The sequence below is a fragment of the Pedobacter miscanthi genome, assembly GCF_032678605.1.
Classification (GTDB): domain Bacteria; phylum Bacteroidota; class Bacteroidia; order Sphingobacteriales; family Sphingobacteriaceae; genus Pedobacter; species Pedobacter miscanthi_A.
Genome location: NZ_JAVTSU010000005.1, coordinates 288,357 through 346,027 on the forward strand (window position 1 = coordinate 288,357; position 57,671 = coordinate 346,027).

Annotated in this window: 44 protein-coding genes (1 of these 44 only partly in view); 25 read left to right on the forward strand and 19 right to left on the reverse strand. The window is 40.6% G+C overall.

Annotated features, from left to right (window positions below; genetic code table 11):
* Positions 1 to 477: 477 nt before the first annotated feature.
* On the forward strand, positions 478 to 762 hold the full coding sequence (locus R2R28_RS10045) for a hypothetical protein (RefSeq protein ID WP_316825547.1): 285 nt from the start codon (positions 478 to 480) through the stop codon (positions 760 to 762).
* A 91-nt stretch (positions 763 to 853) separates the two neighbouring features.
* Here R2R28_RS10045 and R2R28_RS10050 read toward each other — a convergent pair whose 3' ends face one another.
* The 4 genes from R2R28_RS10050 to R2R28_RS10065 form a co-directional block, all read right to left on the reverse strand.
* Positions 854 to 1,411, reverse strand: coding sequence for a hypothetical protein (locus R2R28_RS10050; protein ID WP_316825548.1), 558 nt, complete (start codon positions 1,409 to 1,411; stop codon positions 854 to 856).
* A gap of 34 nt (positions 1,412 to 1,445) precedes the next feature.
* Positions 1,446 to 2,000 carry a hypothetical protein gene (locus tag R2R28_RS10055; protein WP_316825549.1) on the reverse strand — a complete coding sequence of 185 codons (555 nt, stop codon included), beginning with the start codon at positions 1,998 to 2,000 and terminating at the stop codon, positions 1,446 to 1,448.
* Between the two features lie 1,449 nt (positions 2,001 to 3,449).
* Positions 3,450 to 4,202, reverse strand: a complete 753-nt coding sequence (locus R2R28_RS10060; RefSeq protein WP_316825550.1) for an SDR family oxidoreductase — start codon at positions 4,200 to 4,202, stop codon at positions 3,450 to 3,452.
* 97 nt (positions 4,203 to 4,299) lie between these two features.
* Complete coding sequence (locus R2R28_RS10065; protein WP_316825551.1) at positions 4,300 to 4,881, reverse strand: Crp/Fnr family transcriptional regulator; 582 nt, start codon at positions 4,879 to 4,881, stop codon at positions 4,300 to 4,302.
* Positions 4,882 to 5,233: 352 nt separating this feature from the next.
* Here R2R28_RS10065 and R2R28_RS10070 point away from each other — a divergent pair, with 352 nt between their 5' ends.
* Together R2R28_RS10070 and R2R28_RS10075 are read left to right on the forward strand one after the other, a co-directional pair.
* Positions 5,234 to 5,821: a Crp/Fnr family transcriptional regulator gene (locus R2R28_RS10070; protein WP_316825552.1), complete on the forward strand. Its 588-nt coding sequence runs from the start codon at positions 5,234 to 5,236 to the stop codon at positions 5,819 to 5,821.
* A gap of 99 nt (positions 5,822 to 5,920) precedes the next feature.
* Positions 5,921 to 6,646 (forward strand): hypothetical protein, encoded by a 726-nt coding sequence (locus tag R2R28_RS10075; protein WP_316825553.1) that lies wholly within the window; start codon positions 5,921 to 5,923, stop codon positions 6,644 to 6,646.
* A 271-nt stretch (positions 6,647 to 6,917) separates the two neighbouring features.
* On the opposite strand, the gene R2R28_RS10080 is transcribed toward R2R28_RS10075, so the two are convergent.
* Positions 6,918 to 7,256 carry a hypothetical protein gene (locus R2R28_RS10080; RefSeq protein ID WP_316825554.1) on the reverse strand — a complete coding sequence of 113 codons (339 nt, stop codon included), beginning with the start codon at positions 7,254 to 7,256 and terminating at the stop codon, positions 6,918 to 6,920.
* A 149-nt stretch (positions 7,257 to 7,405) separates the two neighbouring features.
* Between R2R28_RS10080 and R2R28_RS10085 the strand changes: the two genes are divergently transcribed.
* Entirely contained in the window at positions 7,406 to 8,389 is a 984-nt protein-coding gene (locus tag R2R28_RS10085) for an SDR family NAD(P)-dependent oxidoreductase (protein ID WP_316825555.1), read from the forward strand.
* 433 nt (positions 8,390 to 8,822) lie between these two features.
* On the opposite strand, the gene R2R28_RS10090 is transcribed toward R2R28_RS10085, so the two are convergent.
* Positions 8,823 to 9,920: a LytR/AlgR family response regulator transcription factor gene (locus R2R28_RS10090; protein ID WP_316825556.1), complete on the reverse strand. Its 1,098-nt coding sequence runs from the start codon at positions 9,918 to 9,920 to the stop codon at positions 8,823 to 8,825.
* Between the two features lie 180 nt (positions 9,921 to 10,100).
* Between R2R28_RS10090 and R2R28_RS10095 the strand changes: the two genes are divergently transcribed.
* Positions 10,101 to 11,030, forward strand: a complete 930-nt coding sequence (locus R2R28_RS10095; RefSeq protein ID WP_316825557.1) for a cytochrome P460 family protein — start codon at positions 10,101 to 10,103, stop codon at positions 11,028 to 11,030.
* A gap of 1 nt (position 11,031) precedes the next feature.
* The gene (locus R2R28_RS10100; protein WP_316825558.1) at positions 11,032 to 11,502 is read left to right on the forward strand and encodes a hypothetical protein; all 471 of its coding nucleotides are present in this window, start codon (positions 11,032 to 11,034) and stop codon (positions 11,500 to 11,502) included.
* A gap of 105 nt (positions 11,503 to 11,607) precedes the next feature.
* On the opposite strand, the gene R2R28_RS10105 is transcribed toward R2R28_RS10100, so the two are convergent.
* Complete coding sequence (locus tag R2R28_RS10105) at positions 11,608 to 12,306, reverse strand: DUF1826 domain-containing protein (RefSeq protein WP_316825559.1); 699 nt, start codon at positions 12,304 to 12,306, stop codon at positions 11,608 to 11,610.
* A 157-nt stretch (positions 12,307 to 12,463) separates the two neighbouring features.
* On the opposite strand from R2R28_RS10105, the gene R2R28_RS10110 reads away from it, so the two are divergent.
* The 3 genes from R2R28_RS10110 to R2R28_RS10120 all read left to right on the forward strand — a co-directional run bounded on the left by R2R28_RS10110 (position 12,464) and on the right by R2R28_RS10120 (position 14,837).
* A complete protein-coding gene (locus R2R28_RS10110; RefSeq protein ID WP_316825560.1) occupies positions 12,464 to 13,327 on the forward strand; it encodes an AraC family transcriptional regulator in 864 nt (287 codons plus the stop codon).
* 74 nt (positions 13,328 to 13,401) lie between these two features.
* Positions 13,402 to 14,202, forward strand: coding sequence for an inositol monophosphatase family protein (locus R2R28_RS10115; protein ID WP_316825561.1), 801 nt, complete (start codon positions 13,402 to 13,404; stop codon positions 14,200 to 14,202).
* Between the two features lie 8 nt (positions 14,203 to 14,210).
* Positions 14,211 to 14,837, forward strand: coding sequence for an NAD(P)-dependent oxidoreductase (locus R2R28_RS10120; protein ID WP_316825562.1), 627 nt, complete (start codon positions 14,211 to 14,213; stop codon positions 14,835 to 14,837).
* Positions 14,838 to 15,233: 396 nt separating this feature from the next.
* Here the strand turns inward: R2R28_RS10120 and R2R28_RS10125 are convergent, their stop codons facing one another.
* Entirely contained in the window at positions 15,234 to 15,719 is a 486-nt protein-coding gene (locus R2R28_RS10125; RefSeq protein ID WP_316825563.1) for a PRC-barrel domain-containing protein, read from the reverse strand.
* A gap of 345 nt (positions 15,720 to 16,064) precedes the next feature.
* On the opposite strand from R2R28_RS10125, the gene R2R28_RS10130 reads away from it, so the two are divergent.
* Positions 16,065 to 16,379 (forward strand): hypothetical protein, encoded by a 315-nt coding sequence (locus R2R28_RS10130; protein ID WP_316825564.1) that lies wholly within the window; start codon positions 16,065 to 16,067, stop codon positions 16,377 to 16,379.
* 65 nt (positions 16,380 to 16,444) lie between these two features.
* Entirely contained in the window at positions 16,445 to 17,278 is an 834-nt protein-coding gene (locus R2R28_RS10135; RefSeq protein ID WP_316825565.1) for an alpha/beta fold hydrolase, read from the forward strand.
* Between the two features lie 50 nt (positions 17,279 to 17,328).
* Here R2R28_RS10135 and R2R28_RS10140 read toward each other — a convergent pair whose 3' ends face one another.
* Both R2R28_RS10140 and R2R28_RS10145 read right to left on the reverse strand, forming a co-directional pair.
* A complete protein-coding gene (locus tag R2R28_RS10140) occupies positions 17,329 to 18,348 on the reverse strand; it encodes an energy transducer TonB (protein ID WP_316825566.1) in 1,020 nt (339 codons plus the stop codon).
* Between the two features lie 227 nt (positions 18,349 to 18,575).
* On the reverse strand, positions 18,576 to 18,746 hold the full coding sequence (locus R2R28_RS10145; RefSeq protein ID WP_316825567.1) for a hypothetical protein: 171 nt from the start codon (positions 18,744 to 18,746) through the stop codon (positions 18,576 to 18,578).
* 440 nt (positions 18,747 to 19,186) lie between these two features.
* On the opposite strand from R2R28_RS10145, the gene R2R28_RS10150 reads away from it, so the two are divergent.
* The 6 genes from R2R28_RS10150 (at position 19,187) to R2R28_RS10175 (ending at position 29,127) form a co-directional block, all read left to right on the forward strand.
* A complete protein-coding gene (locus tag R2R28_RS10150) occupies positions 19,187 to 19,678 on the forward strand; it encodes a hypothetical protein (RefSeq protein WP_316825568.1) in 492 nt (163 codons plus the stop codon).
* A 217-nt stretch (positions 19,679 to 19,895) separates the two neighbouring features.
* A complete protein-coding gene (locus R2R28_RS10155) occupies positions 19,896 to 21,722 on the forward strand; it encodes an ABC transporter ATP-binding protein (RefSeq protein ID WP_316825569.1) in 1,827 nt (608 codons plus the stop codon).
* 706 nt (positions 21,723 to 22,428) lie between these two features.
* Positions 22,429 to 22,758: a hypothetical protein gene (locus tag R2R28_RS10160; protein ID WP_316825570.1), complete on the forward strand. Its 330-nt coding sequence runs from the start codon at positions 22,429 to 22,431 to the stop codon at positions 22,756 to 22,758.
* A 502-nt stretch (positions 22,759 to 23,260) separates the two neighbouring features.
* Positions 23,261 to 26,620 (forward strand): SusC/RagA family TonB-linked outer membrane protein, encoded by a 3,360-nt coding sequence (locus R2R28_RS10165; RefSeq protein WP_316825571.1) that lies wholly within the window; start codon positions 23,261 to 23,263, stop codon positions 26,618 to 26,620.
* Positions 26,621 to 26,638: 18 nt separating this feature from the next.
* The gene (locus tag R2R28_RS10170; protein WP_316825572.1) at positions 26,639 to 28,237 is read left to right on the forward strand and encodes a SusD/RagB family nutrient-binding outer membrane lipoprotein; all 1,599 of its coding nucleotides are present in this window, start codon (positions 26,639 to 26,641) and stop codon (positions 28,235 to 28,237) included.
* A 77-nt stretch (positions 28,238 to 28,314) separates the two neighbouring features.
* The gene (locus tag R2R28_RS10175; protein WP_316825573.1) at positions 28,315 to 29,127 is read left to right on the forward strand and encodes a tyrosine-protein phosphatase; all 813 of its coding nucleotides are present in this window, start codon (positions 28,315 to 28,317) and stop codon (positions 29,125 to 29,127) included.
* 17 nt (positions 29,128 to 29,144) lie between these two features.
* Here the strand turns inward: R2R28_RS10175 and phnA are convergent, their stop codons facing one another.
* Positions 29,145 to 30,386, reverse strand: a complete 1,242-nt coding sequence (gene phnA / locus R2R28_RS10180; protein ID WP_316825574.1) for a phosphonoacetate hydrolase — start codon at positions 30,384 to 30,386, stop codon at positions 29,145 to 29,147.
* Positions 30,387 to 30,974: 588 nt separating this feature from the next.
* On the opposite strand from phnA, the gene R2R28_RS10185 reads away from it, so the two are divergent.
* The 8 genes from R2R28_RS10185 to R2R28_RS10220 all read left to right on the forward strand — a co-directional run bounded on the left by R2R28_RS10185 (position 30,975) and on the right by R2R28_RS10220 (position 43,966).
* On the forward strand, positions 30,975 to 32,162 hold the full coding sequence (locus tag R2R28_RS10185; RefSeq protein ID WP_316825575.1) for an FAD-dependent oxidoreductase: 1,188 nt from the start codon (positions 30,975 to 30,977) through the stop codon (positions 32,160 to 32,162).
* Positions 32,163 to 32,174: 12 nt separating this feature from the next.
* The gene (locus R2R28_RS10190) at positions 32,175 to 33,938 is read left to right on the forward strand and encodes a flavin monoamine oxidase family protein (RefSeq protein WP_316825576.1); all 1,764 of its coding nucleotides are present in this window, start codon (positions 32,175 to 32,177) and stop codon (positions 33,936 to 33,938) included.
* 864 nt (positions 33,939 to 34,802) lie between these two features.
* Positions 34,803 to 35,396 carry an RNA polymerase sigma-70 factor gene (locus R2R28_RS10195; RefSeq protein WP_316825577.1) on the forward strand — a complete coding sequence of 198 codons (594 nt, stop codon included), beginning with the start codon at positions 34,803 to 34,805 and terminating at the stop codon, positions 35,394 to 35,396.
* Between the two features lie 152 nt (positions 35,397 to 35,548).
* A complete protein-coding gene (locus R2R28_RS10200) occupies positions 35,549 to 36,676 on the forward strand; it encodes a FecR family protein (protein WP_316825578.1) in 1,128 nt (375 codons plus the stop codon).
* A gap of 202 nt (positions 36,677 to 36,878) precedes the next feature.
* Positions 36,879 to 40,412: a SusC/RagA family TonB-linked outer membrane protein gene (locus R2R28_RS10205; protein ID WP_316825579.1), complete on the forward strand. Its 3,534-nt coding sequence runs from the start codon at positions 36,879 to 36,881 to the stop codon at positions 40,410 to 40,412.
* A 94-nt stretch (positions 40,413 to 40,506) separates the two neighbouring features.
* The gene (locus R2R28_RS10210) at positions 40,507 to 42,378 is read left to right on the forward strand and encodes a RagB/SusD family nutrient uptake outer membrane protein (protein WP_316825580.1); all 1,872 of its coding nucleotides are present in this window, start codon (positions 40,507 to 40,509) and stop codon (positions 42,376 to 42,378) included.
* 31 nt (positions 42,379 to 42,409) lie between these two features.
* On the forward strand, positions 42,410 to 42,856 hold the full coding sequence (locus tag R2R28_RS10215; RefSeq protein ID WP_316825581.1) for a DUF5018-related domain-containing protein: 447 nt from the start codon (positions 42,410 to 42,412) through the stop codon (positions 42,854 to 42,856).
* Positions 42,857 to 42,970: 114 nt separating this feature from the next.
* Positions 42,971 to 43,966, forward strand: a complete 996-nt coding sequence (locus R2R28_RS10220) for a metallophosphoesterase family protein (protein WP_316825582.1) — start codon at positions 42,971 to 42,973, stop codon at positions 43,964 to 43,966.
* 117 nt (positions 43,967 to 44,083) lie between these two features.
* Here R2R28_RS10220 and R2R28_RS10225 read toward each other — a convergent pair whose 3' ends face one another.
* From R2R28_RS10225 to R2R28_RS10260, 8 genes are all read right to left on the reverse strand, one after another.
* Positions 44,084 to 46,579 (reverse strand): zinc-dependent metalloprotease, encoded by a 2,496-nt coding sequence (locus R2R28_RS10225; RefSeq protein WP_316825583.1) that lies wholly within the window; start codon positions 46,577 to 46,579, stop codon positions 44,084 to 44,086.
* Positions 46,576 to 49,050, reverse strand: coding sequence for a zinc-dependent metalloprotease (locus R2R28_RS10230; RefSeq protein ID WP_316825584.1), 2,475 nt, complete (start codon positions 49,048 to 49,050; stop codon positions 46,576 to 46,578). Before R2R28_RS10230 ends, R2R28_RS10225 begins: the two co-directional genes overlap by 4 nt.
* 50 nt (positions 49,051 to 49,100) lie before the next feature.
* Positions 49,101 to 50,579 carry a RagB/SusD family nutrient uptake outer membrane protein gene (locus tag R2R28_RS10235; protein WP_316825585.1) on the reverse strand — a complete coding sequence of 493 codons (1,479 nt, stop codon included), beginning with the start codon at positions 50,577 to 50,579 and terminating at the stop codon, positions 49,101 to 49,103.
* Positions 50,580 to 50,589: 10 nt separating this feature from the next.
* Positions 50,590 to 53,895, reverse strand: a complete 3,306-nt coding sequence (locus R2R28_RS10240) for a SusC/RagA family TonB-linked outer membrane protein (protein WP_316825586.1) — start codon at positions 53,893 to 53,895, stop codon at positions 50,590 to 50,592.
* Positions 53,896 to 54,140: 245 nt separating this feature from the next.
* On the reverse strand, positions 54,141 to 55,256 hold the full coding sequence (locus R2R28_RS10245) for a FecR family protein (RefSeq protein ID WP_316825587.1): 1,116 nt from the start codon (positions 55,254 to 55,256) through the stop codon (positions 54,141 to 54,143).
* A gap of 194 nt (positions 55,257 to 55,450) precedes the next feature.
* Positions 55,451 to 56,044: an RNA polymerase sigma-70 factor gene (locus R2R28_RS10250; RefSeq protein ID WP_316825588.1), complete on the reverse strand. Its 594-nt coding sequence runs from the start codon at positions 56,042 to 56,044 to the stop codon at positions 55,451 to 55,453.
* Positions 56,045 to 56,199: 155 nt separating this feature from the next.
* Positions 56,200 to 56,988 carry an AraC family transcriptional regulator gene (locus R2R28_RS10255; RefSeq protein ID WP_316825589.1) on the reverse strand — a complete coding sequence of 263 codons (789 nt, stop codon included), beginning with the start codon at positions 56,986 to 56,988 and terminating at the stop codon, positions 56,200 to 56,202.
* A gap of 147 nt (positions 56,989 to 57,135) precedes the next feature.
* Positions 57,136 to 57,671: the 3' portion of an SDR family oxidoreductase gene (locus tag R2R28_RS10260; protein ID WP_316825590.1), read on the reverse strand. 295 nt of this gene lie beyond the right edge of the window; the window shows 536 of its 831 coding nt (coding positions 296–831); its start codon lies beyond the right edge, outside the window; the stop codon is at positions 57,136 to 57,138.

The window sequence follows — 57,671 nt, forward strand, 5'->3', positions numbered from 1 at the left end:
GTTATTTAGCTCTTGGCAGCATGTCGATATGTTTTACCATAGCATCGTCAAAAAGCTGCTTTTTGCGGTGAAATAATGTCGGATTGGATATTTGGTTATATCAGTCTAATCTAGCGCATAAGATCGGTGTTTGCAAATTTTGTAAAAAAATTAATTGGTTTTTTACGTGGCTAAAGGTATAATTTTTAAACTGCAGCATATTAAAGAGGGAAGAGGCAAGGGGATGCAGTGTTTATTTTAGGGTGCGTAGTTTAAAATCTGCTTTGTCCGAAACCGGCAACTCAGGTAGGCTAAAATCATATAACTAGGCCATGCTTTGAAACGACAAGACGAATATAAGTCGAAGAATTTTGCTACATTCCAGACTAATTGTTGCTGGTCTGCTTACTGTATTCTAATTATTAATTTTAAATGCGGAAGGCTTATGATAAGCAATGGAAAAATGCAAACTTAATATGTACGATCTTAACCATGCAAATGATTGACCACGAATTTGGCTCTAATAACAAAATTGCCATAAAAACAATAGCCATGCCAATAGTGGCCCATGAAATTGGTCATTTTATAGGACTTTTTCTGAATAATATTTGCATAGAGCCATTTGGAATAGCAACAATAATAAATTTTGGGCGACAGAATCCCAGACTTAGCTTCGATTGGACGGATCAGGTTTTTCGAGTTTTAAGACATGAAACTCCTAATGACTTTATGGCCAGCGAGGTTTCTGTATCACAGAAAGTGAAGGCTGCAAGGACTAAATGACAGATCTGATCATTCCGTTATGAGAGGAAAAAATCTATTCGGCACGGCAAAATATCATTAAGTACAAAAAACCAGCTTGTAAAAGTCTTCGCTACAAACGAATGCTGTAAGTCATAATTTCCGTGCCATTAGAATTTCTCACAATTTCTTTAGTGTTTCTGAGTATTAATGTATGGCTTCCAAGTTTGCTATATGAAACAAATTCTCCGTCTGGAGTTTGTTCACTGATAATAAACATATGCCAGCCTGCGTTTGACGGAAGTGAGATAATTATTTTTTTCTTAGCCTTCAATTCGTTTTCTATTGTTCTGAAAAGGCTATCTATCGGAAATTTCGCGTCCCGCGGCAAAACAAATTTTTGAAAAAACGTAATGCCGTACAATTTTTTCTTGTCAAAATCATGGAAAGACCCATCGGTTTTGTTTTTCCATTTATTTTGCAGCTCGTAAAAATCAAAATCTACAACTTTATAATACTTTAGTATTATTTCAACAGCTGATGGAATGCAAGAAAGTTCAAAGATTTGATCATGGTTATTTACGACCGTATTAAAAAAACAACTATCGGTTTTTTGTGCTTGAGCCCGCGAATGAAAAATAACGGATGTGGATAATAACACGACTAAACTCAAGAGTATCTTTTTCATCATTTAAATTATTACAGTTAGATATGCTTATCTCCAATTACAGACCAGTGCTATAAGTCATGATTTCCGTACCGTTAGACTTTTTTACGATTTCTTTTGTATTTCTGATTATCAATGTATTACTTCCAAATTTACTGTATGAAACAAATTCTCCACTGGGAGTTCGTTTATGTACAACAAAAATCGGCCAGCCATTTTCCACGCGCAATGCGATAATTACTTTTCTACCCAACTTCAATTCATTATCTATAGTTTGAAAAAGACTATCCAATGGAAAATTTCCATTCCGGGGCAATTTAAATTTTTGGTAAAATGTAACTCCGTATAATTTCTTTTTGTCAAAGTCACTGAAGGAGCCATCAGTTTTGTTTTGCCAGTCATTTTGTAATTTATAAAAATTAAGATCCACTGCTTTACATTGCTTTAGCGCCAGTTCAATAGCTGATGGAATACCAGAATACGGAAAGATTTGGTTATGGTTGTTTACAACCGCATCGAAAAAATCACAATTATCTTTTTTTTGAGCCCGGGCCTGAAAAATAAACAGTGTAGATAGTAATACGATTAAAGCAAAACGGATGTATTTCCTCATTTAATAACGTGTTGTTTTTACCAAATATAATAAAAATTGTAGTGTGCCGCCCTGAATTTACTTGTCGTTTTTGAATTATAATACTAGATTAAGTTTACATTTTCTAGGTGGTAATACTGGAATAAGTTTACATCTTGGAGTGATGACCAAATATAGTCCTAAAAAAATGGCCAGGGTGGACAAAAACCAGTGACGACTTTTAGCGAAATCCCATAATCAGTACCATCCCCCGAATCCCTAAATAGCAATAATATGATAAAATAATTTTACTTCTGGAACTTGGCCTGCATATTTCACTAATATTGACCCCTCCATTTCAGTGCAAAGTGGCCGCCAATTGGATTGCCGAGTAAATACAATATTGTTCCTTTCCCTCTGAACAAATACCAACATCTTCTCCCAACTGCTTTTTAGATTCAGTTTTTTCTAAAATAATTCATCCTGGACTCAAATTAGCCCAAAACCAGACGTTCTAGGTAACCCAAGTTACGAAATCTCAGAAAATGCGATATAAGCAGCTCAGAAGGACTGATGGACAACACCATACCTTTAATCATGAGAGCTTCCTACAGGCTCTAATTTCGCTTAAATTCGAAGAAATATTTCCTGAAACTATGATCTAAAAAAGCAGCTAAGACAACCAAAACGGCCACTTTGCTCCGTAATCAGGCGTCAGTTTGAAGCGGAATGAGCTGTGACTGAAAACGGACGAGCGGCCATTTTTCCTGAAATACCCACCTTTGTGACTGCTCTTTTGAGGCAAAAGCCGCGGCGGCCAGAAATCGACCTAACCATAGCGATTACTGGATTTTGCCCCAGCCAGGTAAAAAGAACTGGAGGATGGCACAGTCAAGTTATAGGAGAAAGGTGCGGAAACTTTGTAGCGATAAATAATAGGTTGATTAATCTATGGCACTCTGATCCATCAAGTTTATCGCATCTTACGTTTTTTGGATTCTATTTATCTTTCGCTAGATCCTCAACTTTGCATATTAAGAGATAATTTGGTCACTTTTTTAATGTACAAATACGTATAAAAATTTATTGAGCTTGCGGAAACGTAATTAATTGATATTTAGTGACTTGTAAAGTTGTTTGTTACTGATTTTCTTTGTTTTTGAACCTTTTTAGCTCACTAATTCCCTGCGCAGGAAGTAAAACTTATTGATAATCAATTAGTTGCGTTAGTTTTTGTCGATTCGTATTTGGTCATTTTATTATGCAAATATTTGATATTTAGATAGTTACAATTGCTGTATCGGTAAATAGTCTTTATTGAAGATTATTCTAGTTGTTCTCAGTCTCATCGGATAAAATTCAGGAGTGCAGTTTGGAATGAAATCTGGTGTAAAATACACATCTTGCCATCCGGATTATCGCAACAAAGTAGGATTTCATATAAAAGTATCCCTCTGAAAATTTAATTTCAAAGGGATATAACATAGTTGACTATAGCGAACGAAGCCCTCCATCGATCAATAATTCGGCGCCAACCATAAAGGCAGATTCTGGCGATGAGAGATATAATGCCGCTGCTGCAATCTCTTCGGGTTTAGCTACACGCTTGATTGGCGTAAATTCTGCCATGCCAGCTTTAAAAGCCTCCGCTTCTTCTTTTGTGGAGGTTACAGTAGCAAACACGTTGGTATCTACAGGCCCTGGGGTTAATACATTTACACGGATACCTCGTGGCAGCAACTCTGCTGAAAAGCTTCTACCCAATGAGCGTACCGCGGCCTTTGTTGCTGCATAAGAAGCATGGTTGGCAATACCCTTTTCATTTACAACAGATGATACCAACACTATGGCGGCACCATCGTTTAAGTATGGCAATGCTTTCTGAACGGTGAAAAAGGTACCCTTGAAATTGATATTACTCTGCTGATCAAACATTTCTTCCGTGAAATCGGCCAAAGGCGCAAGCATGTAAACGGCAGCGTTTGCGATAAGTACATCAATCCTACCCAGTTTTTCTTCCACTGTAAAATAAAGACGATCGAGCTCAGGAAGGCTGGCCGAATCACTTTGAATTCCGATTGCACCGTTACCAATTTCCAATATTGCTTTATCTAAATTTTCTTTATTACGACCTGTAATAGCTACCTTTGCGCCTTGGGCCGCAAATAATTTAGCGGTTGCCAATCCTATTCCGGCACTACCGCCGGTAATAACTGCTACTTTGTTCTCTAATTTTAATGACATGTTCTTTGCTTGTTTTATTAAATTAATTACAAGTCAAAGTTATCTCAGCGGCCCCTATTAAAAGATAAACCAGTTTACCAAATTAGGTGAATGTAGATTAACTTTTTAGGTTTTTGCTGCGGATTTTAGAAAGGAATTGTGTGGTCATACCTAAATAAGAAGCCAATGCATATTGCGGTACCCGGCTGGCGATATTATTGTATCGCGCTATGAAACTTAAATACCGCTGTTCGGCATTTTGAATTAAATTAGACATTACCCGGCGCTGCTGGTAGGCGGCAGACCGTTCGGCCATAATCCGAAAAAAAGTCTCGTAAATATGACTATCCGCTTTCAACTTTTCTTCGCTTTCATAATGGATCTGCAGGACAATGCTATCCTCCAATGCAACCACAAACATGGTAGCAGGCTGTTGCAGGATATAACTGTTATAATCTGATATCCACCAGTCTTCTATACCAAACTGAATCGTATGTTCCACGCCTTCTTCATCTACTACATAGGAACGAAAAGCGCCCTTAATTACATAGAATCGATATTTAGCAACAGCTTCGGGAAGAATGATGAACTGTTTCTTTTTTACTTTTTTCTCTTTAAAATATGATAGGAATAAATCCATTTCTCCATCCGAGAACTGTACCTTCTTTAATATATGTTCCTTTAATGGTTCAATGTTCATATTTGAATAAAATAAAAGCGGAATAATCTCAAGGGTAAAAGTAAAGAAAAAAACACATGAGAATCACCCTGTTCGTTCTCAATCTAAGTTTTACTCTAATCCTATCTATTTTCCTTATCCGGTGCATCAGGCTTATTATCATCAGTCAGAATTTCTTTCCTCATTCCGAATACCATCACCTCTTTATCGATCCCCGTAGCATTTTCTACCATTCAAAAGCATGTTACCAAATTGCCGATGATTGATTTGTAAGGTTTTTAAACATCATTCATACCTTGCAATTTGAGTTTAACTGCCCCTTTGAAGTTAAACAATTAAAAATAAATTCAGATTTTAGGCCTATATTGTTGCAATGCATAAAAAACAGCTCATCAATTTTATCAAAGAGAATATCCCTAATATCAGTGTAACGCCCGCAGGACTGGAGATCATTGCCGCTCATTTTGAAGAAACCGAATTTTCGAAAAATGAGTTTCTTTTGAAACAGGGAAAAGTAAGTGACTATTATTATCTGGCAGAAGGTTTTGTCAGGGCTTTTACTTTTGATGCACAGGGCAATGAGATTACCACTTTCTTTTACCCGGCCGGAAGGGTGGCATTTGAAGCCTCCTCTTTTTTTCTTCGTGAACCATCTACAGAATATTTACAGGCGATTACAGATTGTAAAGTTTATGCCACCAGTTTCGAAAAACTCAATATGCTTTTTCATTCTGTGCCTGAGTTTAGGGAGTTTGCACGCGCCATGCTGGTAAAGGAGTTTGTAGCCTATAAGCAGCGTACCCTGTCTATGATCAACAAGAGTGCAGAAGAGCGTTATGGAAGCATGATAGCCAACAATATCGAGGTTTTTAAATATGCCCAGTTAAAACATATCGCCTCTTATCTCGGCATCACAGATACTTCCCTTAGCAGGATCAGGAAAGAGTTCGCAAAAAAGTAGCCTTTAATTTCTTGCCATTTGGCAATTTGCTTCCTGTCAAATGCTAAGCAGGTTTTACATTATTCTGATGTTCTTTGTATTGTACTTAAAAACAAGATAATGGAACATTTACCAATTTATGTTTACCTAACATTCGGTGCAACCGCAATATTTGCCATCTGGTTGTTTTACCGGGCCACCAATTATGCTAAGTCCTTTTTTATTGGACTCGTCATCTGGATCATATTCCAGTCAACGCTTTCCATAAGCGGCTTTTATAGCGATCCCAATACGGTTACAATGCGCTTTCCGCTTTTGATCCTGCCACCGTTGCTATTTTTGATCTCGCGGTTAATCACCAAAAAAGGCCGGGCTTTTCTTGATGGACTGGACCTGCCTTCCCTTACGATTTTTCATGTGATCCGAATCCCAGTAGAACTGGTTTTGTTCTGGCTGTTCCTAAACAAAGGTGTTCCTGAAGCAATGACCTTTCATGGGCGGAATTTTGATATCCTCTCCGGTATTTCGGCTCCTTTCATCTATTATTTTGGATTAGTGAAAAAGAGACTAAATAAATGGATTATTATCCTGTGGAACCTAATTTGTTTAGCATTGTTGCTAAATGTAGTTTCTTCAGCTATTCTTTCCTTACCTGCCAGGTTTGCCCAATTCGGGTTTGAGCAACCTAATGTTGCATTGGGATTTTTTCCATTCATCTTGCTGCCAGCTGTATTGGTGCCTTTGGTAATGCTTTCAACCGTTGCCGCCATAATGCAGCTGCTTAAAAATGATTCAGATCCTAAAAAAAAATCCGACGTAACCGATAATCCAATGTCTCAGCATTAAGCCTTAACATAACATCGCCTCAATGAGAAGTTAAGGCGATGTTTGATTAAAGGCATTATTTAAAGGTAATGGCACCCTGTGCAATGCTTTCATTGATCAGTAGCTCAGTGTTTTGCTGCCATGCTGTTTGATACTTGAAGCTGCTTTTGGAGATATACCAATGTTGTCGATTGAACGAGCCTCGGGATTTTTCTGGTAATCAATGTCCGGTTTTCGGACATATTTTAAGTGGTCAAAGTGGAGGTTGCTCAGTTGTTTATAACCGGTCAGTTTAGTCCTGGTTGATGTGTTCGTTCAGATAACTTTCAGCGCTGATCAGATCGTGATCAACCTGCTTTTTTGCCATTGCCGATTCATAGTGAAGGGAATCCGCTGCGAATTCGCTCAGCAGGGTAAATCTGATCGCCGGTTCTTCTCCTTCATCAGAAGCAGGTTTTCCAACCACGGTAAAAATCCCCTCAAGGCCATCATGTACAAAACTGTACTTGACCTGGAAATCTTCCTGGTTCTCGGTCGGAATTTCCGCGATCTCCGTGTAAGCCCGGTCCTGTATGGTTTCCAGTCCCTGTTTTAATAATTTAATCGCTTGCTGTTTTTTATCTGCTGTCATATCTGGTGTATTTAATTTCCCTTTCTAACAGTCCGCAGGCGCTAAAGTTTTACCTCAATACCTGAGGCAACTTAGAGATGGTACCCAAAGCCGCAAACATTTTAATAAATCTGCTGTTGCAAGAAATATCACCTTAATCAATCACTGTTATGGAAAAAGACACATCAATACCAGGCCTGATCAATAAAACAGTTGTTATCACCGGAGCATCCAGTGGGGTAGGACTGGCCACTGCAGAAGCCTTTGCCAAGGTTGGATGTAATGTTGTGCTGGCCTCGAGAGGACCGGAAGCTTTAAACCAGGCCGTAGATTACTGCAAAAGCCTTGGTGCGAATGCTATTGGCGTGCCTACTGATGTTTCAGATGAGAATCAGGTTGCAGTCCTGGCCAGTCACGCACTTACATTAACTGGTCAGATTGATTTCTGGGTGAACAATGCCGGGGTGATGGCCAGTGGTAAATTTGAAGAAATTCCCATCGAGGTAAGTCATCAGGTGGTGAATACTAATTTATTGGGCTATCTCAACAGCGCGCATACCATCATTCCTATTTTCAAGCGGCAAGGATATGGCATATTAATTAACAATGTATCCATAGGTGGATTTATGCCTGCACCATACAGCGCTGTATATTCAGCAACAAAATTTGGCATTAAAGGCATGATGGAATGCCTGCAGGGAGAACTTTCCGGCCATTCGGATATCCACATCTGTAACCTGTATCCGCAGATTCAGCGTTCCACCGGAAATATGCACTCGGCGAAATATTCAGGACTTGATTTCAAGATTCCGCCATTTGCTGCTGATCCCAGGGATACTGCAAATCAGTTGCTTAAGCTTGCCATTGATCCTAAAAAGGATAAATTCCCCGATTTTACTTCCTGGGCACTGAAGACCATGCATGGCATTTTGCCAAAGGCACTGGTTAATACGGCCTCATCCGGCATGCGCCTGCTGATGGAAATCAAACAGGGTGAACCAACAAGCGGAAATGTACTAACGCCTTCAGGTCCACCGCATCAGATCTATGGTGAAACCTCTATTCCGGTGCCATCCGAGAAAACAAAACTTGCACTCGGACTTGGAATAGCTTTAGGCATTGGTTTGCTTTTGCTCTCAGGTAAAAAGCGGTAAATGCCAAAAAACAATTAATATTGGCACAGAAAATTTCCATGAATTTTAGTTAGATGTTTTGTTTTTTTGGAACGCTATTTTAAACATTGTGATACAATACGACAATAAGAAAATGCAGTTTTTTATTTAGAGATATTAATTTCTTGATTGTTATGTGGTTGTGCTTTAAGTCTCGTGAAGGTATATTTAATGATATTTAGTCTCGTTAGTTAGTGTTGAAATCCTCAGCGTTATGTTGTTTGATAAAAATGGATTACTTACTGCGAGGTTCAATAGAATTGATGATCATTATACAAATAGTTAGTCTGGAAGAAAAGATCAGGGAGTTTTACTGGAAAAACAAATATTAAAGAAGCAAGCGGTAATCCGTAAAAAGAATGTTTATGCAGCGTATTAAGCACCTTTTTAAACAGTTATCTTCTCATTGCAAAAATTACCTGTCGAGCCATTTTTTAAATTCCGATACCTTGTTTTTACTGATCAATATCACCTCATCCGGCTCAGGTGAAACTACAATCTTCAATTGGTTTTTGCCATAAATGTAAATGGTTTTGATACAATTGAGGCTGATGATAAACTGCCTGTTGGCACGGTAAAAGAATTCACCATCAAGTTGTTTCATTAGCTCTTCTAGACTTAATGCCGTTGAGTATTTTTTACCATTGTGTGTTATAATATTAACGGCAGTACCATCTAAAAAGAAAAAGGCTATTTCAGTGATGTCAAGATGGATCAATTCATCTTTTAAATAGGTGATAATCCGTTTTCTGGCAGTTTCTTTATCCTGATTTAGTGAAATTGCAGCATTTTCCTGTTGCAATTTGGCCAGTTGTTCATTTAAACGGCCTAAGGTATTCACTTTTTCGTTTAAGGTACTAATTTCTAATAAAACCGCTTTTTCATAGCGGCCATAAATCTGTCTGATCAGCAATAAACAACTGATGATAATAATCAGTGCCGTAATTAAAAAACATGTTATAAACTGTGTGTAAAGGCCCGATAACTCAGTTTGTAACACTTCAATATTGGCATGTGCCGCCACGATCCAGTTGCTGCCCTTAACCGGATAAATATTAACGATTTCTGAACTCCTGTTTTTCGCCTTCGGGAAACTCCGTGTGCCACCCAGACTTTTTTGCTGTGCAATAGCTTCATTAAATGGGATTGCGTTATTTCCGGATTGGAGTGTAGAATTGCCATCCGCTATTTTTTGACCAATAAGCGCCGGATTGGGGTGGCAGAGTTCAATGCCATTTTTATCATACATACAGATAAATTCGCCTTGCGTATCAGTATTTTCTATACTTTGCTGCAAGTTATGGACTACCTTTTCCTGCGGAAGTCCACTTTGCAATTGTTGCTCCAGCAAGCGGCCAATTTCCCTGCTTTCCCTCGCGCCTGATTCCATTTTGCTGGCCCATAACTTTTCGGCAGCACTGTTATAAAGGTACCGGAAAGAAAAGTAACTGATCAGCATTACCGTAAGGCTTACGGCAGCAAAAAGTAGAATATGTAATCGGCCTTTTAACATGTGAGGTGGTTAAAAATCTCCAGGCAAATTTAACTGGAGTTTATCGGTTAAGGTCTTAAAAAGATTGGATTATTCAAAGTAATATATTCGCCTTTAAGGTTAAATTTATCCCTTTCGCAGGATTGTAACAGGTCACAGGATACTTTAAAGACTAATTTTGGGTATCAAAAAAGATAATCCATGAAACTCAAATTCAAAATCATACTCGGTATCATCAGCCTGGTGGTGTTGGCACAACTGATCAGGCCGGAGGAAATTAGTTCAGCAAAAGCACAACCAGTTAAAATGCTTGCGGGTGTACCCGAAGAAGTGGCAAAAGTATTGGAAACCTCCTGTTTTGATTGTCACTCTTCCCAAACCAGCTGGCGTTGGTTTGACCGGCTTACACCTGTTAATTTTTTGGTGGCCTCGCACATCCGTGACGGGAGGAAAACACTCGATTTTTCTCAGTGGGATTCGCTTGCTACCCCACAACGTAATGCCATGTTGTATTTCGCGTTAAACGGGATTCTTTCAAAAGAAATGCCTTTAAGTAGTTATACCACGCTGCATCCTTCGGCAAAGTTGGATCCGAAAGATATAGATTTACTTAGGGCATATCTGTTAAATAATGCCGTAAGTAAACCCTCGAACGTAGAAAATAAAGCAGACAAACCGTTTGTCAAAGAAGTGAAAAAATCGCCGAACGGAATGGCTTATCTGCCCAATTATCGTAACTGGAAAGCAATAAGTACCACAGAGCGTTTCGATAATGGTACCATTCGTATCATTTTTGGTAACCCGATAGCGGTTGAGGCCATACATAAGGGTAAAACAAATCCATGGCCGGATGGAACCATTTTTGCCAAAACAGCATGGAAACAGCAGAAAGCAGAAGATGGAAACGTTTATGCAGGTCAATTTGTTCAGGTGGAGTTTATGGTTAAGGGTGCTAAACGTTATGCCGGTACCAAAGGCTGGGGTTGGGCACGCTGGAAAGGGGAAAACCTGTTACCATATGGTAAAACAGTAAAATTTGATTCAGAATGCATTAGCTGTCACAGGCCCGAACGCAACAGTGATTATGTATTTACCAGACCTCTTGATATTAAAGGTTTAGATAAAAAATAAGATGAAAGTACCATTCACAGCAGGGATATTTCCCTTTATTATATTATTGATGTTAGGCTGTAAGCCAAACATATCTGATCGGATCAATAAAGAAGCTTCGTTAAGTCGCATTTCCAAACTTCCTGAAAATCCCTTAGAAATGACTCCAATGGCCATTAGCCTGCAAACGGAAGCAAAAACAATGTCGACACTTTACGGCAACAGCATTGCCGCAAAACGTTTAAAAGATGGTGCGGATTATGCTGTTGGTTCGGTGCTTTATTTGGTCACCTGGAAAGGAAAGGCTGATCCTGATTGGTTTGGTGCACGTATTCCGGATCGGGTAACGGCTCTAGAACGTGTTTCGTTTGATCAGGACGGACAAAAAAGCTATACTTTTTTTAAAGGACCGGCGTGGGATACTGATTTAGATATGAAAAAAGGCGAGAGGCAATCCTTTATTCTCTCCATACCAATTGCTACTTCACCTTAATTATTAATATAATTTATTGTATTTGATTGATGTATAATTTTTTAACTTGTTTAAATTGCATTCTTCGGCTAATGGTTACAATCTCTAGCCGAAACGTTAAGCCATTTAACAAATCAGGAGCAGGCGATATTCTCCATCATTTTCTACAGGTGCCCGATGGATACAGGGTAAAACTTTTTGTTCAGGATGGTCTACTGCCAATCTCCATATATGGCCTAATCCTAAATTTATAGGATTTGCATTGGGTTTGGCTTCGTAGTGCAGATCAAAATAATATTCCTTTAAAAAGGTTTCAAATTCATCTTTCTGTCCGCTATGTAATTCTTTAAGTTTTTTCCTGATTTCAGGAATTAAGATTTTTTGTATCGCCTGTTTATTAGGTAAAATATCGCTAGCTGCACCGTAATAAGTACATAAAAATGTATCAGTAGCAATCGGTGAACGATCTACATGAAAAGAATAGACATCTGTAGAAATGAAATCGAATTCTTCATCCCGCTGGTAATTTTTCAATAAATTAAGTGAAGGTGATGCTCCGGAATCAGTTAATAATTGTAAATCGTTTAAAATAATTTCCCTCGCTGTTTGCCCTTTTTCTGACAGTTGAAGCGCTAAAAGGTCTTCCGTGCAAATTTCTGTAATATTATCTTTTAATTGAAGTTTAGACACAATTTCTTTAAAATCTCCATTCAAAGTTCTCTGCCAACAAATTGCATTCGCAATCCCCTGGAAACTGGTATTGATAAGTTCAGAGAAATCTGAAACAACACGAACTTGATTGCTGTCAGAAAATGTATCGTTCATATATTACGGGTATATCCACTCATTTGATTCCATGCTAAAATAGTGAACAAGTGGATGCGGCAGCGCATTTTTTTATTCAAATATGAATATATTTATGAAATTGACCTGTATTAGGCATGCTCCTTTTCCATATTGATCACATTTAATAAATTTTGAATTGAAAAACCAGCAAACAGATGTTCTTAAATTTCCTTTATCTCCTTTAGCTAAAGCAGGTATGATGATCAAGAATATGGCTGCTGCTGGTCATGTCTCTGAACATGATTATTTAAAACCCCATCGTGATGACCACTATTTATTAATGATCGCCACAGTTGGTCATTTTATAATTAACATAGATTTTGAAAACATTACGGTAAAGGCGCCGGCGATGCTGCTTATCCTTCCCGGTCAGATTCACCACATGGTTTCTTCCAATAACCCTTCCGGTTGGGGAATCAGTATTGATCCTGTTTTGGTGGAGGAAGACTTTCAACTCATCATGGAGAAAGGTTTTCAACAGGTCTTATCATTAAACAGGCAAACGGAATTTTATGATCATGTGCAGGTTTTGATGGGACAAATGGAGAAACTGCAGGCTGCAACACCCAATAAATATACAACAAACGCCATTCACTCGCTATTGGATGCGCTGCTTGCGTTAATCGCGGGAGAACTTGCAACAGTTCATCTTTTTGATAAAACAAAAGATAACCGTGCTGCAATAATTGAACAGGCCTTTGTTCAATTGGTTAAAATGCATTATAAAGATTGGAAACGGCCGGCACCTTACGCTACCGCATTAAATATTTCTGTTGCACATTTGTACGATACCATTAAAAACTTAACCGGAGATTCTGCAACCGCCTATATTCAGCAATATTGTATCCTGGAAGCAAAGAGGCTGCTCTGTTTTACCAAACTTACGGTACGGGAAATTGGCTATCAGCTGGGATACGATGAACCGGTATATTTTGGAAAATTATTTAAAAAGGTAACTGGTTTTACTCCCCTGCAATTCCGGCAGCAATACCGCGATTAGCACTATCAATACTCGGTTTCGAGCTATTCGCGATTGCTTATATCAGCGTTCTTTGCATCATAAAAGAAAGCAAAATGAATAAGCAAATAAAAATACAAACCATTCTGGATGCGGTAAAGCAAGCAGGAGATCTTTTTCTGAAGGAATACAAACTCAACACAATTCCAGCCAATAAGGTAGATTTTTTTAGAGAACTTGCATCCATTGATGAACGCTGTATGAGCGTTTTAAAAACGCGATTAGCTAATGATTTTCCTGATACACCGTGGAATACTGTTGATGAATTTGACAATCAAGGGCAAAAACAACCATTACAATTACCCGAATATTGGCTGTGTGATGCAATGGATGGCGCCATACAATACCTGCAGCACATTCCGGGATGGACAATCAATCTGGCATTGATCAGAAATGGAGAACTTGAGTTTTCTGTGATTTATGACCCGTTATCAAATGAAATGTTTTGGGCTCAAAAAGGATTGGGAGCATTTTTGAATGGTCAGCCCATCCGCCCATCGATTAAAACAGATGCAGGTATTATGCTTGCCGTTTTTGAATACGGACACCAGGAACCTGCTATCCCCGGCTTTAATCAGCGCCACGGTGCTGCTGTAACAGCATTGCTAAATCAGTTTGGGGTTGTCCGCAATTATGGCCCCCATGGCCTGCAACTGGCATATGTTGGCGCTGGCAGAATCGACGTATTTCATCAATTGGGATTGGATACCTTTAATTGGCTGGCTGGGATTTTGATTGCCCGCGAAGCCGGTGCTGAAATCTTAACAGCTGATGGTAATGCCTGGAAATGGGGTGATGAAAGCCTGCTTGTTGCTGCGGCTGATATCGCAAATAAATTCATCCAAAATAAACGCTAAATAATAACATGAACATTACCATTATAGGGGCTTCAGCTGGTGTAGGCCTGGAAACCGTTAAGCAAGCATTGGATCAGGGACATCGTGTAACTGCTTTATCTCCCCAAACAGAAAGTATTGCCTGTCACTCCCAGTTAATTAAGGTTAACGGCAGCGCTACCTCGGTTAACGACTTAAAAAAAGTGATGATGGATGCAGATGCAGTGATTATTGCAATTGGCACGAAAAATAAAAAACCAAACACATTGTTTTCGGATACCGCTGCAGCACTGGTAAAAGCAGGTGCTGAACTGGATTTTAAAGCACCGGTTTTAGTGATTACTGGTTTTGGTGCAGGAGACAGCAGTAACTTTTTAAGTTTTTTTATGCGGACAGTTATCAGGCTTTTTCTAAAACACCAATATATCAACAAAACATTGATGGAAGAGATTATTGCCGGTAGTAAACTTAACTGGGAAATTATTCGGCCGGGTATGCTAACCAATGGTGCCTTAACGAAAAAGTACAAGGTACTGCCAGATCTTAATAAAGGAACTATGGTCAGGAAAATTTCCAGGGCTGATGTAGCAGATTTTTTATTGAATGAAGCTGTAAATCCGAATATGCTTCAGCGATATCCTGCCCTGACTTATTGAGTAAGGGATAAAAGGTTGTATCATAAATATAGATTTGTCATCCAGAGGGGTAATTTATAGTATAAAAATCAATATGAGTGACAGAGGAACGCTATGATGGCAATATTTCTCGATAAATCGTCATTGCGAGAAGGCTTTTTCAGCCGACAAAGCAATCTTAAAACCACCGTTACTGGCGTGTGCATTAAGATTGCTTTTCTATGTTCCCCGCAATGACGACCAATCGATTGAAGTCTGTAAATGGTAGCTTTCCGAAGGATTTGTTTAAATACTCTTTTAGGTGTTCGGCTACTTGCCTCAATTCTTCGGGAAGCTCAATAAAACAGCATCTGAGCCGAATCTTTTTGATACAACCTCTTCATCACTGTTCCATTCTCTTTTATCAAACAGCGGGTGCTATTGATCTTTACGGCCAAGAGGAAAAATGTTCCTGTCAAAGTGTTGGTGGCGGTAGAAGTTTTCCCTGTCAATTTCCACCGTTTCTTCTTCCATTTTTAATGCCGCAGGGCTACCAATAACTGTTCTGATGTGGTCTTCCATTTCGGGCGTTACCTCCCCGATAATATACCTCGGCATTGCTTCTAGCTGTTCATGATGAAAATCAGGAACCAGGATTTCTTTTTCAGCAGTGTCAAGGTCAACAAGACCAATGGGTATAAGTATTTTTTTATCTTCCACTGTTGTGGTGCCTTCATCCAACGCAATAATTGCATAACGTACGGTATCTGCTTCGGGTTCGAAAAGTAATTCTGCCACTTTGCCAATGCGGTTTTCTCCACTCTTTACAGGCCACCCGGTAATGTCTGCTTCGCCTTTTGTGAGCGTATAGATGCTATTGGATAATTCTTCTAGATTACTGTAAATGATCTGGTGATTGTTCATAATAATAAATTAAAGTATAAATAATAACAACACCCGCCTAAAGCGATTGGTTTGCATTTTTTATCAGTAAATCTGCCAAAAGAGGGGTTCTGGCTTGAAGATCAGTTAATTAGATTTCGCTAAAACGCAGGGAGCCTTTCATCAGGAAATTGCTAAAAAAGGTTAGTTTTAGGGATACTCCTAAGCCTGATCGTTGCCTTCAAAAATACTTTAAAGACCCGAATTGCAATAAAAAGGACAATATATTGGTGCAGGTTGTATGTGCATAAAAATATTGTTTCTCGTTCTCAGTGAGTTAATAAAAGGTCGCTTGCAAATGGCTGCGAAGATGGTAATTTTGCATTGATGAAGGTTACGGTGATTGCAATTTTAGAGACGGCATTTAAACAGGACGCTGCCCTGGCGAGGATTATGAACAACAGGTTGCAACGGGCCGCGCAAGAACTACAAGACCTCCATCTCGTCAGTTTCTCCGAAAGACGGTCTACAGCCCACTACCTGACTATCCATTTAAGTTATAATCAAAAGTACAAGATCCGTTATCAGATCATAAACGAGGTACCCGCTGATGTGGAATACCTGGTGGCAGAAAGATGCAGCCGGTTGGGTTATATTCTTTGCAGAAATATGGTAAATGAACATGATCGGTCGTTATGGTAACAGTTTAAAAGCTAACCGGAACAATTAATAAAATAATTTATATTAGCGGTGCAGCTTTAAATCCCATGAATAATACCTTCAGATTCGTCCTGTACATCACAACTCTATTTGCCGTAAATTTTTCATTTGCGCAGCGCCAAAAGCACAATACAATTAAAATTGATAGCGCAACAGCGGCACAGGCGAGGGCTACACTCAATAAACTTCCCGCAGATAAATTCCTCAAACGAAGTTATAACGAAGGTAACCGGGAATTGCCTTACCGTTTTTTATTACCCGAAAGTGATAAACAGGGTACTAAATATCCACTGGTGATCGTTCTGCATAATTCCACACGCATTGGGAATGATAATGAAAAACAACTGGAGCCTTTATCACGGATATGGATCAGGGATGAAATCTATAAAAAATATAAATGTTTTGTCCTGGCACCACAATTTAGCGGGCGTTCTTCCAATTATATCGTAGCAAAAAACGGGCTGTTAGTTTCAAAACCTTCTGATGAGGTTTACAGCCTGCTTAAACTTATAACCGATTTACAGAAAGAATATACCAGCATTGATGCCGGCAGGATTTACCTCGTAGGGTATTCGATGGGCGGCTCTACTGCGCAAAACATGCTCAGTATCTCACCAGAACGTTTTGCGGGTATGGTTTCGGTTGCCGCAGTTCCCGATTTTTCAAATTTGGAAGCTTTAAACGCCAGTAACATCTGGTTAATCCACGGAGCAAAGGATACAGAGAACCTATATGAGGGAAGCGTAACACTTTTTGCAAAGCTCAAAAAGAACAAAAAGGTCATTTTTACCACTTATGATGAACTGGACCATAACAATATAGCCATTCCGCTGTTGCTGGATGAGGCAATCCCAAAGTGGCTGTTCAAACAACAGCGTTAGCTTTACCATTTGGGTACGGTACAGGTATTGAATATGTACACCGCAGGTCGCTATTTGCAGAATTTCAATAGCAATTCATTTGCAGTATCCTTTCCCATTTTCTGAATGCTTAGCCAATCTTCACAAGCACCTTTCAGATTGCCAAGCATTTGTTTGCAGATTCCTCGGCGATATAAATCTTCAACCTCCACTGGCCTGCCTTCCAGCGACTGGTTGTAATAGTAGAGGGCTAATTCATAGTCTTTTGCAAGATAGGCTTCATTTGCTTTTTTCGAACTGAAAAAAGAAGGTAAAGCCGTTGCAGAACTGAGGTAGTTTAAATTTACGGTCATCATTACCTTTACATTCCTGCCGTTATGGCTGGCTGGTATCCACATGTTTTTAGCGCTGTTAAATGCTTTGAGATACGCTGCATCAAATTTTGGGCTGATTCCCTGCAGGATCCTTACGCTATCTGGTTTTCCATTTTCGTTGATGATAAAGGTTGAAACCAAATCCACGTCTTTTGGGTTAAGTTTCTTCTTTGCAACTTCTGCATAAATATAACGTTGAAAAGATGCTCCCTGGAATTGTGCATAGATTTTCTGACCTGATTTATAGGTAGTATCGTTACCTTTTATACTGAAAATGTCGCTGGATGATAATGGCATACGCTTTTGAATTAACTTTTCATTATAAAGGGTATATTTAATTGATTTAGGATCATCCAGGGCACCGGTAACCGAGCTGCTAATCAGTATGAGTTTATCCTCGCTGGATTCCATAATCTTTAGGGTGTTTACAATAGCCCCAGCACTGCTTTTTATAAAAAGGCGGTTGCCACTTACCGTAAAAAAATATTCAGTATTCTTTTCTTCATAACTTCCCGTAATCCCAATCTGTCCGTCAGGAGTAAAGGTATACTTAACATAGGTGTACTTGAGTATATTTTCATCGGGCAGGTTTTCATCACTTAAATAACTTACCCTGGTAGCAACGTAGGATCCATTTAACTTGATCTGTGCGCTAAGTGAGCATCCTAAAAATAGGAGCATGACCAATAAAAACTGGCTTTTGTTTTTTGATTTCATCGGAGCATTAAAATGCTAAATATAAGTGATCCGCATGAATTAAGTGTAAGGTCAAAAAAATAATGACGACAGAATTTCCGCGTGGGATTATCATCTGCTTCATGCTGCCATCAACTGCTGATGGGCGTAGAATGGGAGAGCTGTTTGGAATGAGGGAGGACTGGTATTTCGGAATCCTGGTATTTATGGACTGTGTTTCGCTACTGTAAAAAAAATTAAATCATTTGTTACGAAAGGCACCTGCGATTTTTTCTGTCGTTCGAAATAATCCAGATACAGGCCATCCAGCTTAAAAGTGCGGTAGAAATTCCCAGTTCAGGATCTGCTAAAGTAAAGGAGGAAAAAATAGCCACAACCGAAATGGCGGTAGCAAATAAATATGGTAGGAATCTTTTCATTTTATTATAAACTAAATTTGTACAAGGCTATTCAAAAATCAAACCAAGGCAAGGGGTAAAGAAGGCTTAGTGTTTAATATTTCTTTTCCTGACATTTCTACCAAAAAAGTCAGTTTTAGATCATGCGTATTGCTGCTTTTATTCTGATTATACAGCCTTTGTCATGATTACTTATTAACATACCGACCTCAATTAAAGACAGGCACCTGTCTATATTTTTAACAACATTTTTTAGAATTGCCGCTGCGTAAAACCATAAGCAGGTTTTGCTGTTTAACTATGGCATGGCAAACGAAATTGTCTACTCCGTATTCGTAAAAGAAGGGGACTTACCTATCGTGCGCTGGCTTATGTAAGAGATATAAAGTTAAATTCAGAAGATATAGATGCAGATTTTGCGCTTAATAGGGAAAAAGTTGAGGTCAATTATGTCCACCGGTATGGAACAGTATTCAAATGTATTTAAAGAAAACAGGGCAACCATCACCAGCACGGTGGTGCTCGATTATGCCTTTGTTGAAGGGGAGGATACGGATACCTATCAATTGGTACGTTTTGGAGAAGGGGAACCCTGGAACATATTATATCATGGCTTTTTGCTCGGCTCATTAACTAAGGTCGATGGCCTTTGGATCGCAGAAAATGCCTCGGGCCTGAATGGGGAGCAAATATTTGCTCTTGGGAAATTTATTGATAGTCAGCCTTTTAATCAATTGCCAGACAGGATCAAAACCCATTGGGAAGAGTTTGTAAAAGAAGTTGTTTTGGAGCGTAATAATAGCTACCTGGTCATCTGTCGGGAAGAAATTGATTTTGCAATGTTTTCACTAATGTTTGATGCCTTTATCGCTGAGCTTGTAGAGGATGGAACTCCGGTTAGGTTCAAAGTATATAATGCTACCTTCAGCGATGATTTTCAGCTAGCAGTATAATAAGGTTATCCTAAAAAGCTTAAAGCAGCCCATATTTTTTACTTTCTTCGTTTTCTTCCCGGTTAAAAGTAACAGGCTTAAAAATTTGATGAATATTTAAAGTATTTTTCGTGCTGATCCGTCTTGATGATTAGGATTTATCTAATCGTAGAATTGGTAATCAGAAAAATCATGGTTTGCCTGAAGATTCCGATTTCCGTATATCAACACAAAAATAATGGCAAGAAAGCATTTAAACAGCGGTAACGCAACGGGTATTGAATTATCAAAAGCAAAAATAAACAAAGAGAGTTTAGGTCATGTGGCCCGGTTGCTCACTTATTTAAAGCCGTATCGCGGTAAATTTATAGCCGCTTTATTCTTCCTGTTCCTGTCCAGTTTGGTTGGCCTTGCTTTTCCGGCATTTATAGGTGCCTTAATAGATACCGCGCAGGGTAAACGTAGCAATGGTTATTTGCCGGGCACCATACCGGGCATCCTAACATTAGCTTTTATTGTGTTAGCCTTGCAGGCCGTAGTGTCTTATTTCCGGATATTGTGGTTTGTTAATGTGGCAGAACGATCGTTAGCCGATATCCGGCGAGATACTTATTTTAAGTTGATTACGCTGCCGATGAACTTTTTTTCTAACCGTAGGGTTGGTGAGCTCAACAGCAGGATTTCTGCCGATTTATCTCAGGTTCAGGATACCCTTACCACCACCATAGCCGAAATGTTGAGACAGTTTGTACTCCTGGTAGGTGGTATTGTTTTTATGGCTGTTATTTCGAAAAAGTTAGTGCTTGCGCTGCTTTTGGTTTTACCTGTTATGATTGTTTTCGCCGTTTTATTTGGCCGTTTTATTAAAAAGATTTCGCGCCAGGCCCAGGATAAAATGGCTGAATCCAACAGCATCGTAGAAGAAACGCTTTTAGGTATAGCCAATGTTAAGGCTTTTGTAAACGAACCCTATGAAGCTGCCCGTTACCGGAATACCATTCGGGAAGTAGCCAATATCGCCATTAAAGGTGCTAAATTCAGGGGGATGTTTGTCTCCTTTATTGTGTTATGCGTTTTTGGGGGTATTTTGGCGGTGGTAGGTTATGGCTGTATTTTGGTTGGTCGCCACGAAATTACCTTTGGCGAACTGTTAAAGTTTTCCCTTTATGCCATGTTTTTAGGAAGTGCCCTGGGTAGTTTTCCTGAATTGTTTGCTAATTTACAAAAAGCAGTAGGGGCGAGCGAAAGGGTGCTCGAAATATTGGCAGAAGATGGTGAAGCGGTATCGATAGAGGAAAAACATCACGTGGTGAAGCAAAAAATGGAAGGAAATCTCTCATTTAATCATGTGGGTTTCTCTTATCCTTCACGACCGGAAATGGAAGTATTAAGCAATGTATCCTTTGAGGCCAGGGCTGGACAGAAAATCGCTATAGTTGGTCCCAGCGGATCGGGTAAATCTACCACCGCCGGATTGATATTACAGTTTTATCATCCGCAAAGCGGCGAGATCTTGTTTGATGGCAAACCAGCCAGTGAATACAGCCTTACCGACATCAGAAACCAGGTGGCAATTGTGCCACAAGATGTGATGTTATTTGGCGGTACCATATTGGAAAACATTGCCTACGGTAAATTAACCGCAACAAAAGAAGAAATTATACAAGCAGCTAAAAGGGCAAATGCACATCAGTTTATCACTTCTTTTCCCGAAGCCTATGAAACGGTGGTTGGAGAACGTGGTGTAAAATTATCAGGCGGACAACGCCAGCGCATAGCAATAGCACGGGCACTGCTGAAAAATCCTGCTATATTAATTTTAGATGAAGCTACTTCTTCACTGGATTCGGAATCGGAACGTTTGGTGCAGGAAGCGCTTGAAGAATTAATGAAAGGGCGTACCTCTATTATCATCGCACACCGCTTATCTACCATCCGCGAGGCAGACAAAATCCTTGTCATGGAGAAAGGACAGATTATCGAATCGGGTACCCACCGCGAACTGATTAATAATGAACAGGGATTATACAGGTATTTAAGTGGCTTGCAGTTTGAAGTAACTTAAGAATAATCTTAATACCTTGGTAGGGTTTGCAGGTGCATTAAGATTAGCTTCGCTGAGCACTTCGTGGTTCCCGCCTGCGCCTATCGTGTGGACACATCTTTTTTAAATTTTTGTGGAGTTATACTAGCTTGCTTTGAAATAACACGGCCCTAACCGCAAAACTCCGTTAATCCCAAGTGGCGGAAGGATCAAAAAAACAGTTGCACAATAGGACAACTTGCGCTACCAAACCTGAAACGCAGTGGTTTTGTGAAAATATCACTCAAACTTTCATTGATCAGAAACGAGCAAAACAATTGCCGCTGTTTTTTTGATGGGCGTGGGATGGTGAGAAGCCACATTGCCGGATTGACAAAGCGCTTTAGGTAATTGGCGCCCCAAAATGCGCAGCATTCTTGAACACCATTAAAAACAACATTAACTGTGAAAAACTACCTTGCCGCAGCGGCATAGAGCGGGAAAAGAATCTTTATAATTAATTGTGTCCACACGATAGTCTTCAAGTGGGGTGTCTGCAGGACGGGGGTGTCTTTTTCTTTCTTTTGTTTGTATAAACAATTGTTTAGTATTGGTTAACATTTATATCAATATTTGTTTACTTTAGCTAAACATTAGTTTTGCATTTTTGCTTTCTGTCTGATCGTTCGAAATAAGTATGGCGATGTAAGATGGGTTAGCGTAGAAATGTCAGATATTAAAAATAATTATGAGTTTAAAAGGGATAAGTAAAACCACAGTGGCCAATATGATTGGTTTGCTTGATCAATTGGAAGAGCTCGAAGGCATCATCGGGAATGATCCCCAGGGTTGTGATCAGATCAGGAACCTAAAGGGAGACTTAATCGAAACCTACCAGAAATATGAATGCATGGTGCGCGAAATAACCGAACAGGTAGGTGTTTATCAGGATCTTTATGGTAAAATCAGGTTTAGGTTTGTGCCCGAGAAACTGAAATCACTCAGGCGGATTATCCCACAGGATAGTGATGAATTTGTGTTACTTAAAGAAAGTATCCATAAAAGTCACCTTATTTAAATTTACAGCATTTAACCTTGTGTTTTAGTATCTGAATAAGGCGCTTTAATTCTAAATTATCCTGAATAAATATCTGTTCTGCCTGTTTTTTAGGTAATTCCTGCTTTTGTTTTATTTTTTGTGCTGTAGGTGATATGTTTATGGCTTTTTTAGTTTATAGATATTCGCTTATTGTAGGTTTTGTTTGTATTCTCCTTTTTTTTTAGGTGCTTTCTGAATGCTTTCTTGTTTTAATTGAGGGAGTGATCAAAATAAAGTAATATGATTGGCGATTTTTGATTTTTTATAGCGTGTAATTAGTCTTTTTTTAATTTTTTTTCTACCGGAAGGGTTTTGAATTCGGTCTTAAATTTTAAGTTATTATTTTCTTTACATAGGATCGTACTTTGATGTCGTTTTGTCGATTTTCTTAACCAAAAATTTATCGTTTCATGTTCTATGCTAAACATTCTCATAATGTGCTGCTTCTATTTTTGCGCAGCTTATCATTAAAGAACGCTTCATGGAAAAAAACTTACTTATTTTATTCAGGGCCTGTCTGTTGCTTATGCTGTTAACGCATACTTCAGCTTTATTTGCCCAACGCACCCAGTACAGGGGTATTGTTAAAGATGACACCCAGGCCATTGTGCCCGGTGTGAGTATTATGCTTAAAGGCAGCAGAACTGGTACCTCCAGCGCTGCAGACGGAACTTTTTCCATCTCGGCAGAAAAAGGACAGGTATTGATTATCTCCTCAATTGGTTTTACCACGCAGCAGGTTGTACTTGGAGATGAAACAACAGTAAACATCAGCCTTAAAAACGATGCAAATGTATTATCGGATGTGGTGGTTACCGCGCTTGGTATTAAAAAGGAAGCCAAAAAAATCGGTTACGCCACACAGGAAGTTAAAGGTGCAGATCTTGTAAAAGCACGCGAGCCAAACGCAATCAATTCATTGGTGGGCAAGGTTGCCGGACTAACGGTTGGTGGAAATGCCGAAATGCTTGGCCGCCCTCAGCTTGTTTTACGCGGAAGTACCGACCTTTTATTTGTGGTTGATGGTGTGCCGGTAAACTCTGATACCTGGAACATCAGTGCTGATGACATTGAAACCTATACCGTTTTAAAAGGACCAAATGCAGCCGCACTTTATGGCTCGAGAGGCCAGAATGGTGCAATATTGGTTACAACCAAAAAAGGCTCTAAAGATGGACGCGGATTTACCGTTGATGTGAACAGCAGCACCATGCTGGAAAGTGGTTTTGTGGCCCTGCCCGAAAACCAGACCCAATATGGTTATGGAAATGACTATAAATATGCTTATGGATCAGACCTGTACGACCTGGATGGCAGTTACAGAAGAACCAACATCTGGGGGCCAAAATTTGATGGCCAGGGAGTAGCGCAGTACAACAGTCCGCTGGATGCAAACGGCAAAAGAACGTTAACACCATGGACAGCGAAAGGCGTAAACAACTTTGAAAACTTTATGCAAACCGGAGTTTTATCTACCAATAACGTTTCGGTGGGTGCTTCTGGCGATAAATATGATTTAAGGGCATCGCTTACCCATACCTATCAAAAAGGGATGGCGCCAAATACCAAACTCAACATCGATAACTTCGCACTTTCTGCCGGATACAAATTCAGCGAAAAATTACGCGTAGATGGAAGTTTGAATTTTAACTCGCAATACACCCCAAATATTCCGGATGTATCTTACGGTCCAAATAGTTATGTATACCAGTTTAAGGTATATGGTTCGGCCAACTGGGATGTTGCAGAAGTTGAAGATTACTGGGGTGGGGAGCGTGGCAGAAAAGGACTTGTTCAGAACTTCGTAGAATACGGAAGACATAATAACCCTTATTTTACAGCCAACGAATGGTTACACAGCCATAACAAAACCGATATTAACGGTTATGCAAAACTGAGTTATAAAGTTGATGAGCATTTAAACTTTCTTGCCCGTACACAAATTACCACCTGGAACCAGTTAAGAACAGAAAAAGTACCACCTTCAACCAATTTAAACCAGTATGTTAACGATTATGAGTTTAACAAAACCGGTGGTATATACAACATCTGGTATGGCGATTATCGAGAAGATCAACGTCGCCTGATGGAGCACAACCATGATGTATTGGCAAATTATAACAACAAAATAGGCGATTGGTTCGACCTTGGCGTATCAGTAGGTGGAAACCTGAGAACTTTCGAATATAGTTCGAACTGGGAAACTACGTTTGCGATGAATATCCCTAATGTTTATAATTTCGCAAACTCAAAAGGCCCGATCAAGGGTTATACATTTGGGTCAAAAATGCAGGTATACAGTGGTTACTATTCCGTAGATCTTGGAATTAAAAACTGGTTAAACATTAATACCACAGGCCGCGTTGATGATCTTTCTACACTGCCAAAAGGACAAAGTACCTTCTTTTATCCATCGGTTTCATTAAGCAGTGTAATCTCTGATTACGCAAAATTACCTTCATTTATCTCGTTTTTAAAAGTAAGGGGTTCATTTGCTGATGTAAAAGGTGCATTAACCAATCCAACAATTGGTACTGCTTACCAGGCCTTAACCGGTAATACAGTAGGCTCTTTACTGGGTGGCGGACTTTATGGTGGTTATGGTACAGAACTGATCTCATCATACGATGGACCATCTTATGATAATCAGAATTCTTACAGCTCTACTACCTATTATAATAATACGCCTTCGGTAGATTATTCAAAAAACATTGCAAATCCAGCTATCAAACCTTTTAACGTAAAATCATACGAAGCAGGGGTTGATGTTAAATTCTTGAAAAACAGACTGGGCGCTGAGTTTACCTATTTTACATCAATAAACGGTCCGCTTATTTACCAATTGGCTTTGGCACCTTCTACCAGTTATGCCACAAGGAGTGTAAACGCCATCACTTCACAGAAAAAAGGTTGGGAACTTTCTGTTAACGGAACTCCCGTTAAAACACAAGGTGGTTTTTCATGGGAAGTAATGGCCAATGTATCTACTTATAAAGAAACCTTAAAAGAAATTTATGGAGGTGTAGATGCTTTACCAATCAATGGACATAATTATAAAGTTGGCGAACGTTTAGATGCTTTTTATGGTCGTGCTTATGTGCGATCTGCTGATGGACAGGTGATCCACGATGCAAGTGGTTTACCATTGGCACAACAGGCAGGTATTAACAACAACCAGCTTTTAGGCTATGCCAACCCTGATTTTGTATTTGGGTTAAACAACAGGTTTACCTATAAAAATTTAAGCTTTAGTTTCCAGCTGGACGGACGCTCAGGCGGAAAAATATTCGATTATGTATATGCGCAGATGATGAACGCGGGTAACGCCATCGAACTGGTAGAAGGCCAGTATGGTGATGCCCGTTTAAAAGAATGGCAGAGTACAAACGGTGGGGTAGGTAATGCTACTGCAGCCATGGTTGGCAACGGGGTAGTAATTACATCAGGTACGCCGCACTATACTGATGGGAAAATAGACAATTTTAACGAATTAACTTTTGCGCCAAACACCAAAGCGGTAACCTTAAGAAGTTATATCCAGAATGGTGTTTATGGTTTGTTCGATGAGCCATTTATGGTGAACCGTTCTTATATTAAACTCCGCGAGGTGGTAATCGGTTATACTTTACCGAAGAAATGGCTGGAGAAATCGTTCATCCGTTCGGCTTCATTCTCATTGGTAGGCAGAAACCTGCTTTACTTTGCTGAACGTAAAGACATCGACCTTGATCAGTATGCTTCAGGATTTAATTTAACCAGCAAAAGTTTAGGTGGTAAACAAGCGGATTTGCAGAGCTCTACTGCCCGTCGTTATGGTTTTAATATCAATATAGGCTTTTAACGCTCAAAAAAATAAAATATGAAATCTAATATATTAAAAATATCAGCAGTTGTTATGTTGCTTATTAGTGCAATGGGCTGCCAAAAAGGAGATTTATTGCCCAACCCAAACGTTGCCAATGAAAATTCTACCATTCCTGCCTCGTTATTATTAAACCACATTACCTGGAGTTTTTATAAAGGAGGAGGTTTTGTTGATAAGGCCGCAAATGCAGTTGAAGAAGACCCATTCGGCCAGGTAATGCGCTGGAACCAGTTTACCACTTCTTCTAATGCCTATTACCGCGGATTAAATGCCTACGCGTTTAGCAATACCGCAACTACCTATGATATTATCAGGTATGTATCTAAAATGGAAAGTCAGGCGGCTACCCAGTTTAACTCACCAAATACCATTTATGCTGCTCTTGGAAAATTCTTCAGGGCATACAGTTTTATCTGGCTTACACAAAGGGTAGGCGATATCCCGATGACAGAAGCAGGCAATACGGCTATTTTTCAGCCAAAGTTTGATACCCAGCACGATGTTTATAAAAATTCGCTGCAATTACTGGAAGATGCAAACAACATCATGAGTACACTGGTAACGCCTTTAAATTCATCTACGGCAGTTGGTGGAGATATTTTCGGACTTACCTACCTGCAATGGCAAAAGGTAATCAATGCTTACAAACTTAGGGTATTAATCTCCCTGAGTAAAAGGGCTGATGATAACGCCGACCTGAATATTAAAACACAATTTGCAGCCATCATCGGTAATCCTGCAAAATACCCCATCTTAAGTGGAAATACAGATAACCTTAACTTTAAATTTAACGCTACAGTAAATAAGTATATCTATAACCCGGATGAAACTTATAACCTTTTTGGTAACGTAAGCAAAACTTACCTGAATATTACTACGGTAAATAAAGATCCGAGGACTTTTATAGTAGCCACACCGGCGCCGGCACAGATTACAGCAGGTAAAACGGTATCTGATTTTACCGCTTATGTGGGTTCTGATATTGCGCTTACACAGGCGGGTTTATCTGCAAATGATGCTTTGGGCATGTATTCTTATGTAAACTTTAAAAGGTATTATGCTTCATTTGTAGGTCCTGATCCTTTAATCTTAGTTGGTTATCCAGAAATGTGTTTCAATATTGCCGAAGCCATTAACAGGGGCTGGTTAACCGGATCGGCCTCAACATGGTACAACAATGGTATTAATGCTTCATTAAGTTTTTATGGAGTGGTTAACGGCCAGAGTTATGCCGTTGGAAACCGTGAAGGCTTAACCCTTGGATCAGTCACCTTAAATACCACTGATTTTCTGAACAATGCCAATGTGGTATACAAAGGTGATAACACGGATGGTTTAAAGCAGATTCTTGAACAAAAGTATGTTGCTTTTTGGCAAAATTCGGGTTGGGAAGCATTTTATAACTGGCGAAGAACCGGTGTGCCTGCGTTTTCAAACAACGGCCCCGGCATAAATCCTTCTCAAAAAATCCCGGTTCGCTGGCAATATCCAATTGATGAGCAGAATAATAATTTTGCAAACTACAAAGCAGCTGTTACCAGTCAATATGGAGGCAATGATGATGTAAACCAGTTAATGTGGTTGCTTAAATAATATTATAATAATTTTTTTAAGATAAGGAGCATCTCTTTTTTGAGTTTGCTCCTTATTTACCATTTAAACAAATAAAAATGAAAAAGAACATTATCCTGTTTTTAAGCCTGGTGTTTAGTGCGCAGTTTGCCTTTGCATCGGTGATAGATAGTACCAGGGCCGTTGCGGTTAAAGGTGCCACTAATTTTAGAGACCTCGGCGGTTACGAAACCAAACAGGGTACCCATGTAAAGTGGAATAAATTATTCCGTTCAGGAGAAATCAGTAAATTAACAGACGCAGATCTTATGATGCTGGATCAGAAACACATCCGTTTTGTGGTTGATTTTAGGGGAAATGATGAAGTAGCAAAAGCGAAAGACCGATTACCCAAAAATGCCGGTTACCTGCAATTACCCGCTGGCAGCGAAAACCTGGGCAGCTGGATGGCGCAAATGGCCAAAATGAATTCAGCCGATTCGCTGATGGAATCTTTTTACAGTCAAACTTCACACCTGAAAGCTAAGTATCAGCCGTTTTTTAAAGCTTTATTAAAACAACCAGATTCGTCGGCATTGCTTTTTCATTGTACGGCAGGAAAAGACAGAACTGGTGTTGGTGCAGCCTTATTATTATATGCTTTGGGCGTTCCCGAAGAAACCATTTTGGAAGATTATTTACTGAGTAATGAGTTTCGTAAAGAAGAAAACGAAAAAATGGTAAAAGGTATGGTACAGATGGGAATTAAGGAAAAGGTAGCCAAAGATCTGGCCGGCGTAAAGCGTGAATACCTGATGGCAACTTATAATGCACTTATTTCGAAATACGGAAGTGTAGACGAATTCCTTAAAACCGAAATGGAACTGAGCAATAACGATTTAGCAACCTTAAGAAAAAAATATACAAATTAGTATTTCGATGGTTAACGTTACTGCGTGCCGTTAACTGTAAAATCGAAAATATCAAAGTTACGGGGATCACCCTGTGCTTTTAACTTATAAATGGTATTCAATGGGTGCGATATTACCATGGGTACCATTTCTTCGTAACGGCCACCATGCGAGCGGAGCGTGCCATCCAATGCGTTTAAATCGTGGTGGGCAGCCGTTTTTCCAACCACCACATCACGGCCCGATAATACAAAAAGATCGCCGCTTCGGTCGGCTGGCTGTTCCAGTATGTGGCAACCGGTTTTTTTGTCGTAAACTTCAGTAATACCCGGTTGTAAAGTCAGCCAGTTTTTTACTTCATCAATTCTGGAAATATCATCCATGTGTACCACCACATAAGATCCCAATGCACCATGGTGTTTTACATAAGGATCGGTAATGGGGCAGATTACCCTAAAGCCCTTGCCAAACTTCTCCGTAAGCATGGTTTCGATGAACAATACATTTGGCGAACCATCAGCTTTTACTTTTGCATTCATGCCATGATCGGCTGTAGCCCCAATAATGGCTCCCAGCTGCAGCATTTTTCCAAATTCAGCATCCTGTGCTTCATAAAAAGCCAGCGATTCTTCGGTATCTGGTGCATAGGTATGCTGCATGTAATCGGTAAGCGAAAGGTATAAAAAATCGGCCACGCCCTGCTTCAACAGGCTAACACCTGCCTTCAGTACAAATAAACTGGCATCGGCACTGTAAATGGCCGGTGTTTTTTGTCTGGTTAATGTTTCTACATTTTCAATGCCATGTGTTTCCAGGTTTACCTGTGCCGCTTTTTCTGCAGAAAAAGCAATACCTGTTAATTGATGGGAAAGGATATCCCTTAATTTCTCTTTGGCCGTAATTACGGCAACTTTACGCCCCGCATCAGCTGCTGCGGCCAGTAATGTTTCTGCCCTCAGGTAAGCCGAAGCATTCATCATTACTTCCTCATCTTTTTCGGCATCGTAAAAAAAGTTACCACATATGCCATGCACCGCAGGACTAACGCCGGTTACAATCGAAGCATTGTTTACATTGGTAAAAGAAGGCAGGGCGCCACGTACCATTCCCCTGTAACCCTGCAAGATCATTTTTTTTAAGTTTGGCATCCGGTCATGTGCCAAAGTAGTATCCAGGTATTCATCTGCTGAACCATCCATGCAGATCACTACAATCGGTTTTGCGGAAGGTGTATAGGTTATGCCGTTTGCGGAGAAAGGGGTGATTGAAATGTGGTGCATCCTGAATTTTGGGTGAGGTAAAGTGAGGCTAATTTAGTGTTTTTCGGAACTAAATATAAGCAGATTAAGAAAATTAGTCCTTGTTTTTTGAGGAAAAGGGTTGGGTACAAATATCATTCAAAATTTGAAGAATATTGTCAATTTCCAATATAAATACAATTATGTTGATACATTTAGTTTAGCCGGTACCCATTATTTGTAGCAAAAAAGCACTCTCCCTTATATTTAAATAAAGGCCAGGTAGTTACGCCTGTATGTTGTATTAATGTAGTTTAATTTTTGCTTTAAGCGTTCTCAAAATACTGAAAAATGAGTATAAAAATCGATGGTTAATTGTTTAGCTTTGAACTAAACCAAATAACGGAAGACTTATTTTTAAGTCTCCATACGCTAAATTAATCTCCCATGTACAAGCTCATCCCGCAAACATTTTCCTGTTTCCCTTTAACCTCTTTTTTGCTTTAGGCATAGTCTGCCAGCTTAAAGCGAACTTAACCGTAAATAAGTTTAAAGAGATATAGCAGGGTACAGGCCTGGCTACTGCCCATCCTTTATCACCAATTCCAAACAACCATACCAAACAAATTTATGAAAACAGAAAATTACGATGTTATCGTTATTGGCGGGGGCGCCATAGGCTTAGCCACGGCCTACCACCTGGGTAAACGAAAAGCCAAAACCTTAGTGCTGGAACAATTTACTTTTGTAAACCAGCTGGGGAGTTCGGCAGGGGTATCGCGCCAGTTTCGCATTCCATACCCGGATCAATATATGGTGCAGATGGCTTTAGATGCACAGCCTTATTGGGACGAACTGGAAAAAGAAACCGGCACATCATTGCTTGATAAAGTGGGTACGCTTTGGTTTGGAGACCCCGCCGTGCACTCTACAGAAGGGAATATTGCTGAAGCAGAAGAGGCGCTGAAAGCTTTAAAAGTACCTTATGTAAACTTAACGGCTAAAGAAATTGAAGAAAAATACCACTTCAGGAACCTGCCCGAAACTTATACCGGATTATTCCAGCCCGATGGCGCCAGCATCAATTTTAAAGCCACCATCGAAACGCTTTTAAACCTATGCAAAAAAGAAGAAACAGTTGAGCTGGAAGAAAATTCTCCGGTGCTTAAAATCAACCAGATAGGCGAACTTTTTGAGATTACGACACCAAATGGCATTTACATCAGCAAAAAACTGTCTATTATTCCTGGCCCATATATTAACAGCGTAATTAATTTACTGGATTTTAAAATAGAAGCAACCTATTGGAACATGTCGTCGGCCTATTTTAAAAAGACTGACCCAGGCATACAATATCCAACCTGGTTTGTGTTCCAGAATGCAGTTGGCGAAAACGGTAACCAGTTTTATGGCTTTCCATCGGTAGATTGGGACCATCCCGAATACATCCGCGTAGCACCTGATTTTGTGATCGAACCGATAGAAGAACCGAACGACAGAACGCTGATCCCTAACCCACAGGAGCTGGGTTATACTGCTGATTGGGTAAAAGAACATATGACAGGTTTAAGTTTGGAGCCTGAATATACCTCTACCTGTTTAATTGCACTGAGTAAAATACCAAACAAGGAATTACTGATCGATTTTGCACCAAATTATGTGCCCAACCATAAAAATATAGTGCTCTACGCTACCGGATGGGCCGCAAAGTTTACGCCCTTTTTAGGTAAAATCATGGCCGACCTGGTGTTAGACGGACATACCGATTTTGATATCAAGCCCTTCCAGCTGGGCAGAAAATACTTTAAAGCACTCTAAAACCATCTAAATATGAACAAAAACACACCTTTAAATACAGGTAAACAACCTGATTTAAAAACCGAGGTAGCCATTATCGGTGCCGGAACTTCGGGTTTATATACTGCTTACCGTTTGGTAACAGATAAAAAGTATACCGCCAGCGAAGTACAGATTTTTGATATGAACGATAAACTGGGCGGCAGGCTCGAGTCGGTAATTATGCCGGGCATGGATTTCTGGGGCGAGTTAGGCGGGATGCGTTACCTTACTTCGCAGCAAATTGTAACCACCTTAATTGAAGGTTACCCGCTGAGCGAAGAAGATCCTGCAAAACGTATCCCCGTGCTGAAAGATAAAATGACGCCGGTTCCGTTCCCGATGGGCGACCCGGCAGAACTGATTATGTACCTGCGGAAAGAGCGTTTTAAACAAGATGCCTGGACCGAAGCGCAGGCTGTAGGAGAAAAATTGAGCACCCGTTATTACCTTAATGATGATGATTTCGGTTTCAGTTCGGATCAGCTGTTTAATAAAATTATTTATGATGTTTTAATGGCCGATCCGTGGGTGGCGCAAACCTATGGCAAGAAAATCATAAAAGGTACTTCGATCTACGATTATTCTTTTGAATTAACAAGCAGGGATTGGGATGATATTAAACCTAAACTGGTATACAATTTTCCTAATTCGCCTTACGATAAACGCAAGGTAAACGACCTGGGTTTCTGGAATTTAATTAAAGATCAGGTTTCGCAGGAAGGTTATGAGTTTTTAGCCAATGCCGGCGGCTATTATTCGAACACCATCAACTGGAATTCGGCCGAAGCTTTTCCTTATATGGTGGGCGATTTCTCTGCAGGTACCATTTACAAAACCATTGAAGAAGGGTATGACAGTATTGCTTATGCGGTAGCCAATGCCTATACCGATTTTGAAGGTGCCTGCATCTGGTCGGAGAATAAACTCCTTACTTTCACCAAAACGCATCCGCTGGCAAGCACGCATCGGTACCAGCTTACCTTCCTCAACCTGAAAACCAATACCACCTGGAATGTATATGCGAATACACTGGTGCTTGCCATGCCAAGAAAATCGCTGGAACTGCTGGATCAGGAGAATTTCTTCTTCAATATCAACGAAAACTCCGTATTGAACAACAATATCCGATCGGTAATTATGGAGCCGGCCTTTAAAATTCTAATGGGTTTCCCTTACCCATGGTGGAAAGACCTGGGTATTGATTCTGGTCACTCAATTACCGATTTACCCATGAGGCAGTGTTATTATTTTGGAACCGATCTGGTAACCAATAACTCAATGTTGCTGGGCAGTTACGGCGATATGGAAACGGAAACTTTTTGGAAAGCACTTACGGATGATAAATTACTTTTCGAGGTAAAACCAGCCAAATCGGCCTCCTTAAAAGAATTACACCAACTGGATAGTGTACAAGCCACCAAACTAATGGTTGATGAGTTGATGACTCAACTGCGCGAATTGCACGGACAGGAGGTAACCATCCCCGAGCCTTATGTAACTTATTTCAGGGATTGGACAGATGAGCCTTTTGGCGCTGGTTACCATGCCTGGAAAGCGGGTTACTCGGTTGAAAATGTAATGCCATATATGCGTAAACCGGTTTCTGATGAGCAGATCCACATTATTGGTGAAGCTTATTCTGACCAGCAGGGTTGGGTAGAGGGGGCTTTCTGTGTAGCTGAAAAAATGTTGCAGGATTATTTTGGACTGGACAGGCCGGTGTGGTTAAACCCTGAATATTATTTAGGCTGGTAGGGCAAAAGCAATAATATAAAGTAAAAAGGTATTCCATTATTTTGGGATACCTTTTTTGTTTTTACAAGTTTCGAAGTTTATCGTCCTGAGGCACGAAGGATCTTTGTGTAATTAACCACTGGCACTCGCTGCCTCGTATTTTTTGCCCTTTGCTCTGCCGCCGCAGGGCTCTTTTTTTTTCTTTAGCTCCGTTTGTCATTCCCAACTTGATTGGGAACCGTAATGCCTTGGTAGGGTTTGCAGGTTGCATTAAGGTTCCCGCCTGCGCCTATAGTGTGGACACAAATATTAGATTAGTTTTATTTGCTCCTATGCCGCAAGGCATCAAACTTTTGAGGCATCAAAAGTATGCAAAAATGCTTTGTCAATCCAGCAAGGGGCCTTTTACACAATCCCCATACACATCAAAAAAACAGTGGCAATTGTTTTGTTTGTTAGGGTCGGGTGAAAAGTCTTTGCAAACATGAAACACAAAACCACTGCGTTTGAGGTTTGCTAGTGCCATTTGTACTGTTGTACGCCTGTTTTTTTGATTTTCCTGGCCCTTGGGATTGACAGGCGTGCTTCGGTAAGCGCTGTGTTATTTCAAAGCAAGCTAGCATAGTGCCTTTTTTTGCCTAAAAGATGTGCCCACACGATAGGCCTTCGCGTGAATGACGGCTGATTTTCATAATCTGTCATCCTTGAGGCACAAAGGATCTCTGCGCCTGCTTTTTGTTAAATCTACCTCGCCAGCCAATGGCTTATACCCATTTTGATATAATAACTTAAAATTAACACAGAATTACTTTGATTTTAATAAACAAAGTTTAGTTTTGCTAAACATATCAAATTATTGTAATCCCGAGATTCTCAGTTCCCTAAATGAAAAATCACGCTAAACTTTCTGATAATGATTTGATTATCCCGCTTAGGTTAGGGTGTAAAGAAGCATTTGCTGAAATTTACAGCCGCTACTGGGAAATTCTGATCAATGCCGCCTATCAGCGTTTACGTTCGAGAGAAGATGCAGAAGAAGTAGTGCAGGAGGTATTTGTTAATCTTTATTTCCGCCGCTGCGAAATCGATCCAAAATCTACTTTAGAAGCTTATCTTAAAACCGCGCTGAAATTTAAAATTATTGATGCTTACCGTTTGCAACAATTACATTACAGGCATATCGACAGTCTGATTGCGGAAACAAACCTGTCGCCCATTACGCCCGACGATCAGCTGGAGATTAAAGAATTTAAACGCAGCATCCTTTCGGCTTGTAAAAACCTGCCCGAAAAATGCCGCGAAGTATTTATCATGTTCCGTTTCGATGAATTATCCCATCAGGAAATTGCCGATCGCACAGCCATTTCGGTGAGTACCGTAAAAAAACACCTTCACAAAGCCATGCTTTTCCTGAGAGAAGAATTTAAAGGAAGCAAAACCTTTTTATTTATCATTGTGCTGCTTTTCTTTTCAAAATAATTTTCTTGCTAAATATTATAATGCTATTATTCAGGTGTTTACATTTTTTTTATCATTTTTTTTTGATTTAGGGTAGAACCTTTTTGCTTTTGCTTCGAATACCTGATATGAGCAAGAATCAAAGTGCGTTCGATAAACATCTGCTTCAAATCATGAATAAGTTTAATAGCGGTCAGGCTACAGCAGCCGAGATCAGAGAAATTGAACTTTGGTATGAAAATCAGGCGTCGAATGAAGGTTATACCGATCGCCTGTCAACAGATGAGCGCCAGGAGGCCAAACATAAAATGTTGCTGCAGATTAATGAGCGCATAGAACAGAAAGATACACTGGTTGCAAGGTTTAACCCATATCAAAAATTAAAAGCCTTTGCACTTGCGGCAACAATATTACTGGCGCTGGGTACCACCTTTTATTTGGGTGTAGATCAGCAAAAAACAGATCGAAAAGCCATGGTTAAGGCTCATGATGTTGCTCCCGGAAGCAATAAAGCCATTTTAATACTCGCCAATGGTAAAAAAATCAGTTTAGAGGGCTTAAGTAATGGCCAGATTGCCAGCCAAAGCGGCATCAGGGTTTCGAAAACAGCCAATGGCCAGTTAATTTACGAGGCAACCGCAGGCAATGAAATTACAGGCAGCAAACCCGAGTTTAATACGATTGAAGTACCAGTAGGCGGACAATGGCAGGTGGTGCTTCCCGATCATTCTAAAGTATGGCTAAATGCCTTATCGAGTATTACTTATCCACTTCATTTTACGGGGAACGAAAGAAATGTAAAAATTGCCGGCGAAGCTTATTTTGAAGTGGCCCATAATGCCAACATGCCTTTTAAGGTGCAATGTGGCAAACAAACGGTTGAAGTGCTGGGCACACATTTCAATATCATGGCTTATACAGATCAGAAACAGATTAAAACTACGCTGATAGAGGGCTCGGTAAAGGTTTCGGATGGCAGATCTACAAAGTTACTGGTTCCGGGAGAGCAGGCACAGGTAAGTGCAGATAAAATTACAGTAACCAGGGATGTGGATGTAGAGGATGTGGTGGCATGGAAAAATGGTTATTTCAAATTTGATGAGAACCTGGAGTCTATTATGACCAAAGTGGCTAAATGGTATGATGTTGAAGTAATTTACCAGTTTAAACCAGATCCCAGCATTGTTTACGCGGGCAAAGTATCGCGTTCGAAAAATATATCTTCCTTATTGAAAATCATAGCATTTGATGGCGACGTACACTTTAAAATTGAAGGAAGGAGGGTAATTGTGACGAAATAACTGCGGCGACCATGGTAAATCAAAAAAATGGCCAAAGGTGTTAGTGCACCTCTGACCGGATATTGAGTTTACCCATTCCGACAAGTCGGAATAAAAATTTAACGAAGAATTAAACCGAAACCCAACATTCAAATTTATGAATTTAAACTTACATAATCGGTATGGTAAGCACCGCCATGCCTTTTACAAAATTCTGCTGGTGATGAAGATTACTATATTTTTTCTGATAATAGCCATAATGCAGGTAAGTGCGGCTTCATTCGCACAAAAAATAACCCTCAATAAGGTAAATACACCTTTATCGTTAATTATTAACGAAATCCGTGATCAGAGTAATTACGATTTTTTTTATAACAAGAAAGCGCTAAAATTAGCCAAATCGGTTAGCATTAATGTAAAAGATGCCACGCTTGAGGAAGTGCTGAAAATCTGTTTCAAAGATCAGGCACTCGAATATCAGATTACGGATAAAACCGTGATGATTAAAGGAAAAGAAACTAAGCTTAATTTTTTTACTCCTTTTCAACTGTTTGCCGAAAAAATTACCGGTAAGGTGGTTGATGAAAGGGGCTTGCCTATACCGGGCGCAAGTGTAACGGAAAAAGGTACGGGCAATATGGTTCAAACCAATGGTAATGGCGAATTTATCATCAATGTAAAAGACAATGCAGCCAGCCTGGTCATTTCTTTTATTGGTTACCAGAGTAAAGAGGTATTGGCAAAGGATGTTAAAGACGGTGTTATTAAGCTTGCTGTATCACAGGAGAACCTTGATGATGTGGTGATTACGGCTTATGGTAAAGTAAAAAGAACCAGTTTAACGGATGCCATCTCTACTATTGATAGTAAAAAACTAGAAAACAGGCCATTAAGGACTCTTGCCGACGGTTTAGTTGGTTTAGCCCCGGGATTGAATATTAGAATGCCAAGTGGTGCTCCAGAAACAGTTCCGAACGTAAACATTCGTGGTTTTACAGGTTTTGGTACCTCAGGAAGTCCTTTAGTCCTTATTGATGGGGTTGAACGACCTATGCAGGATGTTAATCCAGATGATGTGGAATCTATCTCACTCTTAAAGGATGGGGCTTCTTCTGTGATTTATGGATCAAGGGCACCTTATGGCGTATTGTTAATCACAACCAAAAGTGGTAAATCAGGAAAAGCAACTGTAAACTATTCTAATAATGTCAGGATTGGAAAAATGGTGTTATTTCCTACTCAGCCTGAATCGCCTGAATGGGCCCGTTACATCAACACTGCACAATTAAACGGTAAACCTGATGGTACAGGAACCATAGGGGTAGATGCCATAACAATTGCGAGAATGGAAGCATGGCTGAAACAAGACTGGAATAATCCGGCATTTGATGAACTGCGTAGCAGATTTGGAGATAAAGCACAATCATATATCGAAAATGGTCAGTTCCCTACCTCCGATGCCAGCTACAAATATTGGACCAGGGAACAATCATTTGCTACGACTAAATTGTATGAAGCTTATCTTAATCAGTCAGATTTTAGCCAACAGCATAACTTAAATTTAAGTGGCGGAACAGACCGTGTACAATATTTTACAAGTCTTGGTTACAATGATGGGAAAGGGTTATTTAAGGGCGATTTTAATTATAACAAACGTTATAATTTTCAAACCAAGCTTAATTATAAAGCTGCCGACTGGTTAGATTTAAGAACTGATGTAAGTTATGTACGACAGGAAAATCAAGGAGCCAACTACCGTTCATTAACGGCAAGTGATGGAGGCAGTGGTGCTTCAGTAGCCAATTATGGAGACATATTTGGCAGTATGACGCAGTATTTTGCAACGCCACTAAAAGTGCCGTCAGGAAATGCTTATTCATGGATTTTGGGAGCATCAGGTATTCTGGGCGAAGGTGGTTTGATTAAAAACAGAAGAGAAGATATGGTATTAAGTGGTGGTGCTACTTTAAGGCCATTTAAATATTTTGAACTGAACGGTGATTATAGCCTGCGCTTAAGTAATGCCCGTTTCTCTAAAGTAGATAAGATTGCCTATACCGAATGGCCTGATGGAACAAGGGTACAAAACAACCGTTCGGCCAATTTAAGCAGCATTGCTAAATCGAGTAGTTTGTTAAATTACCAGTTTGCTAAATTCAATGCACAATATAAAAGAAGTTTTGCCGAAGGGCATAACTTATTGGCCCAGGTAGGTATGCAGGTAGAAAAAAACAGTTACGAATCGTTATCAGGTAGTAAAACTGATCTTTTTGCCCCAAACCAGGTAGAAGCATTGAGTGCTGCCGCCAATAACCCTCAAACAAGTGATGGTTTGTATGAATGGGCAACTTTGGGTTACTATGGTGTGTTAACATACGATTTCCGTGAGAAATATATGGTGAAATTTGCAGGCCGAAGTGATGCTAGTTCACGTTTTTCAACCAAGTCTCGCTGGAGCTTTTTTCCATCCGTTTCAGGTGCCTGGAATGCAGCAAAAGAAAATTTCTGGCCTTTAAAAAACTGGATCAGTGAGTTTAAACCAAGGGTATCCTGGTCTACTTCGGGCGATCTTACATCAGTAGGTTCCTCTAACTATTATACCTATTTACCTGTTCTTAATTTTGGCGTAAGCAGAACTACCCTGTTAGGAGGTAACTACTCCAATGTAGCTACTCCGCCAGATCTGATTAGCGAAGGATTAACCTGGGCAAAACCAACCATGCTTGATTTTGGTATCGATATAACCGCTTTAAAACAAAGACTTAATATTTCTTACGACTGGTACCAACGCAGAATAATTGACCAGATCGGTCCGCCAGACCGCGTATCGGCAGTATTAGGAACAGGTGCACCATTACAAAACAATTCGGTTTCTGAAACCAGAGGTTGGGAGCTTAGCATTGGATGGAATGATAAATTTACACTTGCCTCAAAACCTTTTACTTATGATGTAAAATTTAACATGAGTGATTATATCGGCTATGTAACAAAGTATAGCAGCAATAGTTCGGGCTCAAGAAGCAGTGGCTGGACTCCCGGTGAGCTTTTTGGTCAAAACTTTGTGTATAAATCAGCAGGAATAGCACAAAATACCAACGATTTAAACGGACGTACGCTTAATGGAACCTATAATTACCCTGGATATTTACAGTATCAGGATCTTAATGGTGATGGTTATATTGATGCCGGAAACGGTGGTTTTTGGTACAGCATGGGTGATGTTGTAAAAGATGGTTTCAATTATCCACGTAAAAGCTATTCTATTGTTCCTTCTTTTTCATGGAACAACATTAGTATATCAGCAGTGCTGGAAGGCGTAATGCAATGGAAAATATACAGCAGTTCATCGTATGTGTGGGGTTCTACAGCAGGTACAGATATTGCCTACTTTTATACACCGGCATATAAGGAGAGTACCAAACTGGGCTATTGGAATACCGATAATCCAAATGCTTTTTTTCCTGCTTTAAACACTGGTCGCTCGTTGGCTACAGATCGTTATTCACTTGATCTTGCCCATTTACGCATCAGGAACATTACCATTGGTTACGATCTTCCACAAAAATGGATATCAAAAGCACACCTAAAAAAGGCTAACATCTATTTTAGTGGCGAAAATCTTGGGTTCATTTTTTCAAATTCTTACATTAAGTGCGATCCCGAATTTTTAAGTAACCAATCCTCTTTATTTGCTAATAACATCAATGGTTATCCGCCCTTGCGTTATTACTCAATGGGCGTAAGCATAGGACTATAAGAAATCAAATTATAAGATTATTAAGAATACTCTAACATTAAATGTCATGAAGTTTTTCGCAATTAAAATAAATCGCCTAATCATATCAGGCATCATGCTGATTTTTATAGTCAGCTCCTGTTCTAAAGACTTTTTGGACAAAGAACCGCTTACTTCGGTTGGGCCTGAAAACTTTTTCAATACAGCTTCAGACCTTCAGACTTATATAAATTCATCTTATTCGAGATTGGCCTCACAATACACCTCATTGGGAAATATCGCAAATACGGCATTGGATGCTAATTCGGATATGATGATTATTCAGACTACCGTAACCGGAAGCTTAAATTTGTTAACCTCGAATTCTCTTGCTCCTGAAACAAGTGCAGCATGGAATAACGGATATACTGCCATTAGAAGTGATAATTATTTTCTTCATTATGCGTTATTAAATGCACAAAAAAATGCCTCAACTAAACATTTTATCGGGGAAGGCTATTTTTTCAGGGCGTGGGATTACTTTGCACTCCTAAAAACCTTCGGGGGAGTGCCCATTGTAACAGACATACTTAAAGAAACCGATACCGAAGAACTTTATAAGCCACGTTCTTCACGTTACGATGTCGCTAACCAAATCATCAAGGATCTTGATTCTGCAATTTCCAAACTTAACTGGAAAGGTGAAAATGAAGGAGGGATTGCTGGAAGGGTTACCAAGGATGCAGCGTTGTTACTAAAAACAAGGGTTGCTCTGCACGAAGGTACATGGGAGCGCTACCATGCGCGAAAGAACTCGCCATTTGCAGTACAGGGAAAAAATGGATCTGATTTTTTGGCAATGGTTGAGCCTGCAGCGAATATGCTGATAAGCCGTTATGGCAATAGAATATTTACCAATCAGGGTGATAAATCTTTAGCCTATAATCAATTGTTTTCGCAAAAAGATGCTGCAACAACAGAAGGTGTAATCCTTTATAAGGTTTACGATGCTTCTAAACTGGCAGATAGTCATAATTTCTTTTTCAAGATAATTGATTTGGGGCCTTCCATTACCGATCATTTGGTTGATATCTATTTAAAAAGCGATGGTACCCAGCAGGGCGCAACCAATGTGCTTAATGTGCTCGGCAGTACACTCGATCCGAGGTTTAAACAAACTGTTTGGACGCCAGATAGAGGGCCTTTTAATAAGTTACCCGGGCGTGGGGGAGATGGTACACCGTTTCGTTATCCATTAATTGCACCTGCCGGATCTTATACCGAAGGTTTTACCTCAACCGGATACAGGAATTTTAAAGGGGCAGTTTTTGCACAAGAATATAGGAAAGGTGAAACAGACGATGTTTTGATGCGCTATGAAGAACCATTATTGGCCTTGGCCGAAGCTAAAGCAATTTTGGGTACAATAACGCAGGCAGATCTGGATAAAACTGTAAACTTAATCAGGAGCAGGGTAGGTATGATTCCAATGAATATTAATGCAGGTACTGGATTCATTTATCGTGAAGATTTGGGCTTTGATAAAAGTGAAACACCAATTGTTAACGAAATTAGAAGAGAACGCAGTGTGGAGTTTGCCTTGGAAGGATTTAGGCTGGACGACCTGAAAAGATGGGGTGTTTATGAAAAAGTTATTAATGGTTACCAGCCAAAAGGTGGCTTATTGCAGGAAGTTTTAGATTATTACAATAGAACTCCCGCCCAGATAGCTTTAGATATGGGCTCAGACCCAACCAAATACAGTAGTATAAGAGCCGATGGTTACACCCTAAATGAAACCATTTTAACTTTAACGGTTGGAACTAATGTTGATCGTTTCGCTGATGGAAGAATTAACCCGCTGTTTAAGGTAGCCGATTTTAGACCCGGCGGCAGAGGGTTCTTTATTGAGCCAACCAGAGATTATCTTTCTGGTGTTCCGTTACAGGAAATAAGACTTTACCAATCTAAAGGTGCTAAACTTGAACAGAACCCAGGCTGGAGATAAATAATCATTTTATTAGATAAATTTTAAAATTATGAAACAGAATAAATGGCTAATCGTGTTGTTGATCATTATTTCGATAAGTACCACATCATGTTTAAAACAGCGGGTAGAACTTGATGATACCGTTTGGGGTGATCAGGCAAACATTACCGGCGCGGTACTTTTTAAATATACCACTGTAACCAATCAGTTAGGTAATGCTGAACCTGTAACAGGGTATCAAAATACGGGTATAACTACAGCCTCTAATGTTGTAGATAAAAGCCAGGCTACTGTAAGAATTGTTGCGGTAAAAGGAACAGACCTTACAAAAATAGGTATCCGGTTTACACACGCTGCAAAAACAATTGAACCCATTAACGGGGCGCCTGTTGCGGGTACCATAGCCGATTTTTCGAAAGGACAGTTTACTTACCGGCTCCACTCTGCAGATGGAACTAACCGCGACTGGACTATTTTAATTTCAGTAGCACCTTAAGTAGTATAAATAGTTTACCAGGTAGGCGTTATCCCTTCCTGGTATTTTAATTTAACATCAAACATGTTTCATTTTTTAATGATTCAGATTTCTTCAAAACGCCATTTATAACCTATGAAAACTTTAAGCAGAAGAGCATTCATCAACGGCATGTTTGCCACCGGTGTGGTTTTACAAATTCCGGGTACGGTGCTTGCCAAGTTTCCGCCAAAAGCAACAGCTGTTAAAGCAGGTATCATTACCGATCTGCACCAGGATGTAATACACAATGGGAGCGAGCGATTGAATATTTTTTTAGACCACTGCAAAAAGATTAATCCAGACCTGATCATGCAAATGGGCGATTTTGCCTATCCAAACGAAAAAAACAAAGAACTGATTAACCGTTTTAACGATGCAAATAAAGAAACGTTACATGTAATCGGCAATCATGATACCGATTCGGGGCACACCAAAGCACAATGCATCAGTTACTTTAAAATGCCAGCCAGGTATTATACCAAAGCAGTAAATGGCGTTTGTTTTATTGTGTTGGATGGAAACGACAAAGGATCGCCTAAACACAAGGGAGGTTATCCGGCATATGTTAACGATGAACAGAAATTATGGCTGCAACAGCAGTTAAAAGAGATTAATAAACCCATTGTTATTGTTAGTCATCAGCCACTTGCCGGCGCCCTTGCAGTAGATAATGCCGCAGAAATACAGGAAATACTGAGTTCGGCCGCAGATAAGATTTTATTAGCCATAAATGGCCACACGCATATCGATTGCCAGCTGCTGATTAATAATATTAACTATGTTCACATCAACTCGGCCTCGTATTTTTGGGTTGGTGGTAAATACAGGCACAACAGTTATTCTGAAGAAATCCACCAAAACCACCCGTGGATTTCGAGTACCTGCCCTTATCAGGATGCCTTATTTACTACGCTCACCATTACTCCTTCAGCAGGTATAATACATATTGAAGGTAAAAAAAGCAATTGGGTTGGCCCATCTCCTAAAGCATTAAACTATCAGGATGAAACGGGCATATTGCCCGCAAAGGAAATTGTGCCTTTTATCCGTAAAAGGAAAATAATCAGCACAGCAAAAATAAAAATGTAAGGATGGTAAATGTGTAAACGGCAGGTTGATATGCTTTAAAATTTAACCACAAAAAAGCGACGCCCATCCGGGCTGCCGCAATTTTTCATTAAACTAACTATTTCAAAAAAAATAATCTTATTTACTCAACCTCATTGGTCTGTAAAGGGTTTCGTCCAAACGTAGGGCCAAATCTTCCAGGTGTGCCCTGTCCACTTTATCCAACGGTTTTTTTAAGTTGGTTTTGCAGCTCAGTAGCAACTGTTTGGCCTGGGCCTTTACCAGAGAGGCTCCATCGCCATCGGTTTTCGAAAGAGTGGTAATCAGACCGGTTAATTCGTTTACATAAATTTTTTGTAAAAATCTCCTGTTGGCACTGATGGATTTTCCATCCCTCAGTTCGCTAAAAATACCATGATACAAATCTGTTAAAAATGCAGGGAGGGTATAAGCCAGTGTTGCATTAGCTGTTTCTTCAGCACGGAGTTTGTTAAAAAGCTTTTCATCCAATAACTGTTGCAAACATCTTTTCTGGATGGCCTGGATGCTGCTAAAATCTGCACTGCTCAGGCGGTATAGTTTATCATCACGCAGCCATTCGGGTGTATTAAAAAGTTCGCGGTTTAAGAAAGCGAGTGCCTGCTTTTGTTTCAAAGCAGGTTCGAAACCATATACAGCACCCGTTTCGGTGTTGCTGCGTGGCGTAAATACCATACCCCCAATATAAGCCGTGGCATGTTTAATGTACCAATCGTACTGGTCAACCAGGGCTTTATAAATATCAGCTGTACGATCGTAAGGTGCACCGGGAACCTGTGTCCATTGCATCAGGTTTTTCTTAATGCGTTTTAAATTTTTAATCCCATAAGTTCCGGCCATTACCGCATCATCGCTTAAATCTTCACGTTGGTTTTGCGGGTATTTTGCCGAAGGATCGTCGCCAATACCAAAACGGAGGCGTTTATCTGCACCTACTTTTTCGGTTACCCATTCATCCAGCTTTGTTTTTTCGGCTACAGGTGATAATGAATCGGGCATCAGGCTGTAACCCCATTGGATGGCCCAGGTATCGTAGTCACCAATTCTCGGGAAAATCCCGCTCTGGGTGATATGATCTTCCGGCTGGGCAACATAATTGAAACGGGCATAATCCATAATGGATGGGGTATGGCCATGTGCCTCTACCCAGGCACGATCGCGTAGCTGGGCAATGGTGGTGGTTGATGATGAACCCCAGTTATGGCGCAAGCCTACGGCATGGCCCACTTCATGCGAAGAAACAAAACGGATGAGCTGGCCCATCAGTTCATCGCTGAATTTTGGTTTTTGCGCGGCAGTATCAATGGCACCGGCCTGTACAAAATACCATTTATACAATATTTCCATTACCGAATGGTACCATTGAATGTGTGATTCGAGGATTTCGCCACTACGCGGATCCTGCAGCGAATGGCCCATGGCATTTCCAATCGCAGAAGCTTTGTATACCATCACATTATGCCTCGAATCGTTAATATCAAAGGTTGTATCGGCCGGATCTACCTCTTTGGCCATAATCGCATTTTTAAAGCCTGCTTTTTCAAAAGCCGCCTGCCAATCGTTTACACCTGCAATAAGATATGGAATCCATTTTTTAGGGGTGGCCGGATCAATGTAAAAGATGATGGGTTGTGCCGGCTCTACAAGTTCCCCTTTAAAATAACGGGCACGGTCTTCGGGTTTTGGTTCGAGTCGCCATCGCCAGATATTGGCTTTGTTGCTGATGTGGCCTTCTGCATCAAAACTTTTATAATCGGCCGGTGTAACCCCAAAAAAACCTACACGTTCATCCAGTGCCCTGCTTTTCATCGGTATTTTAGAGAGTAAAATAATCGAACTGTTGTATTCGCCGGTAAGTACTGTGCTACCAGCGGCATAGGTTCGGGTACTAAATACCTCGATGTTTTTAGGATAGGCTTTAACGCTATTTAAAAAGGAACGCTCGGGCGCGAAAATACCTGGCATGGCCAGCATTTTAAGGCCGCTGAGGTAGCCAAATACTGGATTATCGCTATTCAGATAATCCGTAAGGTCAATAACGGCTGATTTGCCATCTTTACCATAACTTTTTACCGGGAAAATGGCATATATCGGTTCGAAGTTGTTTCGGGCAAGTGCTATGGTTAAATCAGGATTGGCATTTTCTGCACGTTCAGTATTGCTGATCAGGCGCAGGGCAATTTTATCCTGACCTGATTTTTCGAACCTGAACATCGATTGCCCGATCCAGTCGTTGCCATAACTGCACAATCCTCCAAGCGGATTCCGCCAATCCTGTGCTGATTTGGTAACACGGTTAACAGTAAAGAGTGAGCGGCCGATAATACTATCGGGAATTTCGAAAAGGTAACGGTCGCTTATCTGGTGCACCAGCATAAAACCTTTACTGGTTTTTGCACTGGCTGGTACCACTTCTGCGTAAGGTTTTGGCAGATCTTTTGGCAAGGCCGGCGCTGGCTTTGCAGTAATTACCTGCTTTGTGGCGGGCAGGGTTGCACTGTTCTTTTTATTTGGGCGCTGTTGTGCCTTGCCATTGGTGGTACAGGCAGAAAGGATAAACAGTGTTACTATGGAGGATAAAAAATAAGTTCTCATCGGGCAATTGAAAAAGGGTTAGTATTGCTTCTTTCGGGTTGTGCCGGATTGTGTAATCCGATGTAAAGACGTTCGTAAAGATCAGTTAAATGGGCCGCACCTACGCCCTGGTAGGCCCCGCTGCCGGTTTTGATCTTTTTTAATAAAGTGCCGGCATGCATGCGCAGTACCGATGAGAGATCAGAATCGCTTTTGGTAGAGCCTTGTACCAATACAACCAGTTTGTTTACATATACTTTTTGCAATTCGCGGCGGTTCATATTCAGTGGCTCATGTTTATTTAGTTCTGAAAATATCCCGGCAGATAGGTCGTTCAGGTAAGCAACAGGACTGTAACCTTTTTCTCCGCTGTTTTCGGCTGTTACCAGTTTAGCAAGCGTCCGGTTATCCAGCAGATCATTCAACAGTTCTTTCTGTACTTTGCCAACCAGGTCGAAATCGGTTTCTGTACGTTGGTAAAGTTTAGGGGAGTTGAGCCATTGTGGCGTTTTAAAGGCCTGAAGCTGGATAAACTGTAAGGCCTGTTGTTGTTTTGCCAAAGGTACAAACCTGAAAACATCACCTTTTTGGTCGCTGTTTTTTATATCTATGGCTACTCCTCCAATCAGGTTGGCTGCATGGCGCAGGTATTGGCTGTATTGGGTAATCAGGATTTTATAGGCTTCGCCTGCCGGTTGATAACCCTGTGTTAGGCTTACCGTCCAGCTTAGGAGGTTGGGTACTACTTTTTTAAGATTGGCAATGCCAAGGTTTCCGGCTTCAACTGCATCATTACTCAGGTCGCCGTTTTGATTGCGAGGATCGAGAATGTTTTTGTTGCCTGTGGTAGGTGCTTCTCCCGAATACATTTGCAGGCCTTTATTACTCCTGTCGAGTATAAGCGCACTTAATGTTTTGTTTTCGGGAGCAGGGAAATACCGGTAACCCCAGTTAATGGTATACAGATCGCTCTCCGAAATTTTGGCCAACAGGTTTTTGGGGTCGATGCCATCCTGAGGCTGTGCAGCATAATTAAGCAGTACCGGATCGGTAATGGAACCATTAAATGCATGGTTATTAAGCCAGTTATTATTGCGGAGATTGGCAACCGGGATGGCTGAAGATGCAGCACCGTTCGATTTTAAACCAAGGGCATTTCCCATTTGCTGACTGATGTACGTAGCCAGTAAGTTTCCCATCAATGCTGTGCTGAATGCCGGATGGTGGGCCTGCTGATCAACTGCACCAGCCTGTACCAGGTACTGGTTATAAAGTTTGTTTAAATCCTGCAGGTAAAAATTAAGCTGTGCCTGTAAAATCTCTCCCGTACGTGGATCGCGGATGATGCTACCCCAGCTTTCGCCTGAACCCGGTTTAAACACCACTCCGCTCAGGTGTGCATTTTCAAGGTAAACACTACCCGAATCTGCATGGGGTGACACCACTTCTATCGCATTTTGGAAACCTGCTTTTTCGAAAGCCTTGTTCCATGCCAATATCCCTTCAGCAAGGTAAGGGAGCCATTTTTGTGGAATTTGCGGATCGAGGAACATTTTGATCGGCGATTTAGGTTTACTTAGTTTCCCTTCATTATAAGCCTTTAAATCGGCAGGTATAAGGCGCCAGCGGTAAATATTCCCCAGGTTGATTACCCCCAAAGGGTTTTGGTCAAAATCGATATAATCTACCTGTTGAAAAGGAACCCTTTTATCTGCTGTACGCACATTCATTAACTGTTTTGGAAGCAAAATCATTGAACTGTTAATTTCGAAGGTAAAGGGTGCAAGGGCAGAGCTTCCTTTAGAAACAGGTTTGTTATAGGTTCTCACCATCCGGATAAATAAATTATCTGGATAGCCCTTAACTGATTCGAGGTAGGAACGGTCGTTTACCATAAGGCCAAGTCCGCTCGCTGTTTTCATCTGCTGGGCAAAACCAAAAAGTAAATTATCCTGGTTGAGGTATTCGGTAAGTTCGATTACCGTGGTATGCGTACTGTCGTTTGTTGCTTTAATGGCAAAGGCCTGTACAAGCGATTCTGAATTGTTGCGATCTAATGAACGTTTCATCCCGTTTACGGTGGTATCAGTTGCACGTTCCTTATAACTCTTCATTTTTACGAAAAGTTTGTTGCCAGGTCCTTTTTCGAAATGGAAAAGATTTTCGCCGATAAGGTCTCCGGCGTAACCAAGTGGATTATCAGCAGTACGAAAATCGGCAGCAGCCCGGCCCAAACGGTTTACGGTAAGAATTTCCCTTCCCAAAAGTGAATCGGGAATTTCCATGTAATATTTGTCATCTACCTGGTGCATGCTTACAAAACTATTATAGGTTTTGGCTTTGCTGGTAATGAGTGTTTTATAGGCACGCATGCGGGCGATCGGACTATTTGCCATGCTGTCTTTTACCTGCGCAGAAACAGGAAAATAAAAAAATAAGGCAATAAAGGGCGAAAAGACTTTAAAATAAAGTCGGTAGGGGATCTTTTTCATAAAAGTTGATTAAGCATGCTGCCAGGGTGTTTGGCAGCATGAATATAGTTTTATTGGTAATTTGGTGCTTGTGTTAGGTTGGGATTTAATTGCACATCGTTTAAGGGGATTGGCCAGATCTGTTTCCAGCTTGCCCAGGTAGTGCCTTTTAATATTGCAGCTGCCGTCATCACGGCATCAATTCTTCCGGTACGTTTCAGGTCGTAAAAACGGTGGCCCGATTCGCTGAACAGTTCGGTACGTCTTTCCTTTAAAATGGCATCCATGCAGGCATCCGGCGAAATTGTAGCAGGATAATCCGGAAGGGCATTGGCAGGAGTAGCCGGCCTGGCCCTTTGGCGTATCATATTAAGATCCTGTAAGGCAGCGGTTACATTGTTGTTCTGTTTCAAACGGGCTTCTGAACGGATCAGGTATTGTTCTGCCAAACGCAGCTGAATTAAAAACTCCGTTCCGTTAACCACCGATTTATACTTGGCCGGATAATAAAACTGCCCGTTTACAGGTGCTGCGGTTGTGGTTTTTAAAACCGTCCAGCTGTTTATTCTTTGATCGTTTGCTTCGAAACTGTTTAAAAGTGATGTGCTCATGGTACCCGGACTAATGTTGCCCAAAGTAACCTGTGTTGCGTTTACGGCTGGTGCGGTGGTATACAGGGAATAATCGCGTACAGCATTACCGGTAGTAGGTGCTATGGCCCAGATGGTTTCGCTGCTGTTGGCCAAAAATACGTTTGCAAGAGTTGGGAGCTGGTAAAGGATGCTATTGGCAATTACTTTTGTTGCTTCTGCCTCTGCACCGGCATAATTTTCCATATATAAATAAATCCGGGCAAGCAATGCGGCAGCCGCAAATTTATTGGGGCGTGTTCGGTTTGGTGTGCTTGCGCTAAGCCCGTCCAGATAGGCTTCTCCCAATAAACTTTCGGCCCTTACCAGGTCTGCAGCCATTTGTGCATATACCTGTGCTTTTGGTGCCCGCGGCAGAAAATTGGTTGCAGCATAATCAGAATTCAATGCCAAAGGAACATCACCATAAAGGTTAACCAGGTCGAAGTAACTAAATGCCCGCATAAATAATGCTTCGCCCATCCATTGGTTGTAGCGCGAAAGATTGCTTTTGTGCGACTCAATATTTTCGATGGTAAGGTTACAGTTGTACACCTGGCGGTAAAGCGTTATCCATTGTGTAGAATTGGTAGAGGTAAGGCCATCGAGGTAAAACTGTGAGGTAGTTGCCGCAATAGAATTTACACTCGCTGCCTGGATCTGGGTTAAATCATCTGCATATAGGCCGGTACGGAAACCAATAGTTTCGTATTGTGTATTTGCCCCGTTATAAAGGATGCTTCCGGACGCAGTGCTAAAAATACCGGTAAGTACGGCTCCGGTTGAATTATCGTTCAGGTAAGCACCTTCTGTCGCAAAGCGATCGGTAGGTAAGGGGATTTCCAGAAACTTTTTGCAGCTGCTTAAAAGTGTAATGGAAACAATAATGGAAATGAATATATAAGATTGAATCGTTTTCATGTTGTGGAAATTAAAGCGTAACGTTTAAACCAAGATTAAATACTTTTAATGGCGGAAGCGAAACCAGCGAGAGGTTTTCCGGATCCAGATCGTGGTATTTTGAAATCGTTAAGAGGTTTTGGCCCTGCAGGGTAACCCTTAAGTTGTTTACATGTAACCTTTTTAAATACGCTTTAGGCAGTGAATAAGATAAACTCAGGTTTTGCAAACGTGCGTAAGTAATACGCTCGTAAGCCCCCGAACTTTGCCTGAAAATGTTTTGGCCAAACAGGTTAGTTAAAAAGTTGGTGGTTGCCCTGGGCACATTGGTTACATCGCCAGGATTTTGCCAGCGGTCTAACGCCCAGGCAGTGGTATTCCGGTCGAAATAACCTGGCAGGTAACTTAATTGCCCCTGGAAGTTGCTCCCCATTTTGTTTACTAAAGCCACCGAGAAATCTAAAGAAAGACTCTTGTAATTGAACGAGTTAGATATACTTCCGAAATAACGCGGTGCCAGGTCTACATTAATGTTTTTATCATTGGTGCTTAAGCCGGTTAAATAAGCACCTTGAACACCTGCTGCATTAACATAGTTATAATCACCTGTTTGTGGGTTTACACCAACATAATTGAAAACTTTGATGTTGCTAACCGATTCTCCCAGCACATAGTTGAAATTTGGGGTAAGGTACTGCTCAGGCATGGCAATTACTTTGCTTTTAGGTAAGGTCAATACTGCACTGGTAGACCAGCTGAAGTTTTTCCCTCGGATATTGGAACTTGATAAACTAAACTCAAGTCCGGTATTTTGAATTAAAACAGGAGAGTTCAGCGAAACATTTGGGAATCCGGTTACATTAGAAAGTGGCTGACCAATTAACTGATCTGAAATTTTGTTTTTATAATAACTCGCATCAATCAAAAAACGATCTTTTAAAAAGCCTAGCGAAATTCCGTAATCCTGTTTTTTATTCGATTCCCAGTGCAGGCTGTTGTTTGCCAATCCATTAGACGTAAATACGGTGTTGTTTAAATACGGGGTACCTGTTGAGTAGGATGACAGGTATTGGTAGTTCGGTATGCCATCGCCCCCGGTGGTACCATAACTGGCACGCAGTTTACCAAAGCTTAAGAAAGGAAGATTTTCTTTAATGAGTTTTTCTTCACTGAAGATCCAGCTTCCTCCAACCGAAGTAAACCATCCGAAACGGTTTTCGGGTGCAAATTTGGTAGAACCATCGTACCTCGCACTAAGATTAATGATGTATTTATTGGCCCAGTTGTAATTCAGGTTTCCAAAATACCCCATATAACGTGTTAACGATTTGTTATAAGTGGCAGTTACTGTTGTGCCTGCCGCTGGATTGTTTAAGCGGGCATCGGCTACAAAACCTGTTCCGGTAATCTGGTTCTGATAAATCATTTTATCCTGAAAAGTTGCACCGGCAATCGCCGTAATGTTCCCACGCTTGCCCAGCGCCCTGGTATAACTGGCATAAGGCTCGAAAGACCAGGTGCGGATGTTATATACATTACTGGCACTGTTTGCCTTCGCAGTTGCGGCTAAATCATTAGGTGCAAATACGGAGGTAGGTACCTGGCGCAGCTCATTGCCCGTAAGTAAATTATACCCTACAAGTGCTTTAATGGTAAGGCCTCTAACTGGTTTATAAAGTAGGGTAGTATTACCGAGCAGGTTATTGGTTATGCCTCGGTAATCGGTATTGATATAAGCATAAGGGTTGGCGTTAGAAATCCAGTTTAAGCTCCCATCAGCGTTAAAATAAGAAGGTCCGTTTGGTGCACGTAAAGTTGCCCCATCGCCCGTAAACTCGTAAGGAAGCATGGTGTTTACGGTAGAATTGAACAGGGTAGATACTGTTATATTAAACTTTTTATCTTTCGTATTGGTACTCAGGTCAACCTTCAGGCCGCCATCGCGGTTATAACCCTTAGAGCGCAGTACATTGCCCTGATCGTTAAAACTGCCGCTTAACGAATAGCTGGTAAGTTCGCTGCCACCGCTGTAACGTAAATTTGCCCGCGTACTCCAGGCTTTAAAATTGGTAAGTTCTTTAGACCAGTTGGTTTCTGCATCCAGCGGATAGGTTCCGTTAAGATCAAAATCTGTCGGACCAACAGCAAGGCCATCGTTTTTAAGGGCCTCGCGGCGTAACATCAGGTAATCTGCTGTTCCCAACAAATCAGGGAAAGTACCCACCACGCTTAAGCTGCGATCGAGGTTAACATTTAATGAAGGATCACCGTTTTCGTTATAACTGCCTTTTTTGGTGGTGATTAAAATTACACCATAAGCACCCCTCGATCCGTAAATGGCAGTAGCATCTGCATCTTTTAATACGTCGATGCTTTCAATATCTTCAGGGTTAAGGTAGTTTAATGCATTTCCACCTTGTTGTGCAAGCGTGCCTGTACCACGGTTATTGCTTAAAGTAGGCAATCCGCCTGAAGTTCCGTTAGGGTTAAAATTGGTACCACCTGCAGGGTAGGGCACGCCATCAACAATATATAAAGGATCTACATTGTTGAAACCGTTAATGCCACGGATTTTTACATTAAACGATCCGCCAACCTGCCCCGTATTCTGTATAATCTGTAAACCCGGAACTTTATTCTGGATCATCTGTAATACATTAGGCACAGGGCTTTTAGCCAGTTCTTCGCTGGTAATGGTGTAAGAGTTGCCTGTACTTAATCTTTTAGAAGTGGTGGTATAGGCCAATACCTGTACCTGATCGAGCTGGCTGTTATTTTCTTCGAGGGTAATATCCATTACCCGGTTTGCCGTAATTTTGACTTCTTTACTCAGATAGCCAAGATAACTGAACACCAGACTGGTATTTCCTTCTAAAAGTACAGCACGATAAGTACCTTTTATATCCGAAATCCACACTTGCTTAGGCCCTGTGCCCTTTGCTGTGATGGTTACGCCAGGTATGGGGCTGCCATCTTTTGTCGCAATTTTACCTGTAATCACAATCGGCGCTTTAATTCCGCTAACTTCAACCTGTGTTTTAGGCAGGGCCTTAGTAATCACCACGGTTTTATTCACTACATAATAATCGAGGTCCGAACTGGATAAAATCCTCGCCAATGCTTCTTTTAAAGGAACATCTTTTAAAGTAACCTTAATCAGCGGATAATTTTTAAAAAGTCCTGAATTGTAAAAAAAGGTATGGCCACTCTGTTTTTCAAGCTTTTCCAGCAGGTTTTCGATGCTGATGTTTTTTTCAGAGATACTGATGTTCTGACTGTATACGGTGGCACTTACCTGTACACAGCATACGAGCATGATCAGTGTGAATATCTTCATTATCTTCGATAGTTTATGGCAGCGTTTGGGTAGCGCATACCACGGTTGATACAAAGTAGAAATTTGCATACTTTTGTTTGGTTGGGTTGATGGTTATAAGAAAATTAGTCGATTTTTAAGTACAATGCCTGACCATATTATCCGGGATGTGTTGACGCACATTCCGGCTTTTTAGTCAAACAAGCTTTAATCCGGCACTGGCCTGGCCAGCCTGAATTTTGAGGTGTTGTTGCTGTTATTCTTTTCTAATAGACGATTATTTTACGTTCATTTATTTTAAAGCGGATTCCGCCCCGTTTTAGGATTTCTAATACTTGTGTGAGGTTTTCTTCCCGTGATACCTTGCCGCTAAAGTGCTCCTGTGGGATATCGCCCTGGTAAATCACTTCTACATCATACCAGCGGGCCACCTGGTTTAAAATTTCGGGTACGCTGGCCTCTTCAAACTGGAACTCACCATTTTTCCATGCCACTGCAAGCCCGGTATTTACGCTGGTAAATTTTTGGATCTGCTGTGCGTTGTTTTCTGTTCCGGCCGCTTCGCCAGGTAATAACGAAACCGATTTTCCGTGCGATGAAACTTTTACGGCACCCTCCAGTAAAGTGGTTAGCTGCATGGGGTCGCCTTTATAATAATGCACGTTAAAGTGGGTGCCTAATACTTCAATCTGTTCATCACCTGCGTATACAACAAAGGGAACACGCGATTTTCCGTCTGACGTTTTCTGATGGGCAACTTCGAAATAAGCCTCACCCTGTACCTCTACACTGCGCTGGCTGGTACTAAATGCTTCAGGATACCTGATGCTCGAAAGTGCATTAAGCCATACATGCGATCCATCGGGTAAAATCAGTTCATATTTTGCACCTTTCGGTGTAGCAAGTGTATTGTACCTGCCCGGCGAAGCATTTATATTTGAAGGCGTGTAAATAATCAGCCCTTTCTTTTTACTGATCTGTAGCCCTGCCAGTTTTCCGTCTGTTGCCGTATCCAGCGAAATGTGCCGGCCATCTGCCAGGGTAAGCACAGCCTGATCGCCGCCCGGGGCAATATCGTTTGTTAGTATAGCATTCCTTTCCATTTGCTTCCCGTTGTTAAACACCACAAATACAGCACCTGTTATCAGCAAAATGGCAGCAGCAGCGCTGAGGATTGCAGGGTTAAACCACCTCAGTTTACGAATTGGAGTGGCCATACCAATACTTTCGCGGGTTTTAGCATAAATACGCGATTGTACCGCATCATTATGCTGCTCCTGATGGTAAGGGACCTGGACGGAAGCGTACCAGAGTTCGACCTCCAGGCGCTCCTCTTCGGTTGCCGATCCTTCGAGGTATTTTTGAATGAGTTGTTGTTGCACGTTATATTTTTCTATAGGTTTTAGAGTATATCGTTTATCCTATAAAAAAGTACCACGCTGTTTTTTATTTTTTTTATAAAAAAAGAGAAAAAAATAAAAATATATACGAAAATTGCTGTTTTTTGCTGTTGAGCGGTGGAATTTATTCGTTTTAGCTTCTTATTTTGAAGCAAAAGAAAGGTATAAATGAAAAGTTAAGCTTTTATGCGCAAAAGCATAGAAATTCCGAGCATGAGTAAAGAAGAATCGTAGGCCATAATACGTTGTTTAAGCCTTTCTGCTGCCCGGTAACTCTGGTTTTTAACCGTTTGTTCAGATATGCCAAGTTTTTCGGCAATTTGTGATACCGATAACCTGAGTTCGCGTTTAAGGTGGTAAATTTCTACCATGCGGGGCGGCATTAAAGATAACTCATCATCTATAATTTTTTGCAATTCGCCGGCAATCAATTCCTCATCTGGCGCAAGGGCATAATTTTGAGGTTTTTTAGCAAAACCATCTGCATAACGCAAACGCACTTCATCTTTCCTGAAAACATCGAGTATTTTGTGGCGCAGTATGCCATAGAGGTAACTTTGAAGTTCGTTTTCGCGGTCGAGCATTTCTGCATTATTCCACAACACTACAAAACACTCCTGTATCAGATCTTCGGCCATTTCCTGATCGTTGAGCTTACGCAGCGCATGATGGTAAAGTTGTGCCCAGTATTTTTCAAAAGCTTGTTCAAATGCCTTACCCTTTATTTCAGGAGTACTCGCCATTGAACCGCTTTCCGGGAGTATGGGCATGGGATGTGAAGTTTAGTTAGGTTTATTGAATGGCCTAAAATATAAATTATTAGCGGAAATACAATGTTTTACCTGTTACTGCTTCAATATAATAGAAAATAGGAGAGATGCGGTTTTGTATTGATACGTTTTTATACTACTTCAGGAGATAGTTACTATTTTAAAAGTGCAGATGGCGCCACACCAAACGTCTTTTTAAAAGCAAAAGAAAAATGAGAAAGATCTTCGAAACCTACCTGAAGATAAACTTCAGTAGGTTTTTGTTTTTTCTTTTGGATGAGGAAATGTGCTTCCTGCAACCGTTTTTGGATAAGCCAGCGTCTGGGTGCATCCTTAAAAGTTTTCTCGAAATCGCGTTTAAAACCCGAAAGGCTTCTTCCGGTAAGGTAAGCAAAACGCTCAATGCTGACATTGAATTTGAAATTCCTGTTCATGAAAGATTCCAGGTCGATTTTCCCCGGATCACTGAAATCGAAAATCACATTCCGGAGTTCCGGTTGGGTTTTTAGCAACAACAGCACCAGTTCTTTTTTCTTCAGGAACATTAATTCGATACTTTCTGTATCTGTGCTATTGATATAAGGACTTACTGATTGTACATAATTTTGAAACAATGGATTGGGCTCCAAGGGGATAATGACGCTGTTAACGGTAGAAATTTCATCATCATATGCATATTCTTTTTGAAAAGTTTTTAAAAAATCCTGGTTCAAAAAAGTAGAAACGGTTTTGAAATCACCACCCTCCGGACCTTTTTTAAAATACCTGGCCAGGCTGTTCCGCTTTGCAAAACAATAATCACCATCTTTTAAATGATATTCCTTATTCCCGTCGTAAAATGAAATGGAGCCAGCAACAATGTAAATAAAGATGTGTTCCGGAATAAACTGCTCAGCCGAAATACTAGGCTGGTAGTGGCAGGAACTGGCCATGGATTCGTTCATACTGTTGTTTTCCTAAATGATCGTCATTTCGCGGAGGCTTTTTCAGCCGACAAAGCAATCTTACAACGATCGCTTGTAGCGTGTGCTTTAAGATTGCTTTGTAAATCGCAATGACTTTACCTATATTAATTAATCTTTAAATTGCACTTAAAGATACTTTTTATAACTTTCTTTAATCAAATCTACATATTCCTGATCTGGTAAAGAGTGTCGGTTTGCCATACGTTGGTTAAAATCCTCATTGCCTATCACATACCTCAAAGTATCCTTTCCATCAGTTGCGGCTTCATAAATCACCGATGCAACTGCTTCTGCCGTTGCCAGTTGTTGGCCCGATAAACTGGCGAAAAGTTGTCCTGCTGCACCAATAAAATGATTGTAATCTTCAATTACCGGTTTAGCCGCAAATTTTTCGCCACTTACTGCTCCAAAGTTTGTAGTAGTACCACCTGGTTCTACAATTTTTACCCCGATGTTAAGGTCGGCCAGTTCGAACGATAAAGATTCTGAGAAACCTTCTAATGCAAATTTTGATGCGGAGTAAAGGGAAATTAATGGTAATGTAAATTTACCCGCCCCGGAGCTGATGTTAATGATCATGCCAGATTTTTTTGCCCTGAAGTGCGGGAGAATTGCCCTGATGGTATCCATAACCCCAAAAACATTAATATCGAACTGGGTTT

What these genes read in the sequence shown, in the direction of transcription:
- R2R28_RS10120 (WP_316825562.1), top strand. Translation starts at nt 14,211, where the DNA reads ATGAACATTACCATTATAGGGGCTTCAGCTGGTGTAGGCCTGGAAACC.
- R2R28_RS10065 (WP_316825551.1), bottom strand. Translation starts at nt 4,881, where the DNA reads ATGAACATTGAACCATTAAAGGAACATATATTAAAGAAGGTACAGTTC.
- R2R28_RS10250 (WP_316825588.1), bottom strand. Translation starts at nt 56,044, where the DNA reads ATGCCCATACTCCCGGAAAGCGGTTCAATGGCGAGTACTCCTGAAATA.
- R2R28_RS10185 (WP_316825575.1), top strand. Translation starts at nt 30,975, where the DNA reads ATGAAAACAGAAAATTACGATGTTATCGTTATTGGCGGGGGCGCCATA.
- R2R28_RS10150 (WP_316825568.1), top strand. Translation starts at nt 19,187, where the DNA reads ATGGAACAGTATTCAAATGTATTTAAAGAAAACAGGGCAACCATCACC.
- R2R28_RS10175 (WP_316825573.1), top strand. Translation starts at nt 28,315, where the DNA reads ATGAAAAAGAACATTATCCTGTTTTTAAGCCTGGTGTTTAGTGCGCAG.
- R2R28_RS10095 (WP_316825557.1), top strand. Translation starts at nt 10,101, where the DNA reads ATGAAACTCAAATTCAAAATCATACTCGGTATCATCAGCCTGGTGGTG.
- R2R28_RS10135 (WP_316825565.1), top strand. Translation starts at nt 16,445, where the DNA reads ATGAATAATACCTTCAGATTCGTCCTGTACATCACAACTCTATTTGCC.
- R2R28_RS10215 (WP_316825581.1), top strand. Translation starts at nt 42,410, where the DNA reads ATGAAACAGAATAAATGGCTAATCGTGTTGTTGATCATTATTTCGATA.
- R2R28_RS10085 (WP_316825555.1), top strand. Translation starts at nt 7,406, where the DNA reads ATGGAAAAAGACACATCAATACCAGGCCTGATCAATAAAACAGTTGTT.
- R2R28_RS10210 (WP_316825580.1), top strand. Translation starts at nt 40,507, where the DNA reads ATGCTGATTTTTATAGTCAGCTCCTGTTCTAAAGACTTTTTGGACAAA.
- R2R28_RS10075 (WP_316825553.1), top strand. Translation starts at nt 5,921, where the DNA reads ATGGAACATTTACCAATTTATGTTTACCTAACATTCGGTGCAACCGCA.
- R2R28_RS10140 (WP_316825566.1), bottom strand. Translation starts at nt 18,348, where the DNA reads ATGAAATCAAAAAACAAAAGCCAGTTTTTATTGGTCATGCTCCTATTT.
- R2R28_RS10255 (WP_316825589.1), bottom strand. Translation starts at nt 56,988, where the DNA reads ATGAACGAATCCATGGCCAGTTCCTGCCACTACCAGCCTAGTATTTCG.
- R2R28_RS10205 (WP_316825579.1), top strand. Translation starts at nt 36,879, where the DNA reads ATGAAGATTACTATATTTTTTCTGATAATAGCCATAATGCAGGTAAGT.
- R2R28_RS10170 (WP_316825572.1), top strand. Translation starts at nt 26,639, where the DNA reads ATGAAATCTAATATATTAAAAATATCAGCAGTTGTTATGTTGCTTATT.
- R2R28_RS10220 (WP_316825582.1), top strand. Translation starts at nt 42,971, where the DNA reads ATGAAAACTTTAAGCAGAAGAGCATTCATCAACGGCATGTTTGCCACC.
- R2R28_RS10130 (WP_316825564.1), top strand. Translation starts at nt 16,065, where the DNA reads ATGAAGGTTACGGTGATTGCAATTTTAGAGACGGCATTTAAACAGGAC.
- phnA (WP_316825574.1), bottom strand. Translation starts at nt 30,386, where the DNA reads ATGCACCACATTTCAATCACCCCTTTCTCCGCAAACGGCATAACCTAT.
- R2R28_RS10090 (WP_316825556.1), bottom strand. Translation starts at nt 9,920, where the DNA reads ATGTTAAAAGGCCGATTACATATTCTACTTTTTGCTGCCGTAAGCCTT.
- R2R28_RS10145 (WP_316825567.1), bottom strand. Translation starts at nt 18,746, where the DNA reads ATGAAAAGATTCCTACCATATTTATTTGCTACCGCCATTTCGGTTGTG.
- R2R28_RS10235 (WP_316825585.1), bottom strand. Translation starts at nt 50,579, where the DNA reads ATGAAAACGATTCAATCTTATATATTCATTTCCATTATTGTTTCCATT.
- R2R28_RS10115 (WP_316825561.1), top strand. Translation starts at nt 13,402, where the DNA reads ATGAATAAGCAAATAAAAATACAAACCATTCTGGATGCGGTAAAGCAA.
- R2R28_RS10165 (WP_316825571.1), top strand. Translation starts at nt 23,261, where the DNA reads ATGGAAAAAAACTTACTTATTTTATTCAGGGCCTGTCTGTTGCTTATG.
- R2R28_RS10080 (WP_316825554.1), bottom strand. Translation starts at nt 7,256, where the DNA reads ATGACAGCAGATAAAAAACAGCAAGCGATTAAATTATTAAAACAGGGA.
- R2R28_RS10055 (WP_316825549.1), bottom strand. Translation starts at nt 2,000, where the DNA reads ATGAGGAAATACATCCGTTTTGCTTTAATCGTATTACTATCTACACTG.
- R2R28_RS10225 (WP_316825583.1), bottom strand. Translation starts at nt 46,579, where the DNA reads ATGAGAACTTATTTTTTATCCTCCATAGTAACACTGTTTATCCTTTCT.
- R2R28_RS10100 (WP_316825558.1), top strand. Translation starts at nt 11,032, where the DNA reads ATGAAAGTACCATTCACAGCAGGGATATTTCCCTTTATTATATTATTG.
- R2R28_RS10125 (WP_316825563.1), bottom strand. Translation starts at nt 15,719, where the DNA reads ATGAACAATCACCAGATCATTTACAGTAATCTAGAAGAATTATCCAAT.
- R2R28_RS10230 (WP_316825584.1), bottom strand. Translation starts at nt 49,050, where the DNA reads ATGAAAAAGATCCCCTACCGACTTTATTTTAAAGTCTTTTCGCCCTTT.
- R2R28_RS10050 (WP_316825548.1), bottom strand. Translation starts at nt 1,411, where the DNA reads ATGATGAAAAAGATACTCTTGAGTTTAGTCGTGTTATTATCCACATCC.
- R2R28_RS10105 (WP_316825559.1), bottom strand. Translation starts at nt 12,306, where the DNA reads ATGAACGATACATTTTCTGACAGCAATCAAGTTCGTGTTGTTTCAGAT.
- R2R28_RS10240 (WP_316825586.1), bottom strand. Translation starts at nt 53,895, where the DNA reads ATGAAGATATTCACACTGATCATGCTCGTATGCTGTGTACAGGTAAGT.
- R2R28_RS10060 (WP_316825550.1), bottom strand. Translation starts at nt 4,202, where the DNA reads ATGTCATTAAAATTAGAGAACAAAGTAGCAGTTATTACCGGCGGTAGT.
- R2R28_RS10190 (WP_316825576.1), top strand. Translation starts at nt 32,175, where the DNA reads ATGAACAAAAACACACCTTTAAATACAGGTAAACAACCTGATTTAAAA.
- R2R28_RS10045 (WP_316825547.1), top strand. Translation starts at nt 478, where the DNA reads ATGATTGACCACGAATTTGGCTCTAATAACAAAATTGCCATAAAAACA.
- R2R28_RS10195 (WP_316825577.1), top strand. Translation starts at nt 34,803, where the DNA reads ATGAAAAATCACGCTAAACTTTCTGATAATGATTTGATTATCCCGCTT.
- R2R28_RS10160 (WP_316825570.1), top strand. Translation starts at nt 22,429, where the DNA reads ATGAGTTTAAAAGGGATAAGTAAAACCACAGTGGCCAATATGATTGGT.
- R2R28_RS10200 (WP_316825578.1), top strand. Translation starts at nt 35,549, where the DNA reads ATGAATAAGTTTAATAGCGGTCAGGCTACAGCAGCCGAGATCAGAGAA.
- R2R28_RS10155 (WP_316825569.1), top strand. Translation starts at nt 19,896, where the DNA reads ATGGCAAGAAAGCATTTAAACAGCGGTAACGCAACGGGTATTGAATTA.
- R2R28_RS10070 (WP_316825552.1), top strand. Translation starts at nt 5,234, where the DNA reads ATGCATAAAAAACAGCTCATCAATTTTATCAAAGAGAATATCCCTAAT.